Genomic DNA, 56,887 nt, shown 5'->3' with positions numbered 1-56,887 from the left:
TTGAGCACTACGAGCATCGTTTCCCAATCTGTCCACGGGACTACGCACTGATTCTGGGCAACGACGAACCGCTCAGGCCGCTGGCCGAACGCTTTGCAGCCCTGGCGTATCAGGACGACGCCTACGCCGAAGCCGGCTGGCTGAAACAGGCGCTGGCCGAGCGGGCCAGCGAGGTATTGCCCGCCATCGAACAGCGCCTCGCCGCGTTCGACGGGCGCACGCCTGAGGGTTTCGACCGCCTGCATCGGCTGCTGGAAGAGCAGACCTACCGCCTCGCCAGCTGGCGCACGGCGGCGGACGACATCAATTGGCGGCGCTTTTTCGACGTCAACGAACTGGGCGGTCTGCGCGTGGAGCGCACGGCGGTGTTCGAAGCCACCCACGGCAAGATTTTCGAGTTGATCAGTGCAGGCCTGATCGATGGCCTGCGCATCGACCATATCGACGGGCTGGCCGATCCACGGGGTTATTGCCGCAAGCTGCGGCGCCGGGTGGATGCATTGTCGCCGCAGCGGCATTTGCCGATCTTCGTGGAGAAAATCCTCGGTGAAGGCGAGACCCTGCGCGAAGACTGGCAAGTGGACGGCACCACCGGCTACGAATTCATGAACCAACTGTCATTGATGCAGCATCACCCGGACGGCTTCGCGCCGCTGGCCGAGTTGTGGTCGCGCCACAGCGAACGGCCGTCGGCGTTTATCGACGAGGCGCGGCTGGCCCGCCAGCAAATCCTCAACGGTTCGTTGGGCGGCGACTTCGAAAGCGTCGCCCAGGCGCTGCTGCAAGTGGCCCGTGACGACGTGATGACCCGCGACCTGACCCTGGGCGCGATCCGCCGGGCGTTGCAGGAACTGATCGTGCATTTTCCGGTGTACCGCACCTATATCAGTGCTCGCGGGCGCAGCGCAGCCGACGACAAGGTCTTCCAACAGGCCATGGAGGGCGCGCGCAGTACCCTGAACGAGGGCGACTGGCCGGTGCTCGATCACCTGGAGAAATGGCTGGGTGGTCAACCGTGGCGCAATCGCCCGCTGGGCCGCGAGCGCAAGATGCTCAAGCATGCCTGTGTGCGCTTCCAGCAACTGACCTCGCCCGCCGCAGCCAAGGCTGTGGAAGACACGGCGTTCTATCGTTCGGCCGTGTTGCTGTCGCGTAACGACGTGGGCTTCAGCACCGAGCAGTTCAGCGCGCCGTTGGCCGATTTTCATGGGGCCAACCAGCAGCGCTTGAAGACGTTCCCGCATAACTTGCTGGCCACCGCCACCCACGACCATAAACGTGGCGAAGACACCCGCGCGCGCCTGGCGGTGTTGAGCGAATGCGCGCCCTGGTATGCCGAGCAGGTCGAACACTGGCGCAGCCTGGCCGCGCCGTTGCGCGAGACGGCCGACAGCCCCTCGGCGGGCGACGAACTGATCCTTTATCAAGTGCTGCTCGGCAGTTGGCCGCTGGAGCCGAACCCCGACCTTGAGGCCTATCAGCAACGCCTCTGGCAGTGGCAACAGAAAGCGCTGCGCGAAGCCAAGCTGCAAAGCAGCTGGAGCGCGCCGAACGAGGCGTACGAGCGCGGCGTCGAGACGTTTCTGCAGCGCGTACTGCTCAGTGAAACCGGTAAGCCCTTGCGCGACGCGCTTGCCGACGCAGCCCAGGCCATCGCCCCCGCCGGCGCCTTGAATGGGCTGGCGCAGACTTTGCTTCACCTGAGCGTGCCCGGCGTACCGGACGTGTACCAGGGCGATGAGTTCTGGGACTTCAGTCTGGTGGACCCGGACAACCGACGTCCGGTGGACTTCCAGGCGCGGCAACGCGCACTGGATAACCCGGCGGACATCGGTGAGCTGCTGTCCAGCTGGCACGACGGGCGTATCAAGCAAGCGGTGATCGCGCAGGTACTGGCCTTGCGCAAGGCTAACGTCGAGCTGTTCAGCGACGGCGCCTACACCGCCCTGGAGGTGGTTGGCCCACAGGCCGATCATGTCGTTGCGTTCTGCCGAGAACTGCAGGGCAGACACGTTTTGGTGGTGGTGCCACGCTGGCCCCGGCGCCTGCTCGAAAATGCGCTGCAACCCCTGATTCCTGCCCGGATTTGGGGCGATACGCGGGTGAAATTACCGTTCGCCGCCACAACACAAAACTGGAAGGGACTTTTTCAAACACGCGCAGTCACACCAGACAAGGAGCTGTTGATCAGCGCTGCCCTGGGGGATTTCCCGGTCAATGTCTTTATCAATGCCGATATTCAAGAAAGCTGAACATTTTCTGAGGAGTGTGTGATGAGTAATGAAGACAAACGCATCCGCGAACTGGCCCATCAGATCTGGGAGTCCGAAGGCAAACCCCACGGTGAAGATGCTCGTCACTGGGAAATGGCGCGCAAGCTGGCCGAAGCCGAGGCATTGACGCCAAGCAAGCCCAAGCCGGCCGCCAAGCCCAAGACCGCGCCCAAGCCTGCACCCAAAGCCAAGCCTGCGGCGCCTGCCGCCGCCAAGCCTGCGCCAAAGAAGCCCGCAGCACCGAAAAAGCCCAAACCCTAAGCTTATCGATCGCCGCGCCCCCTGAGCGCATCGCCGTCAGGGGGCCTTTATCTATCTACGTCATACGCTGAATAACTGTCAGTACGGCCGCGTTCGGCCCGAAAAAAGAACCCTTGCAGGAGCAACACCATGAGCCAACCCGATAAAGCCTCAACCACGCCGGACCATGAGCCGTCGCGGATTCGTGAAGGCCTGCCCTTCCCGCTTGGCGCCACCTGGGACGGCCTGGGCGTCAACTTTGCGCTGTTTTCCGCCAACGCCACCAAGGTCGAACTGTGCCTGTTCGACGCTGCCGGTGAAGTGGAACTGGAACGCATCGAGCTCCCCGAATACACCGACGAAATCTTCCACGGCTACCTGCCCGACGCCCACCCCGGGCTGATTTACGGCTACCGTGTGTATGGCCCTTACGACCCGGAAAACGGCCATCGCTTCAACCACAACAAATTGCTGATCGACCCCTATGCCAAGCAACTGGTGGGCGAACTCAAATGGTCCGAAGCGCTGTTTGGCTACACCATCGGCCACCCCGACGACGACCTCAGCTTCGACGAGCGCGACAGCGCGCCTTTCGTGCCCAAGTGCAAGGTCATCGACCCGGCGCACACCTGGGGCAATGACCAGCCGGTGCGCGTGCCATGGGACCGTACGATCATCTATGAAACCCACCTGCGCGGCATCAGCATGCGCCATCCTTCGGTCGGCGAATCCGTGCGCGGCACCTGCGCCGGGCTGATGGAAGATGACGTGCTCAAGCATATCCGCCAGTTGGGGGTGTCTTCGGTCGAGCTGTTGCCCGTGCATGCCTTCGTCAACGACCAGCATCTGCTGGAAAAAGGCATGACCAACTACTGGGGCTACAACAGCATCGCGTTTTTTGCCCCCGACCCGCGCTACCTGGCCAGCGGCAAGATCGCCGAGTTCAAGGAGATGGTCGCGCACCTGCACGAGCAGAAGCTCGAGGTGATCCTCGACGTGGTCTACAACCACACCGCCGAAGGCAACGAGCGCGGCCCTACCCTGTCCATGCGCGGCATCGACAACGCCTCGTACTACCGGTTGATGCCCGACGAAAAACGCTTCTATATCAATGATTCCGGCACGGGCAACACTCTGGACCTGAGTCACCCGTGCGTGCTGCAGATGGTCACCGACTCCCTGCGTTACTGGGCGACCGAGATGCACGTCGACGGTTTCCGCTTCGACCTGGCGACAATCCTCGGCCGCTATCGCGACGGCTTTGACGAACGTCACAGCTTCCTCGTGGCATGCCGCCAGGACCCTATCCTGCGTCAGCTCAAACTGATCGCCGAACCCTGGGACTGCGGCCCCGGCGGCTATCAGGTGGGCAACTTCCCGCCGGGCTGGGCGGAATGGAACGACCGTTTCCGCGACACCGTGCGTGCCTTCTGGAAAGGCGATGACGGCCAGTTGGCGGACTTCGCCGGACGCATGACCGCCTCGGGCGAAATGTTCAACCACCGTGGGCGCCGGCCTTACAGCTCGGTGAACTTCATCACCGCCCATGACGGGTTCACCCTGCATGACCTGGTGTCCTACAACGACAAGCACAACGAAGCCAACGACGAGAACAACCAGGACGGCAGCAATAACAACCTGTCGTGGAACCACGGCGCCGAAGGCCCTACCGACGACCCGGAAATCAACGCGCTGCGCCTGCGCCAGATGCGCAACTTCTTCGCCACCCTGCTGCTGGCCCAAGGCACGCCGATGATCGTGGCCGGCGATGAATTCGCCCGCACCCAGCACGGCAACAACAATGCCTACTGCCAGGACAGCGAGATCGGTTGGGTCAACTGGGACCTGGACGACGACGGCAAGGCACTGCTCAAGTTCGTCAAGCGCCTGATCAAGCTGCGCCTGGCGTACCCGATCCTGCGCCGTGGGCGCTTCCTGGTCGGTGACTACAACGAAGATATCGGCGTAAAAGACGTCACTTGGCTGGCGCCGGATGGCAATGAAATGACCACCGAGCAGTGGGAAGACAGCCATGGCCGTTGCCTGGGCATGCTGATGGATGGCCGCGCTCAGGAGACCGGGATTCGCCGTGCCGGCGCCGACGCGACGTTGTTGCTGGTGGTCAATGCCCATCACGACATGGTCAATTTCCGTCTGCCACCGGTGCCCCAGGGCGAGTACTGGAATTGCCTGCTCGATACCAATGACCCGGCAGTGCGTGGCCAGGAGCGCTTTGAATTTGAGCACGAGTACGCCGCCACCGGCCGCTCGCTGCTACTGTTTGAACTGCATCACGACGACGAGGTGTGACATGGCGTTGCACGGATTCCTTTCCGGCTACCGGGGCTATGCCAATACGCAAGCCCTGGGTAATGCCTTAAAGGACCTTCAGGAAGAAGGCCTGGACCAGCTGCCCTTGCCCGGCAGCGGCCAGACGCTGGAGCGTTACAGCGGGCTGGCGCAAGTCGCCGGCCATGACCTGCGCTTGTGCAAACTGTTCGAAGGCCACACCGACGCCCTGGCGATCATTGCCGAGCTCGACAGCCCGCTGCCGCCGTTGGGCAGCACCTGGGGGATGTGGGCCGCCGAGCCGCCAAGCGCCAGGGCGCGGGTGCGGCGCGACGGTCAACGGATGATCGTCGACGGGCGTAAAGCCTGGTGCTCCGGGGCGTCCGTTGTCTCGCACGGGTTGTTGACCGCGTGGGATGAAGAAGATCGCCAGCAGTTGGTTGCCGTGGCGATGGACCAGCCCGGCGTCACCGTGACCAATGAAGGCTGGAATGCGGTAGGCATGGCGGCTACAGGCAGTGTCGAGATCGTCTTCAACGAGGCACGCGGCCTTGCGGTGGGCGGCCCGGGCGACTACCTGGCGCGACCGGGCTTCTGGCACGGCGGCATCGGCATTGCGGCGTGCTGGTATGGCGCGGCGCAGCGCCTGGCCGAAGTGCTGCGCGAGCAGTGCGCCAAGCATCCCGAGCCCCATGCCCTGGCCCACCTGGGCGCGGTGGACAGCGCACTCAACAGTGCGGCCTGCGTGCTGCGCGCCAGCGCCGAGCAGGTCGACCGGGCACCGACCGCCGATGCCCGGCTGCTGGCCCAACAAGTGCGCGCGTGCGTCGAGGAAACCGTCGAGCAGGTGATCCATCATGTCGGGCGCGCCGTGGGGGCCGGGCCTTACTGCAAGGACCCGCACTTCGCCCAATTGATGGCGGACTTGCCGGTGTATGTGCGTCAAAGTCATGCCGAACGCGACCTGGCCGCCCTGGGCGAACAGGTGGCGGGCGAGCCGTCAGGGAGGTGGCAGTTATGAAACCCAACCCGATTGTTGGCCAGGGCACGTCGCTGCATTATTGGCAAACGTCGTCGCGCCTGGCTGAACTGCCGCATATCAGCGTCGAGCAACTGGTACCGCAGGGGCGACGCGCGGTGATCATCGCCCCGCACCCGGACGATGAAGTGCTCGGCAGCGGCGGTTTGCTGCAGGGCCTGGCTGCCCTGGACCGGCCCATTCAGTTGATCTCGGTCACCGACGGCAGCGCCAGCCATCCGGGCTCCGAACTGTGGCCGGTGCAACGCCTGAGCGTGGTGCGCCCGCAGGAATCGGCGCAGGCCCTGCACCGCCTGGGTTTGCCGCTGCACAGTTTGAAGTGGCTGCGCGCCGGGTTTACCGACAGCAAGGTCGCCGAGCGCGAGGAAGAACTGGCCGCCTTCATCCAGCGCTACCTCAAGCCCGACGACGTGGTGTTCGCCACTTGGCGTGAAGACGGGCATTGCGACCATGAGGCGGTCGGCCGCGCCAGCGCGAAAGCCGCCCAGGCAGTGGGCGCGACGTTGTACGAACTGCCGGTGTGGACCTGGCACTGGGCGACTGCCGAAGATGGCATGGTGCCTTGGGACCGGGCGCGCAAGATCCCTTTGACGCCCGAACAGGTGGCGCGCAAACGCCATGCCATCCACGCCTTCGCCAGCCAGTTGGAGGGCGACCCGCAAGTCGGCCTGCCGCCGGTATTGGCGCCCTATGTGGTGGAGCGTTTGCTGCAACCTTTTGAAGTTGTGTTCGTGTGAGCGTGACGACGCCTTATTTCGACCGGATGTTCGAGGGCAACGACGATCCCTGGGCGTTTCGTCAACGCTGGTATGAACAACGCAAACGCGCATTGACCCTGGCCGTCCTGACCCGGGCGCGCTACACCTCGGTGTTCGAGCCCGCCTGCGCCAATGGCGAGTTGAGCGCCGAGCTGGCGGCGCGCTGTGATCGCCTGTTGTGCTGCGATACGGCGAGCGCTGCGGTGGCGCTGGCCAGCAAGCGGCTGGCCGGTTTTTCCAACGTGCAGATAGAGCAGCGCTGTCTGCCCGAACAATGGCCATCAGGGCAATTCGATCTCATCGTATTGAGCGAGTTCTGTTACTACCTGGACGCTGCTGATCTTGAGCGCCTGGCCGAGCACTGCCTCGCCGCCCTGGCGGAGGGCGGCCAACTGCTGGCCTGCCATTGGCGCCCGCGCATCGAAGGTTGCCCGCAAACCGCCGAACAGGTGCATGCGCTGCTTGAGCAACGACTGGGGCTGCACGCGGTGGTACGCCACCATGAAGACGATTTCCTGCTCGACCTGTGGGGCCGGGATGGCGCCTCGGTGGCGCGCCTCGAGGGCCTGCGATGATCGGCATCCTGATTCCGGTGCATAACGAAGAAGCGCTGTTGGGCGAATGTCTGAACGCTGCGTCAATCGCAGCCATCCATCCGGAATTGCAGGGTGAAGCAGTGCATATCCTGGTCGTCCTCGACAGTTGCAGCGATGCCAGTGCGGCGATTGCCCAAGCGCACGGCGTGCAGAGCCTGCCGGTGCAGGCACGTAATGTCGGGCATGCCCGCGGTGCAGGGGCGCGGCATCTGCTGAATCAGGGCGCGCGCTGGATCGCCTGTACGGACGCCGACAGCCGCGTTGCCCCGGACTGGCTGGTGGCGCAACTGGCGCTGGGCTGCGACGCGGTCTGCGGCACCGTGACCGTTGACGCCTGGAGCGAAGGCTTCGACGCGGCGGCGCAGATACGCTATCACCAGGCCTACGAAGCCCGCGACGGGCACCGGCATATCCACGGCGCCAACCTGGGCATCAGCGCCAGCGCCTACTTACAGGCCGGTGGCTTTGAACCGCTGGCCTGCCATGAGGATGTGCAATTGGTGCGCAATCTGGAGCGCTGCGGCGCGTCCATCGCCTGGAGCCATTCCCCCCAGGTAATTACCAGCGCACGCCTGGATTGCCGCGCCCAGGGTGGCTTCGGTGATTACTTGAAGGGCCTGCTGCAGGTTTCGTAAAAATACGACGTTGCGCCCGTTCGTCGTTGTCTATGCTCATACCTTCTCGCACGGCGCTCCAGGATCGGAGCGCCGCGCACTCACCGCAGCGCAGCCTGAGGTGAGCACAAGAGCGTCAACCGACAAGGATGTAGCACCCCATGAGAACCGCCTCGTTAAGCGAGGGCCGTCGCGGCCCCGCGCAAATCTGGAACAGCGCGCCACAGTTGGCGCAGATTCCCTTCATCAGTCTGGCCGGCCTCGTACCGCCGAGTGCCCGCGTGGTGGTGATCGCGCCCCACCCGGGCGATGAAGTGCTCATCTGCGGGGGCCTGCTGCAAATGCTCAGTACCCGTAAAAACCCGTTGAAACTGATCTCTATCACCGATGGCAGCGCCAGCCACCCCGGCTCCCGGGTCTGGTCGGCCGGGCGCCTGAGTGTGATTCGTCCCCAGGAGAGCGCCGAAGCGCTGCGCCGCCTCGGTATGCCGCTGCACAGCCTGAAATGGATTCGTGGCGGGTTTTGCGACAACGCCCTGGCCAGCCACGAGCAACAGATGAGCCAATTCATCGCCCGTTACCTGATGCAGGATGACGTGGTGTTCACCACTTGGCGCCATGATGGCAACGATGATCACGAAGCCGTCGGCCGTGCCAGCGCCGACGCATGCAACCGGGTCGGTGCGCGATTGTATGAGCTGCCGATGTGGGCCTGGCACTGGCCCGCACGCGAAGGCTCGGTGATGCCGTGGCAGCGTGCGCGCAAGGTGTGCCTGGACACCTGGAGCGTGGCGCACAAACTCCACGCCTTGCATGCCTATGCCAGCCAGCTCACGGGCGACCCCGCCATCGGCCTGGCGCCGATGCTCGCCCAAGTGTTGCTGGAGCGCATGCGTGAGCCTTACGAAATCGTCCTCACCTAGCGGGAGGGGGCAAAACGCCACTGCTCCGCGTGTGAAAAATTCGTTAACTGATTCATTCTTAGGGCTTTTTCCTACAGACCCGATCTGCCACACTGATGCGAATAATTATCAACAGATTTATTATTCGCCACGGACGGCATTCGGGGAGAGTTACGTTCATGTCTGTGCAACACCACGGCGGTAAAGGGTTTTCACCCAGTTTGATAGCGATGGCTATCTGTCTGACCACCTCCCACGCGGCCCTCGCCACCGGCGCCGCCACTCAGCCCGCCACTATAGAACTGGGCGCCACAGAGGTTTCCGGCCAGCAGCTTGGCGAAACCACCGAGGGCAGCCAGTCGTACACCACAGGCTCCATGAGCACCGCGACCAAGCTGCCGCTGACCCTGCGCGAAACCCCACAGGCCGTCACCGTGATTACCCGTCAGCGCATGGATGACCAGGCGATGACCAGCATCAACGACGTGGTCAATGCCACCCCGGGATTGTTCCTCAACTACTCCAACGGCCCCGGTCGGCAGGCCTACACCGCGCGCGGTTTCAACGTCGACAACCTGATGTACGACGGCATTCCCAGTGGCTATAACGGCGTCAATGTAGGCGCTCAGCCGAACCTGGCGATGTTCGATCGCGTCGAGGTGGTACGCGGCGCTACCGGCCTGGTGACCGGCGCCGGCAACCCGGCGGCGGCCATCAACCTGATTCGCAAGCGGCCCCTGGACGAGCAGAAAGTCACCCTGACCGGCGCTGCCGGCAGTTGGGACGACTACCGTGGCGAACTCGACGCCTCCAGCCCCCTCAACGACAGCGGCACCTGGCGTGGCCGGGTGGTCACCTCCTACCGCGACGCCAACAGTTTCATCGACAAGGTCGAGCAGGATCACGGCCTGTTCTATGCCGTGACCGAAGCCGACCTGAGCGAGGACACGCGCCTGACCCTCGGCTACTCCAACCAGAAAGACAAGACCAACTACTTCTGGGGCTCGTCGATGATCGGCCTGGATGGCCATCACCTTGGCCTGTCGCGTTCCTACAACCCCGGTACCGACTGGGAGAACAAGGACCAGGAGATCAACACCGTTTTCGTCGAGTTGCGCCAGCAGTTGGCCAACGACTGGAAACTGCAGGTCAACGCCAATTACGCCGAACAAGATGCGCTGTTCTCCGGCTCCTACCAGTCGCGCTGGGTCGAGAACACCCTGGGCCGCACGGTGTACCAGGCCGCCATCGATGAAAACCAGGCCGGGATCGACGCCTTCGTCAGCGGCCCGTTCCAGGCATTCGGGCGCACCCATGAGCTGGTGGTGGGCGCCAGCAAGCGCATCTTCGACATGACCACCCACAACTACAGCCCGTACGATCTGAATTGGCCGATCAATGCCGGCAAGCCGAACTTCACCCGCACCACCAACCAGCGTGACGTCACCACCCAGGACGGTGTCTACGTCACCACGCGCCTGAGCCTGGCCGACCCACTCAAGCTGATCCTCGGCGGGCGCCTGGACTGGTACGACTATGACAACCGCGACGGTGACGGCGACTATAAGGTCACCCGCAACCTCACCCGCTACGCAGGCCTGATCTACGAGCTCAATGACCAGCACTCGGTGTATGCCAGCTACAGCGACATCTTCACGCCGCAAAAAGAAAAGAGCACCGGTGCCACTCCGCTCAAGCCCATTGTCGGCAAAAACTATGAAGTGGGCATCAAGGGCGAATACCTGGGTGGCGCGCTGAATGCCAGCGTGGCGCTGTTCCGTGTCGACCAGGAAAACCGTGCCGTGCAGATCGTTGTGCCGGACTGCCCGCAGGCGTCCTGCTATCAAGCCTCGGGGGAGATTCGCAGCCAGGGTATCGACTTCGAATTGCAGGGCGCCTTGACCGAGAACTGGCAGGTCGGCGGTGGCTACACCTACGCGCGCACCCACACGATCAAGGACGCCGCCAACCCGCAGAAGGTCAACAAGCAGTTCGACACCGACACCCCGGAACACCTGTTCAAGGTCACCACCCGCTACAACTTCCAGGGCCCGCTGGAAAAACTTCGCGTGGGCGGCAACGTGTCCTGGCAGAGCCGCATGTACAACGACATCCAGTTGGCGGACGGCAGTACCTATCGGCTCAAGCAAGGCGGCTACGCCGTCACCGACCTGATGGCCGGGTACCGCGTCAACCAGCATCTGGATCTGCAACTCAACGCCAACAATATCTTTGACCGCCACTACTACCAGTCCATCTCCGAGTCCGTCAGCTATGGCGGCGACTCCTACGGCAGCCCGCGCAACATGATGCTCACCGCCAAGTACAGCTTCTGATCGTCATTGCAACCTTGGCTGCCCGCTCGGGCAGCCGTTCTTAAAGTCTCCCTGCGACGTGCCGATAACCGATTGTCGGACCTTGACGCCGCACCCGCCTGGCTCTTTACCGGCCGCGCGCGTGGCACGCCGCGTGCTAGATTCCTGGCCAACCCACATGGAGTAAACGTGAATGCCCCTCCGCACACGCTTTCTGGAGCACTACCGCAAGGCCGACCGCATCATGCTGGCGCTGATCTGGCTGATGTTCCTGTTCTCCCTCGGGCTGGGGTTCTGGCATGACACCTTCACCCAGGCGTTGATCGTCGGTGGCGGCACCGGCGTGGTGCTGACCGCGCTGTATCGCGCCATCGGCGGCACCCGCGTGATGCGCTGCGCACTCGGTGCAGGCCTCATGGTGATGGCCGCCTTGCACATCAACCAGGCGCACGGTGTGATCGAAGCGCACTTTGGTATCTTCGCGCTGCTCGCGGTGTTGACGTTCTACCGTGACTGGCTGCCGATCCTGGTGGCGGCACTGACCATCGCCGTGCATCACCTGGTGTTCCACGCCCTGCAGCACCAAGGCTGGCCGGTGTTTGTGATGGAGCATCATGGCGGCTGGACCATGATCTTCGTCCACGCCTTCTATGTGGTGATGGAATCCGTCGCCCTGCTCTACCTGGCCGTGCACAGCCACGCCGAGGCGGTCGAAAGCCAGGAAATGCTGGAAAAAATGCTCGCCGTCACCTCGCAGTTCAGCGAAGAAACGGCCAAGGGTGAGGACAAGGAGCGCGTGTCCCTGGCCAAGCGCTTCGACCACTTCCTGCAGCAGCTCACTCACCTGATCGACGGCGTCGCACGCGATTCCCATGGCCTGGGCCAACTCGGCCAGGAACTGGCCACGGCCAGCGGCACCCTGGAAAAAGGCGCGCGGCATCAACTGGCGCAAATCAATGAAATGACCGGCTCGATGCAGCGCATGGAAGACGCCACGGGTCACATCACCGTGCACGTCGAACAGGCCGTGGAGCACGCCGGCCAGGCCAGCCAGCAGATTGAGCGCGGTCAGCAAAGCGTGGGTCGCGCCCAGCATGAAATCACGCAACTGGCCTCGCGCATCAATGGCACGCAATCGACCGTGCAATCGCTGGCCGTGCAGGCGGAGCAAATCGGTTCGGTGCTGGAGGTGATCAGCAGCATCGCCAACCAGACCAACCTGCTCGCCCTCAACGCCGCCATCGAAGCCGCCCGCGCCGGCGAACAAGGCCGTGGTTTTGCCGTGGTCGCCGACGAGGTGCGCAGCCTGGCCCAGCGCACCGCCCTCTCCACCCAGGAAATCAGGACCATCATCGAAGGCTTGCAGCAAGGCAGCCGCCAGGCGGTCGAAGCCATGCACGACAGCCGCCAGGGTGTGGAGCGTTGCGTGGAAGACAGCCAGGTGGCCGTCGATATGCTGCGCGCAGTGGGCGAAGACATTGCGCATATCGACCAACTCAATGGCCGCATCGTCACCACCACCCGCGAACAAAGCTCGGCGAACCTGGAAATTGTCGAGCGTCTGCAATCGGTGCAGCACATCGCGCAAAACACCGCCGACGACGTGGAAACCCTGGCCCGCAGCAGCGAACGCCTGCCACCGATCGCCATACGTCTGGATGCGCTGGGGCGCAGGTTTCATCCCTGATTCAATGCCCGAGCGGTCGAGCCATTGCCAGGCTCGACCGCGCTCACAGGCAGCGGATTAAGCCGTTGTTTTGGTGACCGACTCGCTCACGAAGTCCTGATAGGTGCGCAACGGGCGCCCGATGATCGCCTCAAGCCGCGCCGCGGCGCCCTCCGCTGCTTGCATGCCGAACGCCTGGATACCTTCCATCATCAGGCGCATGTCATACGCCAGCCAGGCCGGACCGTAGGCGGCCAACTGTGTTTCAAACGCGGCAACGTCATCGCCGCCATAGGCGATCTCGCGGCCCAGGGCCGAACTCCAGAGCTTGGCCACGCCGGCTCCCGTCAGCGCCTGCGGCCCCACCAGTTCCAGCGTCACGCGCTCCAGCGCAGTCGCGGAGCGATCGCGTCGCAACAGCTCTGCAACGGCTATATCGGCAATGTCCCGCGTATCGATCATGGCCACACCGGCCGGGCCGATAGGCATCGGGTACACCGAATAGTCCTGGATCGTCTGCTGGACCATGCGGTCGTTTTGCATGAAGTACGCCGGGCGCAATACCGTCGCCGGAAGGTCGAGGCTGTCGATCATGCGTTCAACGGTGTGCTTGCCGGTGAAATGCGGCACCCGGGTGAAAGTGTCGGCGTGGATCACGGACAAATAAACGATGCGCTGGATACCGGCCTCCCGAGCGAGGTTCAACGCGATGAGCGCCTGCGTCACCTCGTCGGGCGTGACGGCATTGAGCAGAAACAGGGTGCGCACCGACGCCAGCGCGGCGCGCATGGACGGTACATCAGTGAGGTCGCCGACCACTTGGGTGACGCCGGCCGGGAATGCCCGTTTACCTGCCTGGCGCACCAGGGCGTTGACCTGCGCGCCTTGCGCGGCAAGGCCCTGGGTGACGAGTGAACCGAGGGTGCCGGTGGCGCCAATGACAAGAATGCTCATGGTTGAAACTCCTGCGGGTGGATCAGTGGGTTGGGGTTGGGGTTCGAATGCAAAGTAAACCGTTGCATAACGAAAACGAAGACCACAGAATCCAGACACCTCATCTCAAAAACGGAACACCATGAACCTCAACGCTCTGATCGACTTCATCCAGGTCGCCACCCACGAAGGCCTGGGCAAGGCCAGCCGTGCGAGCGGCGTGTCCAAGGCCACGCTGTCGCGCCGAATCGCCGACCTGGAAGAGCAACTGGGTGTGCGGCTGATCGAGCGCAGTGCGCGCGGGCTGAAACTGACCGAAGCCGGCGAGCTGCTGATGTCGCGCACCCAAGGCCCCCTGGGTGAAGTGACTGAAGCCATGACCGCCGCACGCGAGGGCGTTTCGACGCCACGCGGACGTTTGCGCGTGGCGGCGCCGATCCTGTTCTCCCAACTGGCCATGGGTGCGATTGGCGCCCGCTTCTGCGCAGCTTATCCGGAGGTTGTGATTGAGGTCGTGGCCGACGATCGCCAGGTGGATCTGGTTGAAGAACAATTCGACGTCGCCATTCGCATCAACCCGAGCCCGGACAGCGACCTGGTCGGCAGGTGCTTCGCCACCGACCGCCTGATCGTGGTGGCAGCGCCGCAAATACCCAAACCGCAGCCTGGCGCGATCAGGTCCGTAGCCAGCATCGTCACAACGGGGTTCACGCCGACCCATTGGCACCTGGACGGCGGGGAGTTGATACTGGAGCCGATCCCCAGGCTGCAGTTTTCTTCGCTACTGATGGTGCGCGATGCGGCGATCGCCGGTGGTGGCGCGGCCCTAATTCCCCAGTCCATCGCCGGAGCCTCCTTGGCCCGGGGCGAACTGGTGCAATGGGGCACGGTCGCCGGGATCGAGCCGCAGCTTTGGGTATTGCACACCTCCAGGCGCCTGGCCGCGCCCAAAGTGCGCGCCTTCGTCGACTTCCTGTGCGCGCAATACCCGGATATGGCACTGGTGCTGCGCGGTTGAACATGCCGGCGCCTGGCGCATTCATGAATTCTTCTCATGAACCCTTGCCGAGCCTGCTCCGAGATACACCCGGGTCCAAATGTGGGAGGGAGCTTGCTCCCGATAGCGATGTGTCAGTCACCGATGCATTTACCGACTTTACACATCGGGGCATAGCTACACACCGCCGTAGCCGGTAACCACGATGCGAAGCGAGCCGCTCTTGATCTTGATCTGCTTTTGATCTTGATCTCAGGCGCCCCGTTAAACCACGCTGGCCGAACGCAGGCTTGAATCCGTGGGCAACCCGGCAGGACGCCGGGTTAGCCGCCCCGCGCCATGGATGGCGCGTGGCGGCGGCCCACGGATTCAAGCCTTCGATCGGGCACACCGAGCCTAAGCGAGGTGCCGAGTGGTGGGGCAAGAGCGTTTTGCTTACTTTTGCGCTCTTCAAAAGTGAGCCGCCGTCAGGGCGGAACCCTAAGTGGCCGTTACCGCAGAAACGGATATGTACCCGGTCCAATCCAGCATCCTGGTCGGCCCCGAGGCCGCCATCGGGGGCAAGCCCCCTCCCACATTTGGACCGAGGTGTGTCAGATGGATACGCGTCGGTTGCCAAGCGACCGAAGGGCAACGACCGCACTGCACATCATCGCCTTACAACCGCACACGACGAAACTCTTGCAGCATCCTTCGGTCGATGCTTTCAAGAGGCCCACGGTGCCTCCGTTGCCTTGTGTGTGTGCGTGTGAGTGAATGCCTGCGGAGACGGCCATGAAAGAAGCCCTGAACGATTTGCCCGGCCCTATAAAACGACAGGCTGACAGAATTCTGCGTGAGATCGAACTGGCGGGGTCAATGATTCTTGCCGTCAAAGGCGGTGCCAAGGCCCAAGGGTTTGTGCTGGGAATCACCTGCTGTGAAGGGCTCACTTCCGAGCGCTGCGAAGCGTTGGCAAGCCATTTTGACAGCGTGGTGGAACAACGGCTGAGGTCGCTGACACTGGGCCTGTAATGCCCGCAATAGCGCCGCCGCAGTCCGGGCTTTAAAAGCGACGAACAACCTCCTACACTGCCGGGAATTTCCGTTCGCCTGTGCAGCTTCGCTTTTCTGCCCGCCTCCCACCAGGACTACAGACATGCGCCTGCCCGACTTCATTCTGGAAAACCTCGAGCCGATACTGCAGGCTTGGGAAGATTTCGCCAGAACCATCGACACCCCGGGCGAGGAACTCGACAGCGTCGCGCTGCGCGATCATGCCGAGCAGATGTTGCGGGCCATCGTCAGCGACCTGCGCACCAAGCAGACCCGCCAGGAACAAATCGCCAAGGCCCAGGGCCACGCACCGGAGGACGAACAGGAAACTGCGGCCGAAACCCACGCAATGACGCGGCTGATGGCCGGGTTCACCATCGACCAGATGGTCTCCGAATACCGCGCGCTGCGCACCAGTGTGGTCAGCCAGTGGATGCGCCAGGTCAAGGACGGCACACCGATCAACGTCGACGACATGACCCGATTCCATGAGGCCATTGACCAGGCCCTGGCCGAGTCCATTGCCAGCTATTCACGGGCCGTCGAGGCCTCACGCAACATGTTCCTGGGCATCCTCGGCCACGATTTGCGCACCCCACTCGGCGCAATCCTGCTGGGTGCCGACGTGTTGCGCCGCTCCCAGGACGCCGGGGCGCGGGCGACCAAGATCGCCAATCAGGTCTACACCAGCGTGCGCCGGGCAAGCCAGATCGTCGGCGACCTGCTTGACCTGACTCGCTGCCAGATGGGGCCGGGCATCCCGGTCAAAACCAGCGAAATAAACCTCTCGCCGCTGTGCCAGCGCGTGGTCGAGGAAATTCGCGCGTTTCATCCCGAAGCCATCGTGATGTTCGACGCGAACACAAACGTATCTGGGCAGTTTGACGGCGGGCGGATGGAGCAGGTGTTTTCGAACATCATCAGCAACGCGGTGCAACATGGCGACACCACACGGCCTATCCAGGTCGAGCTGGGCATGCACGAGGACTTCGCCGTCTTCACTGTGCGCAACAGCGGTGAAGCGATACCCGAGGACGTGCTCCCGTTCATATTCAACCCCATGGGCCGTTTCTCCCAGCGCACCGCCATCCACCACGGCCCCACCGAAGGCCTGGGCCTTGGCCTGTTCATCGCCTCGGAAATCGTCGCCTCCCATAGTGGATCGATTGAGGTCAGCTCCGACACGGAACAGGGCACGGTGTTTCAGGTGAGAGTGCCGCTGGATAAACAAGAGCCTGGCGTTGCCTAAAGTCGATTACCCCTGAACCTGGCAGAGACACTTTGCGGCGGGCAGGCGCAGTAAGACATAATGCACCCGCCTGACTACAACGGTCGGGGTGACTGTGCTCAGGGCCAGCAGGGCTCGATAACTTAAAAGGAATTTAAGTATGAAAATAGAGCCGCCTTTCGCGCGGCGCTTCTACTCGTCTCCTATACCCAATTTCGACGAGTTTGATCCCTGCCGAGGGGTAGAAGGATATTGTGAAGCGATCCGAAAATTTCTCATGCCAGACTCATCACCCACAAGCTTCAGCTTTGCGGAGTTTGAGATGGTATCGCGCACCTACTGCAAAGGCTCGGTCTTTTCAAGAGTTCGAAGACTAAGCGAGGAAAAATTTGACCAGCTGTTATCAACCCCTCTGAAGGTCGATGACTTCTTCCCCCCAACATCCAACGCTGGGCAAGTCCGTGCCGACCGCTTCAACGCCGAGGGCGAACGCAAGCTTTATTTGGCCGACCATCCGTTTATTGCATTAAAAGAATGTGGCATCAAGCCTGGCGACTATTTTCTATTCAGTTATCTTACGTTCAGCAAAGATACACACTTCACGTATGCAGCCCACGACGGCTCCAGATTTTCACAAGTGCTGAGTTCTTTATTTGCAACTAAAGACGAAAGATTCTATGAGGTTATCAGACGGGTCTACAACGATTATTGCAACTATGAAACGCATCACGGAATCGCTTACGACTCTGTAAAAGTGCAGAGAAACCAGCACGACGCCACATGGGGGACAATTGACTCTGTCACGAATCTCGCAATGACCGAGGACAGTTTTCCCGCCGCGCGCCTGCACGCCGGTTGGCTTGCTCGCTGCGATGAACAGTACCGCCCATGCTACGAGCAGATGCTTTTGCCCACTGCCAAGAAGAAAAGACAACTTCTCTCTGTGCCCTACTTTGGTAACGAGTCATTTTTTTTGCCAGCGCACCAAAACGTAATGAAAAAAATCCAGCAGCTCAGAAAGAAAACCGAAATCCTCATCCAGCGAGAAGATTACGAGGACATCAACACCACCCCATTCAAGTTACTACCGCAACAGGGATATATCTGAGTCCTCGGCGTGCACGCCATCCCAACACCTAGCCACATGGGCGCTTGAATACGCTCTACCGGAGAAATAAATGCAATTTGCCGTAGCACTGATCGAATACCTTATTTCTGGCGTGGTCGCATCAGCCTGGTTGACAGTCATACTTGACAACCACTACCCGATCCCATTCCATAAAATAAATGAATACAAAGAGGTTTTCATTGTAGTTTACTTACCCATCGCCTATATCTTAGGCATCTACGTCGACACCACCTCATCCTATCTGATACGCAGGACTGGAGAAATATTCCGCCTATTCGGAAAAAGGCTGAATGTCCTTAAAGACCTTCGACAAGGTCTCTCATCGATATATCGCGCTATCGCGGGAACACCGAAGGAAGACTCTTATGAAAGAAGTGCTGCAATTCTAGCGCGTTCAGTTCCAGATGCCGTCAGGACAATGGAGGCCTATGTCAGCAGGGACCGGATTGCCCGTGGCGCCGCCCTCAATGCTTTTGCGGGATCCGTCACCGCATTTTTTTATGCTCCCCCTGAGTACCAAACCGTCGTAACGGTCATCTGCTCCGTCGCATGCGTGTATTCGATCATTATGCATAAGCGATTACGCCGCCTTTCATCACGATTCAAAGAGGTCGCGCTGTCGAATCTAAAGAAGATCAAGTCGACTGAACCGGACGAGATCGAAAGCTAGACAATGTCGGGCACTTAGGAATTCGACAAGATAAGTCCAGCCAAATGCCTGATGAATAGCAAACCTCTTGGATCACCTGCGCCTATAAAACTCCCCGGTCTGCAGGCGCTCAAGCACTTTATCGCACGCCGCCGCCCACGCTTGCTGCGCACCTTTGTCACGAAGCACATCGAGCCCGGCTGCCGTAAAGGTGCCGGGGGTAGCGATGGCATCGCCCATACTCGCCATACTGACCAGGGGTTGATGACTGGCGCTGGCCAGGCAGTCCTGCATGTTGCCCATTACCAATTGGCGGGCCTGCGCCTGGGTCAGCCCTTTTTCGGTAAACCACTGCTGAAGATCGTTGAGAAAGAAATAGAACCAGCCATTCATGCACGCCGCTACGGTGGCCAACTCGAAGGCGTCTTCCTGATCCATCACAATCAGCGAGCCGAGGGTGCCCAACAACGCCTCGTGGACGTGACCCGCCGGCGTAACTACCACGGTCGAATGGTTGATCTGGGCGGCATAGGACAACATCGCCCGCACTGGCTGCGCCTGTGGGAAACAGCGCGCCAGGTCTTTGAGTGTCATGCCGGCTACCAGGGAAACCAGAGGTTGCCCCGGTTTGAGTTGAATATCCCTGCACAGCCCTTCGACTGCATCGGGGCGCACACCGAGCAACAGCAGGTCGGCCCCATCGACAACCTCTTGGTTGTCGGCCATGACCTCGCACGCCCAAACCTTGCCCAACTGCTCGGCGCGCGCCTGATTGCGGGGCGACAACAGCACCCGCCCGGTAAAACCGCCACGCCGCAGGCCGATCACCACTTTCTCAGTCAATTCGCCGACGCCCAAGACTCCAATGCTCAGCAAGGTGTTTCCTCCGTTCGAAGCCAGTGAAATATGTTCTGCATCTTAACCCCATGCAGTAAGGCGACCCCACAGGTGCGGACATTGGAGGCGTCTCTGTATGATGGGCAATCTCGGCGCCATCCTCATGATTAGAACAAACAGAGCACGCAAAAATTGAAGAATCTTTTACAGGAGAACCGGTTAAAAAAAGTAGCGCTCCTGGCGATCGTATGTTCACTGCTTGGTGCCTGGATACTTTATATGTTGTGGGCCGCGCGCATTGGCATGCGAGCGGTTCTGATGGCATCCATTCCGGAATGGACCACTTATATAACAGCCGGACTTGTCATAGGGCTGATCTTTGCAGCAAAGGCGTTCTACGCTCGGCCCGCTCAACGGAAGCCAACACAGGCCGTAGACCCTTTTTTCGGCGGATTCTGCTTGGGTCTTGCGTGCTCCATCAATATTTACGCTGTCTGCGTCTACCTATTGCCCGGGGACATCATCCACTACGAATCGGCGTATGAAATCACCTACCCAGGGCCCTCCGCTGGAAAATTCAGCCGTTGCGAGGCTGGCTTGCGCATCAAGGACATAAACACCGGACGCTGGATTGAACTCTGTACAAATCAATCGGATTTGGACAAACAACGGCAGCGCGGCATGAATGCCGTATGGGTGACTGCTCGGGCAAACAAAGTGGGTTCTTATATTGTGGGGTATCGGTTTATTTTTAAATGACCCCCTATACGCATGAGTATCTACAAAGCTTCGGTATGACACCAACACGTGGCGCGGGAGCTAGCTGCCGTTGTCTCCCAGGCGACAGCTATCCAACTGATGCGCCTCGGTCAATGTGGGAGGGGGCTTGCCCCCGATGACGGCCTCAGGGCCGACCAGGATGTTGGATCAGACCGAGTACATATCCGTTTCTGCGGTAACGGCCACTTAGGGTTCCGCCCTGACGGCGGCTCACTTTTGAAAAGCGCAAAAGTAAGCAAAACGCTCTTGCCCCACCACTCGGCACCTCGCCTAGGCTCGGTGTGCCCGAACGAAGGCTTGAATCCGTGGGCCGCCGCAATGGGCCATCCATGGCCCAGTGCGGCTAACCCGGCGTCCTGCCGGGTTACCCACGGATTCAAGCCTGCGTTCGGCCAGCGTGGTTTAACGGGGCGCCTCAGATCAAAAGCAGATCAAGATCAAGAGCGACTCGCTTCGCATCGTGGTTACGGTTGAGCGCTACAGAGCTGTGTAAATACCTATGCCTATACGGCAAGCCAAATGCACGCATTGAACATCCATCGCGCTTGAGTGGATTGCCGCACCGCCCCAACAGCCCTTATTCTCGACACTCCCGCCCAACCCAATCCAGAGCCGCCATGGACCTTCCCACCCTCGCCCTCTTCCTGCCTGCCTGTTTCGCCCTGAACATGGCACCCGGCCCCAACAACCTGCTGTCGGTGAGCAACGCCACCCGTTACGGCTACCGCACCTCCTGCCTCGCCGGTATCGGCCGCTTGCTGGCCTTCGCCGGCATGATCGCCCTCGCCTCCGCCGGGCTGGCGGTGGTGCTGCAAACGTCGGAATTGTTGTTCTACGGGATCAAGCTGCTCGGCGCTGCGTACCTGTTTTACCTGGCCTATCAGCTGTGGCGCGCAGACCCGCAGGCAGAAGCGGACATCGCCGCCAACAAGGTGGGCTTATGGGCCCTGGCGCGGCAGGAGTTTCTGGTGGCGGCAGGTAACCCCAAAGCCATCCTGATCTTCACCGCCTTCCTGCCGCAGTTCGTGGTGCCCGGCCAACCCATCACCGCGCAATTCGCGTTGTTGGGCGCGATGTTCCTGGCTCTGGAATGGATCGCCATCAGCGCCTACGCCTACATGGGCCTGCACATGCGCCGCTGGTTCGCCGAGCCGAGCGGCAAGCGGCTCTTCAATCGTTGCTGCGCGGGGCTGTTGTCGGCGGCGGCCACGGTTTTGTTGACGGCGCGTCGGGCGTGAATCCCGCGCCTGCCTGCGCAAGCAGTGCAGGCGCCCGACCGCGCTACTCCTTGGTCAAATCAACCAACGGCGTCTGCCGCACCTCAGTTTCCCGCCCGGCCTGAATTTCGCTGACCTGCTTCAAGGCCTTGTCCACAGCCGCCTTATCCGCCAGCAAGCTGTAGCTGATGCGGAACTGCTTGTGTGCCTTGGGCTCGATGGTGGGTACCAGGTTCAGTGGCCGCTGATAACGGCGGTTGTAGGAAAAACTCGTGCCCGGCTCCAGCCCCGTGACATAGCCCTGCCCTTGGGTATCGGTGTTCTTCCACAGGGAAAATACCGGCAGCGTCTGCGTATTGAAACCGACCGACACGCCCAGGCTGCCGGCCTTGTTATGCAGCACGGTCAAGGTATCGCCCTTGGCATCGGCATAGGGCACTACGTTGTACACGGTTTCGTCATAGTCCTTGGTGGGTGCGCGGTAGGTTTGCCAGTCGGCCAATTCGGCCTTGGCCTTGTCGTTGAACGGCGACACCTGCTTCACCGGCGCGGCGAACCGCGCGCCCTGCTCCAGGAACGGGGTGCTGAAGTTACTGTGATACAGCGCCTGGTATTCCTTCGCATAGTCACCGTTGTTGGTCAGCGTGTCGTTGAGCGCGAACACAACGCTGCCGGGCTCGGTGACCAGTTCGGTCGCCACGGAAAAATCGACCTTCTTGAACGCCTGCTCTTTCAGCTCACCGCGCAGAGTGATGGCGTACGGCGGTTTTTCATCGATGTGCAGGGTGACTTTATTCGCAGGAATATTCGCGGCCCGACCATGCAGGGTCAGCAATTCGCCATTGTCGATGCCGGGGTGACCGACCCACTCGTAGCCGCACCGAGTGACCAGCTCGTTGAAACCCTCCAACCAACCCAGCCCACCGCGACCATTGAGCTCGATAAAGGAAGGATTGACCACTTCCTTGACCGGCGAATCCCATCCCATGCGCACATCGCCGACCGAAGCCTGCAACACGTTCATACCGCGAGTCGGCACCACCGAGAGCTTCATCGTGCCGTTATCGATGTCGACAATACTCACCCCCTCCTGCCGACCACCGTGCAAGGTGCGCAGTGTCACGCTGAAGGGTTTGTCGGTTTGCACGCCCAGTTGCTGGCTGGTGACCTGCCAATTCTGCGCGGCCTTGTCAGTGTCGAGGAGGACGTAATCCCAGGCCATGGCGTGGGAAGCGGCAGAGAGTGCGCTGAGGGCGACAACGAGTTTGAGTGGGGTCATGGCGGTAGCCTTTTTTGGAGTTGTGTGCGATTTATAAACTCGATGAAACGTTTCAGCAAGCTTAAAAGGCGGTATTACGTGGGCAATTGCCATAAAGGGGTTGGGGGAAATTGAAAAAACGAGTCGGTACCATCGTTCGTCTTGAAGAAGAAAACGTGCTGTTGCGTCAGCGTCTTTTCGGGCGCAAGTCATAGCGGACTGCTGATCCTCAAAACCCCGTAACCCTTGCTGAATTTGATTGCTCGAACGCTATCGTGACTACCTGATGACCGATGATTACGCTGGTTACAACGCCTTGGGTGCGCAAACCGGTGTCGCATAGTCAAACGCGCTGTCCATCTTGATGGCCAGGTAGGGCTTAAGATGAGTTTAAAGAACGAGCGGAGCAACGATCATGGAATACGACGATAAACTGATTGAAGAAGCCATGCTTGCCCTGTTGGTAACCTTCAGTTTTGATAACGGCAATGCTTGGAAAGGGTTCGACTTCGAGACCATGAGCCGATTGCATGAACAGGGCTTCATCAGCAATCCAGTGAACAAGAACAAATCGATTTGGTTGACAGCTGAGGGGCTGGAGCGTGGTCGACAGATAGCCGACCGATTGTTTGGGGTAAGCACTCAAGTGGAGCAGGGATCCGACTCGGATACCTGACTTCAAGTACAAACGGGGTCAGGCCACCCCTATATAGAGTGTGGTCCGACCCTGACTTTCTGATTAATCGTGGTCTGCCCCCTATAGTCCCATAGCGATCAGAAACATTTGACGACAACGCGTCGTTCTCCCACTCTGATTGCCCCCTGTTTGTTCACTAGGCTTCGATATGTCATTCGCAACCGTAGTGCTGCTCGACCGCTGGCCACAGCCAAGTACGTCGCCCGAACCCGTCGTGTTTGCCACCGACACGCAGCTATGTGTACGGTATTGCACCGCTAGGGAACAAATAGTTGTAATCCATTTCCCCCTGGTTAAAAAAATTCAGTTCGGCGCCCCAAACGACGAGGCTTTGGGGGGGCATCCGCTTATTAGACTTGGCCTCAAGCATTACCACATTCATCGAATAGATAATTCGCCTTGGCTAGCAGAGCTTGAGCAGAGAAACGCCATTCATCCGCGACACAATAAACAGCGGTTTCTAGAAGATGCCATCCATTATATCTTTACGTTTCAAGACTCTACCCTGGAATGCATAGTAATTGAGGGGGAGTTCTGGCATCCAAAAGTACAAGTTTTTACTTCGGAACAGAAGGCCAGGGACGTCTGGCGCGAACTGATAAATAACATAGACGCTTGATCCCAATCGTCACTTTTACCAGACCGAGCGTTTATGTAACCTTACGAATTCACTAGCACTCTCGCTTCTAGAATACGAGATCACTTTATGCAAACTGACCAAACCAGGCTACTCGCGCTCGCACTGCTTGAGATCAGGACATTGCTTGCCGATTATTTGGGCACAGATGTAGATGCTTCCATGAGCGTCCGTGTCGCGGCGCATATGGCTTACGCGCTCCACAATGAGGCGGAGGCCGCATACAACAACGCAGACTTTCAGATCGCCAATGCAAGCTTTAAAATCGCTGCAATCGATCAGATTCTTGGTGTCACTGACGGTGCCGCATTGTTGAGCAAATTTAACTTGGATAAAAGGCCGCGTTAGCGGAGGGCGGGTGCCGTTGCCCCATACCCTCATGGCGACAGCGGCGAGTCGTCCCTGCAACTGCCCGGGCGACATTCCGAACACTCTGTCGGGGTTATCGAGCGACCTCACATCCAGTTGATAAGCATGCGTCACGCTCCCGATGGCAGGGTCCAGAAACCCGGCGGCGATCAGTTCGCGGGCTCGCATTGGATTGGGGCAAAGAAAGCATCGCCGCGGCCTTTTCTCTCTCCCGATGTGTCGCGCGTACAGCCTGCCCTGTTATTCTGATTCAGCAATATGGTGTGTAGATAATATGCTATACGGTATTAAGTCACAGGAATGTCGGCTAATTGATAGTTAGGGAAAGCTGAGTATGCGTCGCTTAAAAGCCAATGGGTTGGTGTTTGTCAGCATTGCGATATTCTGTTCCGGCTGCACATCTTATTCGTCCCAGCCGACAATCCACGAACCCGCTGAACCCGAGACACAAGAAATCATCTCCAGCTTCAGTTACGCAATAAACTCCCCATGGAAAAACAGTCGCTTCGGTAAGGGCGCATACGCAGCGACACTCAAGGTTGTTCCCGATGCACGGGATACGGGCTCCAGCCTCGCCGCCCCAACCCTGCCGGCGTTAGAAATCAAGATCTCGGAGTTCTCATCTGGCGGCGCTTGCGGACAAGATTACCTGACGGGCTTGAGTCTGGGTTTGATCCCCAGTTGGTGTACGCGGACTAACCTTTTCAAGTTTGATTTTATATTGAATAAGGGTCAGCGCTTTTGCAGGCAGAAAACCTACACGATAAACTCTACGTCGTTTTCACATCTCACGTTGATTCCATTTGCACTATTCAATACGGACAATCAGCCATTTAAGCTCTATCAGGCGGCGCTTAAAGATTTTCTTCGAATAGGTCAATGTGCGCGTTGAGACGCATGTTAACAGGCTTTGGGGCGTTCGAAATTTATCTCAAGTGAGCGGCAGCTTTTGGCCGAGACTGTGTAAAAACGGTTTTGAGCACGTCAGGTGCTCAAAACCGGACTGGAAATCGCGTTTCTACGTGAAATCCACATCTGCAGACGTGCCGATAAATTTCAGATTTAACGTAGACGCGCACACTTCAATTTTGACGAAGCGTTTTTACACACTCTGGGCCGATAGCTGTCACTCACTCTAGATGAAAAAGCCTCAAGATCAAGCCCGACGCTTTCTCGCCGTCTGCCTCATAAAGGCTGCGCAATGCAGCCTGATCAGTGAGTTTGTGCAATTTGAAGTGGTTATAGAACGCTTGGCCCAGTCGCTGCTGCTCGAAGCTTCCCAGGCTCCACAACCGCGCGAACTCCTCATAAGCGGCGCGTTCGATCTGCAACGACGAATCGTTTTCCATTCTCGGGCAACCATCAGCAAGGAGACCGAAACGTACCAACTCGCTATCGATCTTTCAAGTTCGCCTGTTCCACGCAGACATTCAGTTTTCGGCCAATAGGGACCAGAAAAGTAAAAAAAGGAGCTAGCCACCAAGACTGCGGCGACTACGCCCTATCTATTCTCCCGGAGTAACAACCCTGCTTGGCATTGTGAACGTGAATGTAACTAACCTCTGGGTCGGCAAACATCCGAGTAACAACTGGCTCCATTGCTATTCCATCAACGACGTCGGCATTGAGCATCATCCCATCATCAGCGAATGCGCGAAGTGATAACAAACGGATTCGCATAGACTGGGGTATCTGGTCGACTGCGTCATAAGCTTGCGTGGCCCACTCTCGTATGAAGATAGCGTGTGAGGCACGGTATGGCGTCTCGGCTGATTGAGAGAGATGGTTGAGTAAAAGCACACTCTGACCTAGCTCTGCATCCTTTATTTCGATACGGTCAGGAAAGCCTGGGTTTCTGTCAACGATGTAACGCTTTATCCCGAGAGAGGCTAGCTCTTTGTCGGGCAACCCAAACAGCGACTGGAATGGCTCGGGGGAAAGGCCAGTTATACGAAATGCCATGGTTAAACTCCTATTGGTTGGAGTCGTATCAGGCTGGAATTCGTACAGCACTACTATCCGTTTCTTGCGGCCTTATTCAAGCTGAGCGAGACTGACTGCTTAGGGTCGAAAGCGGTCGTCAGTGAGCAGCAGCTATCGGCCAGAAGCAGACGGACCGTGAATGTCAGAAAGCGACCGGTCCCTGACCGACCCGAAGAATCAGCGCCTGGTCACCGGACGCACTGATCAGGGTGTCGTCAGTTACCGAAAGTGCGTGAGTCTGGAGGGAATCGCATAGCTCTGACAGAAGCCCTTGAACGACGCTGAAGGATAAATCGGACTAACAAGCGCCGAACTTAAGTGATAAATGGATGGACGTGAACGGCTTTCCTGAAAAGCTGCCCTCAATTGTGAAGGACTCGTCCTTCACAAACACCCCTTGGATGCACCCGGGAGCACCAGCTTAAGGACCTGAGGACCAATCCTTCATCCCCGATATCCAGAACTTGATCGACGTTTGCCAAATTATCAGTGCGGGAGCCTACCGGCTTTAAGATGATGATGTCATAGCTCATACGTTTTCCTGTGGCCAATCCCCCACGTGCGCTTCATCTCACTCGTTAGAGGGGATAAGCAAGTGACCGAAAAAGGTAGACTTGTCGCTGCTAGTCCCAATCCATTTTAATATTCTCCTGTTTTCGGAACGCGTCCAGCACGCTCTGGAACTGGGAGCGTTCGAAAGTCAGGCTTGGTATTGAGTCGTACCAATCAACAGCAGGGGATTGCAGCGTAATTAAATCCTTCAGCAAGCCAAATCGGCGCCACTGGACATAGTGCTCACCGGCATGCTGCTCAGCGACTATGACGGTACAAGTCAGATCCAAGTCATCAGAGCAAACAAGTAGTGGAACCAAGGTCCGCCAGCCCGGCGCTGTTGAGTAAATCCGGTCCCATACCAAACAGGTGTCTTTATCGCTGTACAAGCCTGAATGAGCGGCTACCAAGTGTAGCTCAGCTTCTCGATTGTGCCGAGGTAGCCAAACCTCCATAGGTACTCCGTCAACGGCAAAGGTCGGATAGAAGCCCAGGCTGTGTTTAGATTTATGGCTTGCAATGGATAGCAGATTATTCATTCTGACCCTCGAATCCCTGAAGTTTACAGAGATTACTTTCCCTAGATGCGGACGGCTTCTAATCGCCGACACCCGAAAAATTCAAAGTTTTGTGATCCGAACGATATGGCTCGCATGAGCATCTTCTATTCGATTGAAGCCGCAGCGCAGGTAAAAAGCGCTCCCCTCCAAGGTATCGGTGTAGAGACGCACACGCTCAAAATGCAACGCGGCGTGGGCAAGCAATGCGTTAACCAATCTGCGGCCAACCTGTTGCCCGCGTGACGCAGGCGCCACATACACACGTCGCAGCCTTCCTGTACGGTCATGGGTGAACGGATCAACCGACAGGCCTCCAATGCCCACAAGTTGCTGGTTCAGATAAGCCGCCATGAGGCATTCGCCAGGCGCATCAAAGCGATGGGTGCCTGATTGCCATTCTGAAGTCAGCCGGGTGAGAAACCTGAAGCCTTCTGCAACTGCCGCTTTTTCCAGGTCGAGGATTTGGGGCGGAAGATGCGTGATCCGTTGAATCTCCATTGAGGTCAATCTTCTCTGATCGGGCACGAAACCCTTCTGAGGTCTCTGGGAATCTTGATGTGGGCCGTGGGCACGCCGGTGGTAGATTGCCATTGCCGCCAATGCCGAAAAGGTCACGGGGCAGCATTCGCTTCGTGCGGCAGCGTTCCCCGTGACGCTCTACGGATATTTTTCGGCGCCACCAGCATTAAAGCCTACACATCCTCAGAGACAGTGTTACGCGAATTCTGCACGCACTGTGGCTCACCATTGTTCTGGTCATGATCCCAAGGCGAGTTTGCCGACTGGACTTCGATAGCACTAGGCACGCTCAACACGCCCATCATGCCTGAAAAGCGAAAACACCTTCATGTTGACTCCGCAGCCCACTGGTACACGTCATCCCAATCATGCTCCCAGGTCGGCCGACTGCTTTGAATCATTTTCAGCTGGTCACGATAGGCAAAAAACGGCCAGTAGCGTAGCTATCGCCAAGTAGTCTTGCGTGCGGATGGGCTAGGATAGCGTTGATGTAGCGATAGTGCATCTGTGGTCACAGTCGCTTATTGCCACTTATGAAAAAGGACGTGAGATGCGAATCAATGTGCCCCCAAGCTCCGAGCATCCTGCAGTTTTCCTACGACAGCTAGAAAGATCGGACGCGAATGATTGGTATACATATCTCACCTTGCCGGAGGTGTTTGAACACACGAGTTGGGACTTGCATTCGATTGAGGACCTGTTACCCATGTTTGACGCGTTCGATTCAACGTCTGTGGATTCGGTGCGGCGTCTGGCCATTGTTGAAAATCATAGCCAGCAATTGGTCGGCACGATCGGCTTTCACACCCTCTCAAACGCCAACCGAACGTCCGAAATAGCCTATGACATCGCTCCATCGCACTGGGGAAAGGGAATTGCTAGCGCAGTATGCGACGCGGTTACTCGATGGTCCTTTTCCGCATACGGCTTTGTTCGTGTGCAAGCAACGGTTCTGCACACAAATGCACGCTCTGAAAATGTTCTCCGGCGTTGTCATTTTCAGCACGAAGGACTACTGCGTTCTTACCGGATGGTCCGTGGGACACCTAGAGACTTTTTACTTTATTCGAGGTTGTCTACCGAGCAGAGATGAGCATCTGGACGACCGCCTCAGGTCGATTCTGTTGAAAAATTCGACTTCGGTTTCGGGTAAAAAAGGACATATTTAAGATAGAAAACCTTTCTTTCCGCAAAATTTTCCGTACTGATTTCACGTAGCAGCGTGAAAAAGAAGTGTTTTCATCCGTCAATATTCAAGCAGTTCGAGCAAACCGATTTTTTCAACAGAATCGGTCGTAAGGAGCTATTGCGTCATAGATAGCTCGGCTCAGTGCACCGTTCAAAAAAATGGCGGCTCGGATCGAGACGAGAGTTGAAGTGGTCAGGCAAGGCTTACTTTGCCGCTTACAGCGTTGTAGATAACGCCATTCACCTTACGGCCCAAAAGGGTCAGCACTTCTGGATTATCCGGGGCGGACGGATCAACGGCCATGCCCAATGGGGATACCGTTATCGTCACCAGCCGCTCCCAGATGTTGTTCTCATAGTTCGACAGCTACTGATCATTATCGCTGCGCAACCGCGATCAATGCGGTAGATGGAATGGACAAGACCGGATTATTGCCTGCCATTTCCCTGACGTGCGCAATCACTGCTGCCTTTTCTATCTCGGTCAGGCTCGTCCAGTCGGGCGACATTCCAAACACTTCGTCGGGGTTATCGAGCGACTTCACCTCCAGTTGATAAGCATGCGTCACGCTCTCGATGACGGGGTCCCGAAACCCGGCGGCGATCAGTTCGCGGGCGAAATCCTGTGGGTTGCTCAACGCTTTTACTGCCTCGGGCATCGCCATGCCCTCGCGGTCCGGGAAAAGCTTTCGCCTGACATTCCCTAATAAAAGAAACGATGCCGCACCCATTTCCTGCCAGGTTGCGACAATGCCATATCCCCCGATGGCGGTGACCCGTTGCATTTCAGCCAGGCCCTTGCGCCATTCAGGAAACATGATCACACCGAAGATCGAGAACGTCGCGTCGAAGCTTGCATCGGGCAGATCGAGCGATTGGCCGTCCATGACTCGGGCCTCCACATTGGGAAGTCCCGCGTTCTTCACACAAGCCACCATGGCGGGGGAAAAGTCCGTTGCCATAACCTGTGCGCCGGCTCGCGCTGCTGCCAACGCGAGGGCTCCGGTGCCAGTGGCGACATCCAGCACGCGGCTTTGTGATGTAAGCGAGATCCGTGCGAGCGCCGCCTCTGCGAACTGTGCAGTGAAGGGGTGAGCCGTTTTCTGATAGTGCTTTGCTGCAGCGTCCCAGTGAACAGCATTCTCAAATTCACGCATCGCGTCGCCCTCACATTCATGTAACTTTACAAGTATCATGAGTCAGTGCTTTCTGCCAAGTATCAGAAACGAAGGAGCAAACGATGCGTTACGACTGCCGTCTTTCGCAAAAAGCGGTGGGACAGCCCTCGCTCTAACTCTCGAAGCAGGCCGCCCCATTCACTTCAGGTTCTGCTCAATCCAACCGACGGTCGTCGTCAGCTCAATGCCGTTTGCAGCGTTGAAGGTCTGGCTCTTATCCCAAGCGACTCCTTTACCTTCAGCGAACACAGCTCGGTACTTGCTTAGCGAGTCATTCGGCGCAGCATTGAGATCGTCCTTCAATTTGGGAATGCTCCATTCAATGCGAGATACCGTTCGGTTGAGTGTTGCGTCAACCGCATCCGCCAACTGTGCGTAGGTCAGGGTATCTCCGGCCACGAAGACCACCTGATTGGCGAGGCGCGGCTTGGCGAACATAATCTTCGCCGTCAGCATCCCTATATCTTCTGGGGTAGTAACGGTGACCTGATTATCCCAGCGGCCTAGCGCATGAACGGTATTTTCTGCCAGATCAACCACTCCAAACGCGGGCTCGAACAAGAAGCTTGTAAACATTCCGGTGGAGATGATGATCCATTCGGTAGCGCGCTGCGCACGCAGTAGCTCGCGAACTTCAAGTTGCTCATTAAATAAATCCTGCGCACTGCCTTTGCCAATCACGTCGTAGTCCACGCCAAATTGCCAGGGCACGTAGCGTCTTACACTCCCCTGAAGCACTGCACGGGTGAGTTTGAGCTGGGTGCCCGCACCCGCTATGAAACCTACGCAACTGATGATCGTGTCGAATCGGGAGAAATGCTCGGCAAGTTCCTCAACGGAATCGTTAATGACGTCAGCCTGCAAAATGTCTATGCCTAGCCCACGGAGTTCTCCAATGGCGCGCGTTTTAGACGCGTCCTGAATCATGGTCGACGGTGGACGCAGAAGCACCGTAATACGAACACCGGCATCCTTCTTGTCTGGCGTAGTCCTGGCCAGCTCACGCAGTACGGACATGCCGAGTTCACCGGCCCCCAGCACCAGAATGTTGTCGGTTTCCACTGGTTTTGGCGTTTGCATAAATTTTTCTCTACTGTGCTGATGAACGTGAGGGAGAGTTATCCTGTCACCATTGGAGCCTGCCCATAAGTAGGTACACGATTGATCCTGAGGGGCGCATGGATACCGAAGAAATCATTAGGCAGTCGCAAGCTGCATGCGAAGCGCTCAGCGCAGAAGATGGTGGTCTGAAGCGGGAAGTTCTCAGCCATGCTGGTAATCGCTGGTCGCTGGGAATCGTCCATACACTAGGTGTGGCGGGACGGCTGCGGCATGCAGAGATAGCCAGGCGCATGAGCGGCGTGACGCAACGGATGTTGACCCGTAGCTTGCGCCAGTTGGAAAGAGACGGCTTGGTAATACGCCAGGATTACAACGAGGTACCGCCACGTGTCGACTACGAATTATCCGAGCTTGGGCGGGGACTGCTAGCGCAGATGATTCCATTGTGGATGTGGGTGGCACAGAACGCTGAAGGTTTTCGCGATGCTCGTATTCTCTACGACTCTGACATTTCGAATAATACGAAGTGACCTTTTTTGGCCGATTGCCGCCTGTCGCCTCCGTCAGCTTTGGGTCCAGACTGTGATAGCCGGTTGCTGCAACTGGCACCACTGCGCAAGCTATTGAAATTGAAGGGTTGCAGGCTGGATATGCGTTAGTTCCTGCAGGTTGTGAAATCTTTATTCATCCGACATGTCAAAAACAGTAACCCTTGGCTTAAAGAATTCTGGTTGCCTGCCGCTATAAAGGTTGAGTCTTGCTGTTTTTTCTATACAAGACGACGCGCAAGGACAAGAGTCATAGTGATTCTCAAATTAAAGGGATATTTATGAGATTCGCTAAACTGTTCGGGGCAGCAACTCTATTCGCCTCTATGATTGCATCTGCCCAGGCAGGCATAATCGTCACCGTCAAGGTAAAGAACTCTACGACCGGTCCAGCCGCCTACACTTTCGATTACTTTTCAGGGAGTGTAGCCCCTCCCCAAGTACGATTCTGCCGTCTGCAACGACCACATTTGCCCTGACCAGTGTGGTGGATACGGTTTATGGAGTATCACCATGGATATGTCGATTAAATCGTATCAAGCAAGCACACAGGCAAAAGTGTCTACACAAGAGAAGCCGCCTTCGTCCAACCCTGTAAATTTACCTTCAGGGGATGCCACCCCCAAGACGACGGAAACCATCACAATCTCCGATTCTGCACGGGCACTTTACGCATTAAGTAACGCTGATAACAAACAAGCCTCTATGTCCAATAGGGATTTAAAAGGACAATATGCAAAAGCTCAGAGCGATGTGTACAATTTCGGGCAGCGGATTGCTGGCGGGAATCTTAATAATGAGGATCTACTTCCCAAAACAGACGACCCTGCCCGTTTGGCGTTAGGTCAGCAGTCACTGGATTACGCAATTGGGCTTTCTAAGCGCCCCCCCGAAAAACTTCCAAACCCATTTGAAGGTATGGCCCGAAACGGGCTAAGCAATATTGTTTATGATGATTCAGGAACCTATACGGATGCAGAACGATATGCCGCTTATGGGGAGCTTAGTAAGCAAGATGAAACCTATTTTTCCAAGTTGTACGCCAATATAACAAACGGCGGTGACAACAGTGAAATCTTCAAAGGCATCATGGACTATTTCGATGATCTTCCAGCGGTCGAGAAAGCGGCATACCCTGATGGCTTTAGGGACAGTATAAAAAGTCTTTACCAAGAGCAGTTAGGACAATCGGGGCCGCTCGCCCTGCTCAGGCAATCGACTGAAAATAACTCTGATAAATTCTCCCCGAGCTTCTTTAACAAGGAACAATCACCGGACCAGATGTTACAAGCGGTCTTGGAAAAAGCGATTGCTCTTTCGACGGTCTGACCAGTTCAAAGCAACCAACGCCCCAAAGCCCCTCAGCTGGCCAGAAGCCGCCCGTTACTGTAATGAGTACGGGCGTACTGAACTAAAAAACATCCATCGCTCTACAGAGCCCTGCCTTCTCAACCGTCTCGTTTTCCGGTTTCCCCGTTGCATTCAAGCGTTGCAACGCGACCAGGCACTGGCCGCTCTCCAACAGGATCAGCTCATAGTCCTCACCCACCTGCGGGGTGAAACGAAAGCTTTGCCGGCAACTATAGGAATAGCCGCCGGAGGCGTAGCCTTCACTCTGGAAGTTCATCGCGAAAGGTTTACCCGCCGGCACTTTCAGTTCAGTACGCGCCAGGGCTTGCCCTTCCACTCGGCGGTTGCTCTCGGGCATGCCCAGGCTGCGACCATTATTTTGATCGGCAAAGCCGGATTCGGACACGGCCATCACCCCGGCGCCGGGAACGCGCCAGTCGATGCAGTCGCGGCCCGGTACGCCACGCGCCATGCCATTGGTGATGATGCGCAAGCGCGCGGTATCACCCGAGGCGGGTTCAACATAGGCCGTGGAGTAAGCACGGATGTTGGAAATATTGCCGCAGCCGCTCATGGCTAAGGCCAGGCCTGCGATCAGAAACGTTCTCATGGAAATCCCTTTTTTATGGTTCAACGGCAGTGATATGGACTTTCACTGCGCAGTTCTTCGCCGGCCCTGGCGTCACGAATGATCACCGTAGCCCTCGGGCTTAACCGACATATACCAACTATCGGCCAAGCGATACAGCCAGGGATATCGTCAACCCCCATGCCGCTCCACTAAAAAATCCACAAACGCCCTCACCCGCGCCGGCATCGCCGTGCCTCCCACAAACACCGCATGAATCGGCTCCACATCCCCCGGGTTATAAGCCTCCAGCAACGGTACCAGGTCCCCGCGTTCAAGATCCTGCGCCACGCTGAATGCCCCTACCCGCACAACCCCCGCTCCCAGCTTCGCCAATTGCGCCAAGGCCTCGCCGCTGTTCCCCTCAATCGTTCCCGTCACCTTTAAAGAAAATTCCCGCCCGTCCATGCGAAACGGCCAGTCGGGAGCCGCCCGGCGAAAGTTGAAGCGCAGGCAGTTGTGCTCAAGTAGATCATGCGGCGTCACCGGGGTGCCGTGCCGGGCCAGGTAGTCCGGGGAGGCGACGATGACTTGGCCGGTGGAGTCGATGTGTCGGGCGGTCAAGGGGCTGTCGGGGAGTGGGCCGAAGCGGATGGCGACGTCTGCCTGGCCGCCGAGGATGTCCACCACTTCATCGCCGAGCATCAGGTCGACCACGATGGCGGGATAGCGGGCGCTGAAGGCGGCGATCAGTGGGACGATGGTCATGCGGCCATGGGCCAGTGCTGCGCTGACTCGCAGGCGCCCGCGTGGGGCGCCCTGGTCGGTGATGGCGTCTTCGACTTCGGCCATGTCCGCGAGGATGCGCCGGGCGCCGCGCAGGTAGGCTTCGCCTTCGGCGGTGAAGGTGATGGCGCGGGTGGTGCGCAGCAGTAGCCGGGTGCCGATGCGCTGTTCGGTGCGGGTGATGATGCGGCTGATGGACGAAGGCGTCAGTCCCAGGGCGCGCGCCGCGCCGGACAGGCTGCCGTGTTCGGCGACCAGGGTGAACACTTCCATCTCGCCGGAGCGGCCGCCCATGTCCATTTTTGCCTCCTGCGCAAAGGTGTAGTTCCCCATCGAGGGCTACTGCTTTAAAAGCCTGGATTGTAGCATTCGGCACACAGATGAGGAGTCACCCATGCGTATCAATCCACCCCTTGTAGCGTTGTCCGTCGGTGCCTTTGGCATCGGGGTCACAGAGTTTGCACCCATGGGCATGTTGCCCGGTATTGCCGCCGATCTTGGCGTTTCCATTCCCGCCGCCGGGCTGTTGGTGAGTGCCTACGCCATGGGCGTGTTGATTGGCGCGCCAATCATGACGCTGGCGACGGCCAGGGTTCCGCGCCGCTATCTGCTGATCGGGCTGATGGCGATTTTCACCCTGGGTAATTTGCTGTCGGCGCTGGCGACCAATTACCAGACCTTGATGATCGCGAGGCTAGTGACGTCGTTGAACCACGGGGCGTTCTTCGGCATTGGCGCGATCGTGGCGGCGAGTGTGGTAGCGCCGGAAAAACGCGCGGGTGCGGTCGCGGCGATGTTTCTGGGGCTGACCCTGGCCACCATCGGGGGCGTGCCGCTGGCGACCTGGTTTGGTGAGAACTTTGGCTGGCGCACGGCATTCTGGGGCATCAGCGGGCTGGGTGCGGTGGTGATGGCGGCGCTATGGTGGGCATTGCCGAATGCGCCCGCGCCGAAAGGCGGCAGCCTGATGGCGGAGATTCGTGTGCTGGGTCGCGGGCCGGTGCTGGCCGCATTGGCGCTGACGGTGGTGGGCTCCAGTGCAATGTTTACGGTATTCACTTACATCGCGCCGATTTTGCGGGATGTCACCCACGCATCGACTAACTTCGTCACTGGCATGCTCGTGCTGTTCGGTATCGGGCTGACCCTGGGCAACGTGTGGGGCGGCAAGTCTGCGGACCGCTCGGTGGACCGCACGCTCATCACATCGCTGGTGGTGCTGATCGCCGTGCTGCTGGCTTTCTCGGTGCTGATGCAATGGCCGCTGCCTGCCGCACTGTCGATCCTGCTGTGGGGCGCCGCCAGCTTTGCCCTGGTGCCGCCGTTGCAGATGCGCGTGATGGAAGCGGCTAAAGCTGCACCCAACCTGGCCTCGGCGATGAACATCGGTGCCTTCAATTTCGGCAACGCGATTGGCGCGGCAGTGGGCGGCGCGGTGATCAACGCCGGGCTCGGCTATCCGGCCATTTCCCTGGCCGGTGCGTTGATGGCAGGGCTGGGTTTGCTGATGGTGCTGGGGTTGGGCTGGCGTTCGCGGCGTAAGGGTTCAGGCACTTGCGCAGGCGTCCATTTGCCGACGATAGTGGATGAGCGCGTTTAACCGAAGAGAGTAGCCCATGACCCGCGACCCACTCGCCAGCTTCTACAAACGCTATATCGATTGTCTGAATCGCCAGGATTGGCAGCACCTGGGTGATTTTGTCCACTCCGATGTCACCTACAACGCAAGCCCGGTCGGCCTGGAGGGGTACCGGGCGATGCTGGAGCGGGACTTCCGGGAAATTCCCGACCTGGTGTTCCGCATTCAGTTGCTGGTTGCCGACCCGCCGACGGTCGCCAGTCGGCTGAACTTTCGGGTCAGCCCCAGGGGTGAATTTTTCGGGCTGCCGATCAATGGCAAGACGGTGGTGTTCGACGAGAACGTGTTCTATGAATGCGTCGACGGGAAATTCGCTCGCGTCTGGTCGGTGATTGACAAGGCCGCGATCGCTGAGCAGTTGTGAAGGGAACGCGCGCCGACAAGGCGGGACCATGGTCTAGACTTCACACGCCTATCAACCCGGGAGTCTGCAATGAACAACAAAAATACCGTCTGCCTCTGGTACAACGGCGATGCGTTGGAGGCGGCAAACTTCTACGCCCAAACGTTTCCGAATAGCGAGGTGAAGGCGGTGCACCTTGCACCCGGCGACTACCCAGCCGGCAAACAGGGCGATGTTCTGACGGTGGATTTCACGGTTCTGGGGACCCCCTGCGTAGGCCTCAATGGCGGCCCGATATTCAAGCACAGTGAAGCGTTTTCCTTTCAGGTGTCGACGGATGACCAGGAGGAAACTGACCGGTTGTGGCATGCCATCATCGACAACGGTGGGCAGGCAAGCGCCTGTGGTTGGTGCAAGGACAAGTGGGGGTTGTCGTGGCAGATCTCGCCGCGGGTACTGGTCGATGCGGTCACCAGTAAAGACCCGGGCGTCGCCAAGCATGCGTTCGAGGCGATGATGACCATGACCAGGATTGACATTGCCGCCATCGAAGCGGCCATTGCCAGGCGCTGATTTTTGTGGGAGCGCTCGAGCTTTAGCGAGGCCGCGATGGCGGTGGGTCAGGTAACCTAAATGCCAGCAGTGCCGCCGCCATCGCGGCCTCGCTAAAGCTCGTGCGCTCCCACAGTTGATCTGCATCGCAATCGCGATTTTGCGCTGCCCCATCGCCCATGCGCCAAAAAAAGTCATGCATCGGACCGCCCGGTTGCGGGCCTGGCGATAGCGGCCTATGTTTCAAGCCATGCTGTGATTTGCTGTGCCCCGCCCTGTGCCCATCCCGCAACCCAGGTGACGACATGCCTACCCTCTCCCGCCCCGCCGTACTTGAACTGATTGGTAACACGCCGCTGGTCAAGGTCAGCCGCTTCGACACCGGCCCCTGTACGCTGTTTCTCAAGCTTGAATCGCAAAACCCCGGTGGTTCCATCAAGGACCGTATCGGCCTGGCCATGATCGACGCCGCCGAGCGCGACGGCCGCCTGCTCCCTGGCGGCACCATTATCGAAGCCACCGCCGGCAACACCGGCCTGGGCCTGGCGCTGGTCGGTCGGGCCAAGGGCTATCGGGTGGTGCTGGTGGTGCCGGACAAAATGTCCACGGAAAAAGTGCTGCACCTCAAGGCCATGGGCGCCGAGGTGCATATCACCCGCTCCGATGTGGGCAAGGGGCATCCCGAGTATTACCAGGACGTGGCCGCGCGCCTGGCCAAGGATATTCCGGGCTCGTTCTTTGCCGACCAGTTCAACAACCCCGCCAACCCGCTGGCCCATGAAACCAGCACCGCACCGGAGATCTGGGCGCAGACCCAGCATGATGTCGATGCGATTGTGGTGGGCGTCGGCTCGGCCGGCACCCTCACCGGCCTGACACGTTTCTTCAAGCGCGTGCAGCCCGAACTGGCCATGGTGCTCGCCGACCCGGTGGGTTCGGTGATGGCCGAGTACAGCCGCAGCGGTCGGCTTGAAACTCCTGGTTCCTGGGCCGTGGAAGGCATCGGTGAGGATTTCATTCCGTCGATTGCCGACCTGTCCAGCGTGCGCCACGCCTACTCCATCAGCGATGAAGAAAGCTTCGACCATGCCCGCCAACTGCTCAAGGCCGAAGGCATTCTTGGCGGCTCTTCCACCGGTACCCTGCTCGCCGCCGCGCTGCGCTATTGCCGCGAGCAAACCGAGCCCAAGCGCGTGGTGACGTTCGTGTGCGACACCGGCACGCGCTACCTGTCCAAGGTCTACAACGACCAATGGATGAACGACGCCGGGCTGTTGCAGTACAAGCACTACGGCGACCTGCGCGACCTGATCGCCCGCCGTTTCGAAGATGGCCGGGTGATCAGCGTCAGCCCCGACGACACCCTGCTCACCGCCTTCCAGCGCATGCGCCTGGCGGATGTCTCGCAACTGCCGGTATTGATCGACGGCAAGCAACTGGCGGGCGTTATCGATGAATCCGACCTGCTGCTGGGCCTGCATCAGGACGCCACGCACTTTTCCATGAGCGTGGCCAGCGCCATGACCCGCACCCCGCACACCCTGGCCCCCGGCGCCAGCCTGGCCGAACTGCAGGCGGAACTGGATCGCGGCCTGGTCGCAATCATTGCCGACGCCTCGGGCTTCCATGGCCTGATCACCCGCGTCGACCTGCTCAACCATTTACGGAGATCCCTTGCATGAGCCAGTCCGATAAAAGCGCGTTTGCCACCCGTGTGATCCATGCCGGACAGTCCCCCGACCCGACCACGGGCGCGCTGATGCCGCCGATCTATGCCAACTCCACCTACCTGCAAGACAGCCCTGGCGTGCACAAAGGCTTTGACTACGGGCGCTCCCACAACCCCACGCGCTTTGCGCTGGAGCGTTGCGTGGCCGACCTTGAAGGCGGCACTCAGGCCTTCGCGTTTGCCTCCGGGCTGGCGGCGATTTCCACGGTGCTGGAGTTGCTCGATGCCGGTGCGCATATCGTTTCCGGCAATGACCTGTATGGAGGCACCTTCCGCCTGTTCGACAAGGTGCGCCAGCGCAGTGCCGGGCACAGGTTCAGCTACGTAGACTTGAGTGACGTGTCGGCCTTCGAAGCGGCGCTGCAAGACGACACGCGCATGGTCTGGGTCGAAACGCCGAGCAACCCGCTGCTCAGCCTCACCGACCTCAGCGCCATTGCCCGCGTGTGCCGTGCGCGCGGCATTCTGTGTGTGGCCGACAACACCTTCGCCAGCCCGTGGATCCAGCGCCCACTGGAGCTGGGGTGCGATATAGTCATGCACTCCACCACCAAGTACCTGAACGGCCACTCGGATGTGATCGGCGGCATCGCCGTTGTTGGCGACAACCCGGAATTGGCCGAACGCCTGGGCTTTCTGCAAAATTCGGTGGGCGCCATCGCCGGGCCCTTCGATGCATTCCTGACCCTGCGCGGCGTGAAAACCCTGGCCCTGCGCATGGAGCGCCATTGCAGCAACGCGCTGGAACTGGCGACCTGGCTGGAACAGCAGCCGCAGGTGGCGCGGGTGTACTACCCAGGCCTTGAATCCCACCCGCAGCACGAGTTGGCCAAACGGCAGATGCGCGGGTTTGGCGGGATGATTTCGGTGGACCTGAACAGCGACCTGGCGGGCGCCACACGCTTTCTGGAAAACGTAAAAATCTTCGCCCTGGCCGAGAGCCTGGGTGGCGTGGAAAGCCTGATCGAACACCCGGCGATCATGACCCACGCGAGCATCCCGGCGGCAACGCGGGCGCAGTTGGGGATTGGGGATGGGTTGGTGCGCTTGTCGGTGGGGGTTGAAGATGTAGAGGATTTGCGCGCAGATCTGGCCCAGGCCCTGGCACACATCTAACCTCAAACACCAATCAAACTGTGGGAGGGGGCTTGCCCCTGATGGCGGTGTATCAGCCAGCTTATTGGCCACTGACCCACCGCTATCGGGGGCAAGCCCCCTCCCACATTGGTTGTGCTAATCAGGCCTGGGTGATGTTGGCCCGCGCGCTGTGCAGCTTCTTGTAGCTGTCGATCAGGCGCAAATGCCGGTCCAGCCCTTCCAGCTTCGTGCTGGTCGGTGTCAGCCCGTAGAAGCGCACACTGCCCTCGACCGAGCCGATTACTGCATCCATGCGCTCATTGCCGAACATGCGCCGGAAGTTGGCTTCGTAGTCGGCCAGTTCCAGGTCGTCGTCCAGTTCCATTTCCAGCACCGCATTCATCGCCTGGTAGAACAGCCCACGCTCGACGGTGTTGTCGTTGTACTGCAGGAACATTTCCACGCATTCCTTGGCCTCTTCATACTGCTTCAACGCCAGGAAGATCAGCAGTTTCAATTCCAGGATGGTCAGTTGGCCCCACGCGGTGTTGTCGTCGAACTCGATGCCGATCAGGGTGGTGATATCGGTGTAGTCGTCCAGCTCGCTTTCGATCAGGCGCTCGACCAAGGCCTGCAACGCGTCCTCATCAAGGCGGTGCAGGTTGAGGATGTCTTCGCGGAAAAACAGCGCCTTGTTGGTGTTGTCCCAGATCAGGTCGTCCACCGGGTAGATTTCCGAATAATCCGGCACCAGGATGCGGCAGGCGGTGGCGCCCAGGTGTTGGTAGACCGCCATGTACGACTCTTTGCCCATGCCTTCCAGGATACCGAACAGCGTCGCGGCTTCCTGGACATTGGAGTCTTCGCCGTGGCCGGAGAAGTCCCATTCGACGAATTCGTAGTCCGACCGGGCGCTGAAGAAGCGCCACGACACCACACCGCTGGAGTCGATAAAGTGCTCGACGAAGTTGTTCGGCTCGGTGACCGCCTGGCCTTCGAAGGTCGGCTGCGGCAAGTCGTTCAGGCCTTCGAAGCTGCGGCCTTGCAGCAGTTCGGTGAGGCTGCGCTCCAGCGCCACTTCAAAGCTTGGGTGCGCGCCGAACGAGGCGAATACACCGCCGGTGCGCGGGTTCATCAGGGTCACGCACATCACCGGGAATTCACCGCCCAGGGACGCATCCTTGACCAGCACCGGGAAGCCCTGGGCCTCCAGGCCTTCGATACCGGCGAGGATGCCAGGGTATTTGGCCAACACGTCGGCGGGTACGTCCGGCAGGGCAAATTCGCCTTCGATGATTTCGCGCTTCACCGCCCGCTCGAAAATCTCCGACAGGCACTGCACCTGGGCTTCGGCCAAGGTGTTGCCGGCGCTCATGCCGTTGCTCAGGTAGAGGTTTTCGATCAGGTTGGAGGGGAAATACACCACCTCGCCATCGGACTGACGCACAAACGGCAGCGAGACAATGCCCCGCGCTTCGTTACCCGAGTTGGTGTCGAACAAGTGCGAACCGCGCAGCTCGCCTTCGCGGTCGTAGACCTTGCGGCAGTAGGCGTCGAGGATCTCACTCGGCAGTTCGTCGTTCGGGCCCGGCTGGAACCAGCGCTCATCCGGGTAATGCACGAACGGTGCATTGGCCAGCTCTTCGCCCCAGAACTGATCGTTGTAGAAGAAGTTGCAGTTGAGCCGCTCGATAAACTCGCCCAGTGCCGACGCCAGCGCGCCCTCCTTCGTCGCGCCCTTGCCGTTGGTAAAACACATCGGCGAGTGGGCATCGCGCACATGCAGCGACCAGACGTTGGGCACGATGTTGCGCCACGAGGCGATCTCGATCTTCATGCCCAGGCCCGCCAGGATCGCCGACATATTGGCGATGGTCTGCTCCAGCGGCAGGTCCTTGCCGGCGATGTAGGTGCCCGCCTCCGACGTCGAGTTGGGCATCAAAAGCGCCTGGGCGTCGGCGTCGAGGTTGTCCACTTGCTCGATCACAAACTCAGGCCCGGCCTGCACTACTTTTTTCACGGTGCAACGGTCGATGGAACGCAGGATGCCTTGACGGTCCTTGTCGGAAATGTCCGCCGGCAGCTCGACCTGGATCTTGAAGATCTGGTTGTAGCGGTTTTCCGGGTCGACGATGTTGTTCTGCGACAGGCGAATATTGTCCGTGGGGATATTGCGCGTGGCGCAGTACAGCTTCACGAAGTACGCCGCGCACAACGCCGACGAAGCCAGGAAGTAATCGAATGGCCCCGGCGCCGAACCGTCGCCCTTGTAGCGAATCGGCTGGTCGGCAATCACCGTGAAATCATCGAACTTGGCTTCAAGCCGAAGGTTGTCGAGAAAGTTGACCTTAATTTCCATGCGGGCACACCAGAATAACGGGCTAAACAAAATGGCCGCCATTATGAAGATTTTCGCCGGGAAGTCGCAGGGTTTTGCGCTTGGGCTGCTGATCGGTAGCGCTATGCCAACAGCCTGTGGCCGCTGGCATAGCGTTGCGCGGGACTAGGGCTGGCTTGAGCTCAGGCGTTGCGCCAGGCTCTTGCGGTTGATCGCCAGCTCGCTGCTGACGTCCGGCCCGTGGTAGACCATGGACGTTTCATGGTGCACAAAATCGCCCGAGCGTGCAGCGCTCAGCCAGTTGAATGAGCCGACACACAGCAGTTCCTCATCGGCCATTACCAGCTTGCTGTGTACCTTGTTGACCACGTGCACCTGCACGGCATGGTTTTTCAGCGCTGCGATTGCATCCTGAAAGTAAGCGGCCTTGGCCGGTTTACCTTCGGTGTTGAAGCGCAGGTCAGTGTAGACCGTCACCGGCACGCCTCGCTGCACGGTGTCGCCCATCGCGTCCAAGGCACCGCTTTCGCGCATCCCGCGCAACTTGACCCACGGCGTGACAATCTGCACCTGCTGACGCGCAGTTTCCAGGGTTCGCAACAGGAACCGATCATGCTCGGCAAACTCATGCAGGTGGCTCAAGCCGGTGCGCACCGTGAGCAAATCCGCCCGGGGTTGGAAGTCGAACGTGAGCTCATTTTCCGGGCTGTTCAGCAGGTACTGCGCCAGACGTCCACGGGGTTTGCTGGCGGGTATCTGGCTGAACAGGTCCATGTCGCCGAACACCAGGAAACTGTCTTTGGCGCGGGAAACGGCCACGTTCAACATGCTGGCGCGGCGGTCGATAAAAGGCCCGTCGGCATGCTTGGAGTACACAGCGGAAAAAATCACCACTGGCCGTTCGGCGCCCTGGAAGGAGTGCACGGTGCCCACTGTGAGTTCGCCGTCGCCTTTGCCGGTACGAATACCCAGCGCGCTGCACGCGTCAGTAATGGCCTGGGTCTGGGCACCAAATGGGGTAATCACCCCGAGGATTTCCCAGAGTTCCTTGCCGTAGCGCTCAGTGAGTGGCTGTTCATGGGCCTTGATCCAGGCGGCGATGGTCTGGGCTTCCAGCAGGTTATGGCGGCTGCCGCCCTGCTTTTGCTGACAGATCCCGTCGATATGCAGGTACCCCAGCCCCGGCAGCCCGCCGTCGGGTTTGGCGCCGCGCCGTGGTTGCAGCTTGCCCTTGTAGCAGAGCGCGTTGCAGTAATCGATGATCGAGTCATAACACCGGCGGTGTTCGTACAGGTAAAGGCCGCGCGCCAGGTCGCGGTCGTAGTGATAGCGGCTGGTGGACTGTGCAATCGCCATGACGCTGCCACTGGCGGCGCTGCGTCCACTGTCACAAAAGGCCTCGTACTCATCGTCCACGCGGCTGCGCGACAGCAGGCCGGTGGCGAGCAGATTACCGATATCCACCGCCGGCGGCACCGACCAGATGGGCTCGATCTGCTGCGTGTCGCCAATCACCAGCGCTTGCCGCGCGAGGGCGAACGACGGCGCCGCCACCTCGGGCAGCACCTGGCCGGCTTCGTCTACGATCAGCAGGTCGATGAAATTCAGCGCGTAATCGTCGACATAACCATTGCCGTCATGGCGCTTGCACGACAGCTCTGCGGGCAGCCGGTAGAACGTCGCGACGACGCAAGGCGTGAGCTTCATCCAGCGGCGCCAGTTTTTTTCCAACGTCTTGCGCCCGGTTTTGTTGCGGCTCTTGAGAATCAGCGGCAGCTCGTCGATGACTTCCAACAGCCACCGCCCTTCCCAGTAATGCGTGGTCAACAGGAAGGTCTCGAAGCGCAACGAGGTGTCCGCCCAGCGATCGCAGTCTTCCAGGGTCACCTGGGCGGCGGGCTTGCCGGCCGCCTGGGGTAACCGGCCAATCACCGCCTGCCAGTTCAACAGTTCACGCTGTTCGCCGCGCAGCAGTTGCTCCACACGCTCACGCTGGGTTTCGAGGGTTTTCAGGCTTTGTGCCTGATGCGCCACTGCGGCCGTCAACCGGCGCTCGATGTCATGCACGTCGGTGGCCTCCTGCAACTGTACGTCAGCCTCATCGACGTGCAATTTGGCCAGGCGCAGGCGCTTGGCGGCAATCGGGCCGAACCAAGCGAACAGCGTATACACCAGCGACTCATGGGCCAGGTAATGCCTGAAATCTTTCAGACGTGCCTTGGCATTGGTCAGCCGCTCCGAATGTGCCCGCAGTTGAGCGTCTAGACCCGCGACCGCCGCCTGTGGATCATCGCCCAGCACGGCCTTGAGGGCGTCGCGCGCCACCCGCAATCGGGCCCATCCCTGCTCGATATCACTGAGCTGCTGCAAACGCAGGCGAACCCTGGCCTGAAGCGCGTCTACGGTGCTCTTGAGCGTGGGCTGTGACTGTCCTGGAAAAGCGATGGCGGCGCGCTCCAGATAAGCCTGCTGCGCTTTATCGACGTAGGCCTGCGTCTCCAGCGCCAGGTAAAAGCTCTTGGTCTGGTAGGTGCGGGCCATCTCCGCTTCCGCCGAGGCCGTCGGAAAGTAGGCGCCAAAGCTGCTGATATCGGGAAGCCAGCGCCCTGCAAAGGGGCCAGTGCCTTCGGAGAAGTCCTTACCGAACGCCTTGATGATGTTGGTGACCGCCTGGTTGTTCGTCGAACTGGCGACAATCACCGGCGGCTCGCCGCCCTCGGCGGCGGCCCTGGCCCAGAGCGACGCGACCACGGACAACAGCAGCGTGGTCTTGCCGGTGCCCGGCGGCCCGTTGACCGCGAGGATATCCCCGGTGTTACCCACCAGCAGGTGCGCGAGACTGTCGCGTTGGGCCGGCGCCAGCGCGTATTCGTCACCGGCATGCCCGCCTCGTCCGGCGAACAGGCCATTGGCCGGCAGGCAGGGTTCATCGGGCGTGGATTCGCGTTGTGCAAAGCGCTCGAACAAAGGCGCCTCGGGTTTGGCGAGGCGCAGGTGATCGTATAGCGCAACGATATTGCGACTGAAACCGTCCGCCTTCTGCTCCTTGAACACGTAGCAATAGCTGGCCGGATCGAAACCGTCGTCCGCGCCATTCCAGGCGTTGCACACCGTTTGGAACATCGTCTTGCAGTAGCGCAGGTAGGTGAGCCATTTGTCGCGATATTCGTCCGGCTGCACCTCTGTGCCGGGGGCCGGCACTTCGAATCGGGGTGCGTCTTGCGCGGTTAAAAACCTGTCCAGGTCAGGTTGAGCGCCGATGGTGAAATTGTCGCGGTCCAACGGTTCCAGGATGTCGCGGGGTACCAGCGTGGGACCGGTCGGATAGATCAGCCCGTCGCGGGTGACCGACACTCGACAAATGATCGGTGTGATAAAGGCCGGCAGCCCTCTGCGCGCCATGCGGTGTTCCTGGCGCGAGGCATACACAAACGGGCGCAGCGTGATATCCACGTGGAGCCGTTGCGCCGGTTCGTCGGCGAACAGGAGTTCCACCTGCTCAGCCGGCAGACAACCGGCGGCCAGGGCGGCCAAAGGTATGACCGCGTAGGTTTTGACATGGCTGGGGGACAAGGCACCGTTGCCGTTTTCCGCGTCGGCCAACGAGTTTCGCCAGTAGTTGGCAAGCTTCAGAGAGTAGTCGTTCATCGTCCTGATTCGGTGCAGACCGTGACTCACTGTTACGGTCGGTGGCTGGGGAGGTCAAACCCGAGGGTAGCGGTTCCGTGTGCGGATGGGCAATCACCTGTGTCCTACGACGCTTGCCTGGTATCAGGCGTGTCCGCCGTTTCAGTTCTGCAGATCGCCCTCCTGCACCATCGCTCGCCAGGCCTTGACGCTGGCGCGCTCGTTCATCGTCGCGTGCCAGGCATGCAGCGCTTCACATTCCGCAGGCACGGCCAGCTTGACCAACGACGCGAAGATCAGGCCGCCCAGCAGGGCAATGTCGGCCATCGAAAACGCCTCGCCCGCCACGAACGGCCGGGTCTTGAGGATGGCGTCGAAGTGGCGCATGCCCCTTACCGCCTTGTCACGCATGCGCTCGCCCCATTCCGCGTTCTGGTACAGCTCAACCTCAGGCCCCAGCCCCGGTGTGGCGTGGTGAAAGTAGACGCTGACCGCATCCATCACTTCAATTTCCGCACGCCGCGTCATCATATGGATGAGGCCTTGCTCCTTGGGCGTGCTGCCGGTGAGCAGCGGGTTGCCGTCCAGTACGTCGAGGTATTGGGTGATGGCTGTGCACTCAGCGATCAAAGTCCCGTCCTGCAACGCCAGTACCGGCAAGGTTCCGGAGTAGTTCAAAGCGAGGAAAGCCGGCTGCTTGTGCTTGCCTTCCCACAGATTAATAGAGACGAATTCGGTGTGTGCGAGCAGCCCTTTTTCGGCCAGGGCGATTCGAACACGCGCCGGATAAGGCCCGTTATACCAATCGTAGATTTTAAGCACGGGGTCTTGGGCGCTCGTGGACTGTGTTTGCTGAAAAGTCATGATTTATATGCCTACCTGTCAAGTGGTAGGTAAAGATTGCGAGCTTTATCCGTCGCTGTCAACCACTACCTGTCAGTTGGCAGGTAAAATAATTTGCGCGTAGAATCGCCCCCCTGTCGCCAACCCACGAGGACTCAATACGTGAGCGAGAACGCCCGGGAAGCCATTCTGGAAGCCGCCAAAATCGCCGCGCAGCATTTCGGCTACAGCGGCATCAACTTTCGCAGCATCGGCGAAACGGTGGGGATCAAGAACGCCAGTATCTATTACCACTTCCCCAGCAAAGCCGAGCTTGGCGCGGCGGTAGCCAAACGCTATTGGGAAGACACCGCCGGCGTGCTCGAAGCCATCCACCGCGAAACCCCTGACCCGCGCGACAGCCTGCGGCGCTATCCGAGCATTTTTCGGACCTCACTCGAAAACGGCAACCGGCTGTGCCTGTCCAGCTTTATGGCGGCCGAGTACCAGGACTTGCCCGAGCCGGTCAAAAAAGAAATCGTCGCGTTCGCCGATATCAACGTAGCGTGGCTCGCCGCACGCCTCATTGAGCTGGAACTGGGCGACACAGAAACCTGCCAGCGCCGCGCCCGCGCGATCTACACGGCTGTCGCCGGCGCGCAATTGATTGCGCGCACACGTGCGGATATCGGTTTGTTTGATGAACTGGTCGAGAGCTATCAGGAGGCGGGGTTGCTGCCGGTGTGACGACCAATCGGCGGCCTGCCTTGCGCTCGGGTATAGGTTTATTCCGACTGCGACGCCATCCACTCAACAAAAGCGTCAAGACGCTGCAAAAATGCCGCGCACTCGGCGCTCGGGTTTCTGGCTTCAAAGAGAAAATACGCGATTTGCGCAACCCTGCCTGGATAACGCTGGGTGAACATCGCCACATGTTCCTCCAGCGTTTGCGGCCACATCAGTGCGTCGGGTGAACGCAGCGTTTGCGTGGAGCGGATCAACTTGCGTGCGGCTTCGCGCTGCAAGCGCAGGCGCTGCGGTGGGTTTGCGGCCTGCAGGATAGACGCGCGATAGCGGGACAACACCTGCGCAAAATCACCGTTGAGCGCCAGGGCGATGTCTCGGCTTGGCCGGAATGGCTCGAACCGCAATCCGAGGTCATCGCCCCACACACATCGGCAATGGTGCTTGATCCAGAAGCCCCAGCGATTGTGGTTTTCCGGCGCCAATACCTGCGCGCGATGGCCGATGTCGAAATCGATTTTGCTGACACAGGAATGCCGCTGTTCCAGTGCCAGCCGCGCCCGTTCGAGTTGTTCAAGCACCGCCGCCTGGGGAGGATCACGCAGGACCAGGGTGAGATCGAGGTCGGACGCTTCGGCATTGGCATCACCCCGGGCGACACTGCCGTACAGGTAGATACCCTCCAGGCCGAATGCGGGCTGTGAAAGCGTCGCCAACACATCCTTCAATAAAGGCTCGAACTCGGGCTGCACAGGGACGGCGTCGACGGTGACAATGTGGCCCTTGACGTCAACACCGATGGGACATTCAGCGCTCACGGCCGATGCACCTCAATCACCAACCCCTCCTCCTCACTCGGCACACAAAAGTGGCGGGTGATCAGGTCGAACTCGGCGTCGGTCGCGGCAAAATCATGCTCGCCGCGGGCGTTGCGTGCGTGCAGCCGCGCACGACAGGCGGCGTCATCCAGTTCCAGGTAATGCAGGCAATGCGCTGCCTTGGCGGCCTGGGCGAGGCCGAGCAGCCATTCGCGATTGGCCAGGGTGTTGGCCGGAAAATCCAGCACCACGTTGACGCCGGACGCCAGCAGATCAATCACCAGCGGCCCCACCACACCGCGAATCTGCCGGGCACAGGTCAGGTAATCGGCAATCGTCTGGATCTGGCCGGGATACAGCGTCGCGAGCCAGTGGTCTTCGCTGAGCAGGACAGCGGCGTGATCGGTGGCAAGACGTCCGGCAAGGGTGGATTTGCCGGACGCGATCTTGCCGCAGAGCAGGTGCAGGGTAGCCATGGGACGGTTCCTTTTGTCAGGCCGTGAAGCATGCCATGGTTCACGCCGATTGGCTCTGCCAATACCCATGGAACGCCAGGGCCGCGACGTTCTTGTCCTTGGCTTCGAGCATGATGTCGAAGCGATCCAGAAACTGCAGCGCGTAGTCGTTGGTCCAGCGGTTCCACATTTGCGCGCTGTGACCGTAGAGGTCGCGCTTGGAAACCACCTTCAACAAGGCGGACATTTCCAGTTTGTGCTCGGCGTCAAACCCGAGGGCCTGCAGGCTTTCCTGGGGCTGGGAGTAATGCAGGGTCGGCCGCACGCCGCGCCAGCTGTCGATGACCCTGGCGACGCGGGGCGAGTGCGGGTCGATGTACTCGTCCTCGTTGATCCAGCAATGGTGAATATCCAGTACCACCGGCGCCAGGTCGGCGACTTGCAGGCAATGGTCCAGGCCGTAAGTCTTTTCATCGTTCTCGAAAGTGATGCAGTTGCGCGCCACGTCGGACAGGCGCGACCAGACTGCGCGGGTACCCGCCACGCCCAGCCGGCCGGCGATATGCACGTTGCATTTGAGGTCCTGGAAGCGGCGGCCGTAGCCCATCATGCGGATCATGTCGGCGTGGTATTCGAACTCGGCCAGGCTGTTTTCCACCACACCGGGGTTTTCCGAGCCCAGCACGCAGTACTGGCCGGGATGGAACGACAAACGGATATCCGAGGCCCGCGCCAGCTCGCCGATGGCGGCAAAGCCGTCCTGCAACTGGCGCGCGATGGCAGGGTCCTGATACACAGCGGCGACTTTCGGGTGGCTGTAGAACGGCAACAGGTCACTGCTCAGGCGCAGCATGCGCAAGGTCGGCGGCAGTTCGGCGACGTAGGCCAGCAGACGCAATTGGGCGGCGAGATTGTGCGTGACCACCTCGACCAGTTTATCGCGGGCCACCTGCGGTTCGACGCCGTCCATCCAGCGCAAGGTGGTGGTACGCGGGTTGAACGGGCCTTCGATTGCCTTCAGGGCGCTGGCGGACGGGAGTCGTTCGGGATGCCTGTATTGGCATGCAAAGCCGATGCGGGGGTGGGTCATGGGAGCGCCTGGTGATATGCCATCGGGAAGATTATAGAGGCTTAGGCGATGCAGGCCGCCAAGGGTTCATTCGGTCAATCCGGTTGAATCCTGCGTGCGCAGCGGGGTCACCTATTGCACGACAACATTGAAACGACGACGTTATGGAGGTGGTTATGAACCTTGCAATGACACTCTTCAGCCTGTTCGCCGGTTGGCTGGCGATTGTGATGTCGATGATGTGGGGCGTGCTGCGGGTGCTGCGCTGGCACCATGATTGACACCCCGGATGGCCGCTATTTCGTGCTCAAGGGCCGACTCTGGCGGCGCACCAACCCGGCGCTGGATGAACCCACACGCCAGCGCTGGGTGGATGCGTTGATGGATGCACGGCGTGCCGTCAAGGCGGCCAAGGCCTCTGGCGACACACAGCAGTTGAAGCAGGCCCGCGAGCAGGTACAGCGCGCGAAGGTCGCGCTCGGTGAGCGCGGGCCGGTGTGGTGGACGGATGGCAGCCCGGATTTCAACCGCTATAACGTGGTGAACACACCCTACGCCGACTGGTTCGATAAACATTCGGACACGAACCCTCAGTGAACTTTCTCACACGCAGCAAGCTCCTTTCCTATGCAAAGCCATCGCCACCAGGCCCGTCGAACGATAAGGAGCTGCATCGCCCATGACCACCCTCCCCACCTATCGCTGCACACCAGGCCCGCTGCATGCGACATTGCTCGCCGGCAGCGTGCCGCTGTTCCTGGGCGCCCTGCTCAGTGACATTGCCTATGGCCAGACTTACCAGATTCAATGGGCCAACTTCGCCTCATGGCTGATCGCCGGTGCGTTGGTGTTCAGTGGATTTGCCCTGTTGTTCGCCCTGGTCAATCTGCTGCGCGCCGAACGCAAGGCGGGTCGTCCTGCCGCTTACTTCGTGCTGCTGCTGGCCGCGTGGCTGTTGGGACTGATCAACGCCTTCCAGCACGCCAAGGATGCCTACGCCATGATGCCGACCGGCCTGATGCTGTCGGCAGTCGTCACCCTGCTGGCGATGCTGGCGACATGGATCGGCCTGACTAACCTGCGCTCGGGAGCTGCCCAATGAAAACCACCAGCACATTGACCCTGTTAAGCGCAGCGTTGTTGCTGACCGCCTGCGGTGGTGAAGGCGACAAGACCCAGGCCCACGGCCCCGATCCCAAGCTGCCGGCGCAACAAAGCAGCCTGCTGCCAAGCATGAAGATCGCCGAGCCGGTCGCCTGGGGCGATCAGAAGCCCAAGGTGCCAGAGGGTTACAGCATCACCGCCATCGCCACCGACCTGGCCATCCCGCGCCAGACCCTGGTCCTGCCCAACGGCGATATCCTCGTCGCCGAAGGCCGTGGCGGCAGCGCGGCCAAACTCAAGCCCAAGGACGTGATCGCCAGCCTGATCAAGGCCGAGGGCAATACCAAGGTCAAGAGCGGCAACCGCATCACCCTGTTGCGCGACGCTGACGGCGACGGCACCTACGAACTCAAGACGGTGTTCGCCGATAACCTCAATGCGCCCTACGGCCTGGCGTACGCCGATGGCAAACTGTACGTGGCCAACCAGGATGCGCTGGTGCGCTTCGACTACGCCGACGGCCAGACCAAGGCCAGCGGCGCTCCGACCAAAGTCACCGACCTGCCGGCGCAAATCAATCATCACTGGACCAAATCCCTGGCCGTGAGCGCGGACGGACGCCAGCTCTACGTCGGGATCGGCTCCAACAGCAACATCACCGAGCGCGGCATGGAAGTGGAAATCGACCGGGCGATGGTCTGGCAGATCGACGCCGCCACTGGTGCGCACAGGCCCTACGCAACCGGCCTGCGCAACCCCACGGCCCTGACTATCCAGCCCGGCTCGGGGCAGTTGTGGACCGTGGTCAACGAACGCGATGAATTGGGCCCGGACCTGGTTCCGGACTACCTCAGTTCGGTACGCGAAGGCGCTTTCTACGGCTGGCCCTACAGCTACTGGGGCCAGAATGTGGACCCGCGTGCGCAACCGCAGAACCCGGCCAAGGTCGCCTCGGCGATCAAACCGGATTACAGCCTGGGTTCCCACGTCGCCGCGCTCGGCGTGGATTTCTCCATCCCGGCCATGGGCGAAAAATTCGCCGACGGCGTATTCGTTGGCGAACACGGCAGTTGGAACCGCGACAATCCGGTGGGCTACAAAGTGATTTTCGTACCCTTCAGCAACGGCAAACCGGCCGGCGAGCCTGTCGACTTCGCCACCGGCTTTCGCGGTGACGACGGCAAAACCCGTGGGCGTCCGGTGGGCGTGACAGTCGATCCGAAAGGCGCGCTGATCATTGCCGATGATTTGGCCAACACGGTGTGGCGTGTTACGCGCAATCAATAACCGGGACTTTAAGGCTCTTTGTAGGAGCGAGCTTGCTCGCGAAGAACGTCGACGATAACGCGTATTTTCTGGATGAACGCGGTGCCTGTGAGTTTTTCGCGAGCAAGCTCGCTCCTACAGAGGACGGTGTACGCTTAACTGACTGACAGGGGCCATCGCGCACCCCTGTCAGCCGTCACTCTGCAACTGCGCCTCGAGCCAGGCCAGCAATGCCACCACCTCATCCCGATTACCTGCCCCTTGCTGCCTGTACACCGAAATAGCCTCTGGCAAAAACACGCTTTCGGCACAGGGCCTGATCAATGCCCCACTTTCAATCAACCTGCTTGCGGTACGACGCCAGCCCATGGCCATACCGTGCCCTTCCACGGCGGCCTGCAACATCAGCGGGTAGCTGTCGAACGTGACGCCGCGCGCATCACGGGCCAATGACTGACCGAACGCCTTCAGCCACTCATCCCACTCCATCAGGTGCGGAGGTTCGCTGCTGTGGTGCAAAAACGTGCAGGTCGCCAATTCAGGCAGCGCCAGCGGTTGTTCCGGGCACAGGTAAGCGGGACTGCACACCGGGAAAACCTCGTCGCAGGCGGTAAACATCAGCGCATGGGCGCCACTGGCGCGCCGGGTACTTTGCAGGGCGACATCGAAAGGGTCATTGAACTGCGTGATCGGCCGCGTGCACGTCACCACCTGGATTTCAATCTGCGGATATTGCTGGTGGAATGTCGCCAGGCGCGGCATCAACCAATAAAACGCCTCGCACAACTGGCACAGCAGCACCACCCGATTGCGCTGCGGGGACGCCCTCAGGCTGGCCGCTCCCTCACTGATGCTTTGCAACGCAAGGCTGACCACCCGCCCCAACTCACGCCCCTCCCGAGTCAGGAACACCGCACGGTTGCGTCGATAAAACAGCTTCACCCCCAGATTATCTTCCAGCCCGCGTATCTGCCGGCTGACAGCGGCCTGGGTGATGTGCAACTCATCGGCCGCCCGGGAAAAACTCTCCAGGCGCGCTGCGGCTTCAAACGGCAACAGACTGGCAAGAGGCGGTAGGGTTTTTCCAAGTAGATTCATAATCTCAGGTTATGTATTCAGGACCGAGAACTCGTTTGTAGCACACCCGCGTGGCTGGGCACCATGGACCCCATCACTTCATGGACCCGCCTGATGCGCACTTCCCACACCTCTGTAGTCGCCGGCGTGATATTCGCCATCATAGCCACGCTCGGCTGGGCGCTGAATTTCATTGCGCCCTATGTCACGGGCGCGTACAGCGTCTACGACCTGATGAGCGTGCGCTTCCTGATGGCCGGCGGATTGGGCGTAGCCGGGGTAATCCTGTGCCGCGCGCAACTGCCTGCGCTGAGCCCCGGCCAATGCCTGCTCGCGGCAGTGCTGGGCGCATGGGGCTGCCTGGGTTATGGCGTATGCATCGCTGCCGGCGTGATACTCGGCGGCCCGGTGTTGACGCCGGCTTTTGTTGGAATGGTACCGGTGCTGCTGGCGCTGATCGGCAATGCCGGCCATAAGACCCTGCGCTGGCGCCTATTGGTGATGCCATTGAGCTGTATCACGCTGGGGCTGTTGCTGACCAATATCAGCAGCCTCCACCAGGCCTCGCTAAGCCCCCAATCCTGGCTGGCCGGGCTGTTTTTTTCCTTGGGCGCGGTAGCCTTATGGTTGGGCTTCAGCGTGATCAACCAGAAGCAGATGGCGCACCTGCCTGCCCACGTGACAGGCCTGTGGACCGCCCTGATGCTGACGGGCGCCGGTGCCGCAGCGCTGTTCATCCTCCCGTGGACATACGCGACAGGCCTGTTGCGGTTGCCAACCCTTGGCGCCGGCTGGAGCCAGGCATGGGCGCTGTATGCCTGGAGCCTGGTGATTGCCGTGATGTCCACCGTCGTCGGTGCCTGGGCCTGGAATGCGGCGACGCGGCGCCTGCCCATGGTACTCAGCGGCCAATTGATTGCCCTTGAGTCCTTGTTCGCCACGCTGCTCGGGCTCTGGTTTCATCAGCGTTGGCCGACCCCCATGGAAACCGCAGGGCTGGCCGCAGTGCTGGTCGGTGTCGTGATGTCAGTTCGGATCATTCTGGCCGATGCTACGTTTCAAGGCAGCGCTACAGATCAGTGATTTCCTTGTGGCGCGGCACCAGCGCCTTCATCACGCTCCACGCCACCAGGTACGCCAGGGCACAGATTGCGAACATGATCATGTAGCCGGTGTGGATGTCATTGACGGACTTGTAGTAGTCAAAGACCCAGCCGCCGATCTTGGTCATCACCACGCCGCCCAGGCCGCCGGCCATGCCGCCGATACCGACCACCGACGCGACGGTCTTCTGCGGGAACATGTCCGACACCGTGGTGAAAATATTGCACGACCACGCCTGGTGCGCCGAGGCCCCCACGCCGATCAGCAAGACCGGAACCCAGAAGCTGATGTAGCCCAGCGGTTGCGCCAGCAACACCACCAGCGGGAACAGCGCGATCACCAGCATGGCTTTCATGCGGCCGTCATACGGCGCATCGCCCCGCGCCATGAAATAGCTGGGAAACCAGCCGCCACCGATACTGCCGACCATGGTCATGCTGTACAGCACGGCCAGGGGCATCACGATATCGGCGCCCTTCATGCCGTACTGCGCCGACAGGAACGTGGGCAGCCAGAACAGGAAGAACCACCACACACCGTCGGTCATGAACTTGCCGAAGGCAAAGGCCCAAGTCTGACGATAGGTCAGCAACTTGAACCATGAGACTTTTTTTGCGGTTGCGCCCGCAGGGCCCGTAGGGGTTGGCGCCAAGGGTTGTGCGGCCTGATCACTGCGAATGTAGGCCAATTCTGCGGCCGACAGACGCTTTTGCTGCTCCGGTTTTTCGTACACGGTGGCCCAGACCGCCACCCACACAAAACCCAGCATGCCGATGACCATGAAAGCCGCTTCCCAACCCCACATGCCGGCTATCAAGGGCACACAGATCGGCGCCAGGATCGCGCCCACGTTGGCCCCCGAGTTGAAGATGCCGGTGGCAAAAGAGCGTTCTTTCTTGGGGAAGTACTCGGCCGTGGCCTTGATCGCGATGGGAAAGTTGCCCGCCTCACCAATCGCCAGCACCGCGCGTGACAGCATGAAACCGGCAATCGACACCGGAATCACCGCCAGGCCGATGGCCGTGCTGACGGCCGCAATGCCCTCGCCCATCTGCACCGAGAACGCATGCATGATCGCGCCGGTGGACCAGATAACGATCGCCACGATGTAAGCGGCCTTGGTGCCGATCCTGTCGACAAAGCGCCCGGCGAACAGCATGGAAATCGCGTAGACAAACTGGAACACCGCCGCGATGTTGGCGTAATCGGTATTGCTCCAGCCAAATTGCGTCGACAACTGCGGCGCCAGCAGGCTGAGCACCTGACGGTCGAGGTAGTTGACGGTCGTGGCAAAAAACAGCATCGCGCAGATCGTCCAGCGATAGCTGCCGACCGCCTGGCCAACACGATGGGCACTGATGGGCTCGTTCAGATTCATGGCATCACTTTTTTATTTTTGTTAGGCAGGACATATGCAACGTCATATGTCGTCGTACAACCATGACTTTTATATCGGTACGCTCTGACAGTGTCAATCTCAAAGATTGCTGTCAGCCAGGCTCTACCGGGGCTGAAAGAACTTCAGGCAGTTACAGTTGTAGGATGACAAATGCGCATTACCAGACTAGGGGCTTGGCCGGGCACGTCGTCCAGCAGACCGAATGGCTGCATGCCGATTTTTTTCAAAACCCGGATAGACGCCGCGTGATCGGGTCTTACCAGTCCGAACACTTCTGGCACACTCAGTGTATCGAACGCCAGCGCCAGGGCATCGCGTCCGACCTCGGTGGCATAGCCCTGCCCCCAGGCTTGCACGGCAAATCGATAACCGAGGTTGATGCGCCGCACGGTCAGATAGTCGAGCGGTGCAATGCCGCCGAAACCGATGATCTGCTCGGGGCTCTCGCGCCGCGCAATCGCCCACCAGCCGTAGCCCTCGCAGGACCACTGCTCGATCCATCGGCCCAGCAGACGCCGGGCGTCCTCGATACCGGCCATAGGGCCGGCAGGATTGAACAGGTTGGTCCGGGGATCGCCGAAGATGGCGAATAACTGTTCCAGGTCTTCTGGAACAGGTGCGCGGTAGACGAGGCGTGACGAGTTGTCTGGCATCAGATGGCTCCACTGGGGTAAAAACTAATGGCTCACAAACCCACCCAGCATAGGCATAGGCATTTACACAACTCTGTAGCCCCCAACCGTAACTACGATGCGCAGCGAGCCGCTCTTGATCTTGACCTGCTTTTGATCTTGATCTCAGGCGCCCCGTTAAACCACGCTGGCCCACCGAGCCTAGGCGAGGTGCCGAGTGGTGGGGCATGAGCGTTTTGCTTACTTTTGCGCTTTTCAAAAGTGAGCCGCCGTCAGGGCGGAACCCTAAGTGGCCGTGACCGCAGAAACGGATATGTACTCGATCTGATCCAACATCCTG

Annotated in this window: 54 protein-coding genes and 1 pseudogene (1 of these 55 cut by a window edge); 35 read left to right on the top strand and 20 right to left on the bottom strand. The window is 59.6% G+C overall.

The window, feature by feature from the left end:
• The 10 genes from J1G34_RS18700 to J1G34_RS18655 form a co-directional block, all read left to right on the top strand.
• Positions 1–2,252, top strand: the 3' portion of a protein-coding gene (locus J1G34_RS18700) for a malto-oligosyltrehalose synthase (protein WP_222994467.1). The gene continues 499 nt to the left of window position 1, outside the view; only the last 2,252 of its 2,751 coding nucleotides appear in the window; the start codon falls outside the window, past its left edge; its stop codon occupies positions 2,250–2,252.
• A gap of 21 nt (positions 2,253–2,273) precedes the next feature.
• On the top strand, positions 2,274–2,534 hold the full coding sequence (locus tag J1G34_RS18695) for a DUF2934 domain-containing protein (RefSeq protein ID WP_065885546.1): 261 nt from the start codon (positions 2,274–2,276) through the stop codon (positions 2,532–2,534).
• A gap of 129 nt (positions 2,535–2,663) precedes the next feature.
• Positions 2,664–4,823, top strand: a complete 2,160-nt coding sequence (gene glgX / locus J1G34_RS18690; protein ID WP_122463451.1) for a glycogen debranching protein GlgX — start codon at positions 2,664–2,666, stop codon at positions 4,821–4,823.
• 1 nt (position 4,824) lies between these two features.
• Positions 4,825–5,823, top strand: coding sequence for an acyl-CoA dehydrogenase family protein (locus tag J1G34_RS18685; RefSeq protein ID WP_222994466.1), 999 nt, complete (start codon positions 4,825–4,827; stop codon positions 5,821–5,823).
• Positions 5,820–6,578, top strand: a complete 759-nt coding sequence (locus J1G34_RS18680) for a PIG-L deacetylase family protein (RefSeq protein ID WP_122463453.1) — start codon at positions 5,820–5,822, stop codon at positions 6,576–6,578. Before J1G34_RS18685 ends, J1G34_RS18680 begins: the two co-directional genes overlap by 4 nt.
• Positions 6,575–7,174, top strand: coding sequence for a class I SAM-dependent methyltransferase (locus tag J1G34_RS18675; RefSeq protein ID WP_065893242.1), 600 nt, complete (start codon positions 6,575–6,577; stop codon positions 7,172–7,174). Before J1G34_RS18680 ends, J1G34_RS18675 begins: the two co-directional genes overlap by 4 nt.
• Positions 7,171–7,830, top strand: a complete 660-nt coding sequence (locus J1G34_RS18670; protein WP_065896863.1) for a glycosyltransferase family 2 protein — start codon at positions 7,171–7,173, stop codon at positions 7,828–7,830. The genes J1G34_RS18675 and J1G34_RS18670 overlap by 4 nt, the downstream gene beginning before the upstream one ends.
• A gap of 140 nt (positions 7,831–7,970) precedes the next feature.
• Positions 7,971–8,732, top strand: a complete 762-nt coding sequence (locus J1G34_RS18665; RefSeq protein ID WP_222994465.1) for a PIG-L deacetylase family protein — start codon at positions 7,971–7,973, stop codon at positions 8,730–8,732.
• A 158-nt stretch (positions 8,733–8,890) separates the two neighbouring features.
• Positions 8,891–11,047 carry a TonB-dependent siderophore receptor gene (locus tag J1G34_RS18660; RefSeq protein WP_122562107.1) on the top strand — a complete coding sequence of 719 codons (2,157 nt, stop codon included), beginning with the start codon at positions 8,891–8,893 and terminating at the stop codon, positions 11,045–11,047.
• Positions 11,048–11,219: 172 nt separating this feature from the next.
• The gene (locus tag J1G34_RS18655) at positions 11,220–12,713 is read left to right on the top strand and encodes a methyl-accepting chemotaxis protein (protein WP_122463460.1); all 1,494 of its coding nucleotides are present in this window, start codon (positions 11,220–11,222) and stop codon (positions 12,711–12,713) included.
• Positions 12,714–12,770: 57 nt separating this feature from the next.
• Here the strand turns inward: J1G34_RS18655 and J1G34_RS18650 are convergent, their stop codons facing one another.
• Positions 12,771–13,646, bottom strand: a complete 876-nt coding sequence (locus tag J1G34_RS18650; protein WP_222994464.1) for an NmrA family NAD(P)-binding protein — start codon at positions 13,644–13,646, stop codon at positions 12,771–12,773.
• A 121-nt stretch (positions 13,647–13,767) separates the two neighbouring features.
• Between J1G34_RS18650 and J1G34_RS18645 the strand changes: the two genes are divergently transcribed.
• The 5 genes from J1G34_RS18645 (at position 13,768) to J1G34_RS18625 (ending at position 18,684) form a co-directional block, all read left to right on the top strand.
• Positions 13,768–14,643, top strand: coding sequence for a LysR family transcriptional regulator (locus tag J1G34_RS18645; RefSeq protein ID WP_222994463.1), 876 nt, complete (start codon positions 13,768–13,770; stop codon positions 14,641–14,643).
• 753 nt (positions 14,644–15,396) lie between these two features.
• Positions 15,397–15,636 carry a hypothetical protein gene (locus tag J1G34_RS18640; RefSeq protein ID WP_065886662.1) on the top strand — a complete coding sequence of 80 codons (240 nt, stop codon included), beginning with the start codon at positions 15,397–15,399 and terminating at the stop codon, positions 15,634–15,636.
• A gap of 124 nt (positions 15,637–15,760) precedes the next feature.
• Entirely contained in the window at positions 15,761–16,906 is a 1,146-nt protein-coding gene (locus J1G34_RS18635; RefSeq protein WP_122462850.1) for a sensor histidine kinase, read from the top strand.
• Between the two features lie 139 nt (positions 16,907–17,045).
• Complete coding sequence (locus tag J1G34_RS18630) at positions 17,046–17,993, top strand: hypothetical protein (RefSeq protein ID WP_222994462.1); 948 nt, start codon at positions 17,046–17,048, stop codon at positions 17,991–17,993.
• A gap of 70 nt (positions 17,994–18,063) precedes the next feature.
• Positions 18,064–18,684 carry a hypothetical protein gene (locus J1G34_RS18625; RefSeq protein WP_065893234.1) on the top strand — a complete coding sequence of 207 codons (621 nt, stop codon included), beginning with the start codon at positions 18,064–18,066 and terminating at the stop codon, positions 18,682–18,684.
• 72 nt (positions 18,685–18,756) lie between these two features.
• Here J1G34_RS18625 and J1G34_RS18620 read toward each other — a convergent pair whose 3' ends face one another.
• Complete coding sequence (locus J1G34_RS18620; RefSeq protein ID WP_065893233.1) at positions 18,757–19,539, bottom strand: pyrroline-5-carboxylate reductase family protein; 783 nt, start codon at positions 19,537–19,539, stop codon at positions 18,757–18,759.
• Between the two features lie 153 nt (positions 19,540–19,692).
• Here J1G34_RS18620 and J1G34_RS18615 point away from each other — a divergent pair, with 153 nt between their 5' ends.
• Positions 19,693–20,259, top strand: coding sequence for a hypothetical protein (locus J1G34_RS18615; RefSeq protein WP_262411863.1), 567 nt, complete (start codon positions 19,693–19,695; stop codon positions 20,257–20,259).
• A gap of 638 nt (positions 20,260–20,897) precedes the next feature.
• Positions 20,898–21,518 (top strand): LysE family translocator, encoded by a 621-nt coding sequence (locus tag J1G34_RS18610; protein ID WP_122561059.1) that lies wholly within the window; start codon positions 20,898–20,900, stop codon positions 21,516–21,518.
• Between the two features lie 43 nt (positions 21,519–21,561).
• Here the strand turns inward: J1G34_RS18610 and J1G34_RS18605 are convergent, their stop codons facing one another.
• Positions 21,562–22,776 (bottom strand): aldose 1-epimerase family protein, encoded by a 1,215-nt coding sequence (locus J1G34_RS18605; protein WP_222994461.1) that lies wholly within the window; start codon positions 22,774–22,776, stop codon positions 21,562–21,564.
• Between the two features lie 394 nt (positions 22,777–23,170).
• Between J1G34_RS18605 and J1G34_RS18600 the strand changes: the two genes are divergently transcribed.
• The 4 genes from J1G34_RS18600 to J1G34_RS18585 all read left to right on the top strand — a co-directional run bounded on the left by J1G34_RS18600 (position 23,171) and on the right by J1G34_RS18585 (position 25,350).
• Positions 23,171–23,431, top strand: coding sequence for a DUF6429 family protein (locus J1G34_RS18600; RefSeq protein ID WP_222994460.1), 261 nt, complete (start codon positions 23,171–23,173; stop codon positions 23,429–23,431).
• Between the two features lie 169 nt (positions 23,432–23,600).
• A complete protein-coding gene (locus J1G34_RS18595) occupies positions 23,601–24,071 on the top strand; it encodes a hypothetical protein (RefSeq protein ID WP_222994459.1) in 471 nt (156 codons plus the stop codon).
• Positions 24,072–24,158: 87 nt separating this feature from the next.
• Complete coding sequence (locus tag J1G34_RS18590) at positions 24,159–24,437, top strand: hypothetical protein (protein ID WP_222994458.1); 279 nt, start codon at positions 24,159–24,161, stop codon at positions 24,435–24,437.
• A 355-nt stretch (positions 24,438–24,792) separates the two neighbouring features.
• Positions 24,793–25,350, top strand: coding sequence for a hypothetical protein (locus tag J1G34_RS18585; RefSeq protein WP_065896845.1), 558 nt, complete (start codon positions 24,793–24,795; stop codon positions 25,348–25,350).
• A gap of 238 nt (positions 25,351–25,588) precedes the next feature.
• On the opposite strand, the gene J1G34_RS18580 is transcribed toward J1G34_RS18585, so the two are convergent.
• From J1G34_RS18580 to J1G34_RS18565, 4 genes are all read right to left on the bottom strand, one after another.
• Positions 25,589–25,807 (bottom strand): hypothetical protein, encoded by a 219-nt coding sequence (locus J1G34_RS18580; protein WP_057725804.1) that lies wholly within the window; start codon positions 25,805–25,807, stop codon positions 25,589–25,591.
• 145 nt (positions 25,808–25,952) lie between these two features.
• Positions 25,953–26,420, bottom strand: a complete 468-nt coding sequence (locus J1G34_RS18575) for a DUF1203 domain-containing protein (protein WP_065896844.1) — start codon at positions 26,418–26,420, stop codon at positions 25,953–25,955.
• Between the two features lie 644 nt (positions 26,421–27,064).
• Positions 27,065–27,532 (bottom strand): hypothetical protein, encoded by a 468-nt coding sequence (locus J1G34_RS27300; protein WP_241150054.1) that lies wholly within the window; start codon positions 27,530–27,532, stop codon positions 27,065–27,067.
• An 81-nt stretch (positions 27,533–27,613) separates the two neighbouring features.
• Positions 27,614–28,051, bottom strand: a complete 438-nt coding sequence (locus J1G34_RS18565; RefSeq protein WP_083203234.1) for a GNAT family N-acetyltransferase — start codon at positions 28,049–28,051, stop codon at positions 27,614–27,616.
• Positions 28,052–28,108: 57 nt separating this feature from the next.
• Between J1G34_RS18565 and J1G34_RS18560 the strand changes: the two are divergent.
• Both J1G34_RS18560 and J1G34_RS18555 read left to right on the top strand, forming a co-directional pair.
• A pseudogene (locus J1G34_RS18560) lies at positions 28,109–28,468 on the top strand (GFA family protein).
• Positions 28,469–28,622: 154 nt separating this feature from the next.
• Positions 28,623–29,165 carry a GNAT family N-acetyltransferase gene (locus tag J1G34_RS18555; RefSeq protein ID WP_083205652.1) on the top strand — a complete coding sequence of 181 codons (543 nt, stop codon included), beginning with the start codon at positions 28,623–28,625 and terminating at the stop codon, positions 29,163–29,165.
• A gap of 472 nt (positions 29,166–29,637) precedes the next feature.
• Here the strand turns inward: J1G34_RS18555 and J1G34_RS18550 are convergent, their stop codons facing one another.
• The gene (locus J1G34_RS18550) at positions 29,638–30,417 is read right to left on the bottom strand and encodes a class I SAM-dependent methyltransferase (RefSeq protein ID WP_065893272.1); all 780 of its coding nucleotides are present in this window, start codon (positions 30,415–30,417) and stop codon (positions 29,638–29,640) included.
• Positions 30,418–30,576: 159 nt separating this feature from the next.
• Complete coding sequence (locus J1G34_RS18545) at positions 30,577–31,518, bottom strand: aromatic alcohol reductase (RefSeq protein ID WP_065893230.1); 942 nt, start codon at positions 31,516–31,518, stop codon at positions 30,577–30,579.
• A 98-nt stretch (positions 31,519–31,616) separates the two neighbouring features.
• Between J1G34_RS18545 and J1G34_RS18540 the strand changes: the two genes are divergently transcribed.
• Together J1G34_RS18540 and J1G34_RS18535 are read left to right on the top strand one after the other, a co-directional pair.
• Entirely contained in the window at positions 31,617–32,030 is a 414-nt protein-coding gene (locus J1G34_RS18540) for a winged helix-turn-helix transcriptional regulator (RefSeq protein ID WP_222994457.1), read from the top strand.
• 531 nt (positions 32,031–32,561) lie between these two features.
• The gene (locus tag J1G34_RS18535) at positions 32,562–33,377 is read left to right on the top strand and encodes a hypothetical protein (RefSeq protein ID WP_222994456.1); all 816 of its coding nucleotides are present in this window, start codon (positions 32,562–32,564) and stop codon (positions 33,375–33,377) included.
• Positions 33,378–33,459: 82 nt separating this feature from the next.
• Here the strand turns inward: J1G34_RS18535 and J1G34_RS18530 are convergent, their stop codons facing one another.
• Together J1G34_RS18530 and J1G34_RS18525 are read right to left on the bottom strand one after the other, a co-directional pair.
• Positions 33,460–34,008, bottom strand: coding sequence for a hypothetical protein (locus J1G34_RS18530; protein ID WP_065893226.1), 549 nt, complete (start codon positions 34,006–34,008; stop codon positions 33,460–33,462).
• Positions 34,009–34,158: 150 nt separating this feature from the next.
• On the bottom strand, positions 34,159–35,052 hold the full coding sequence (locus tag J1G34_RS18525; RefSeq protein WP_222994455.1) for a LysR family transcriptional regulator: 894 nt from the start codon (positions 35,050–35,052) through the stop codon (positions 34,159–34,161).
• 94 nt (positions 35,053–35,146) lie between these two features.
• Here J1G34_RS18525 and J1G34_RS18520 point away from each other — a divergent pair, with 94 nt between their 5' ends.
• From J1G34_RS18520 to J1G34_RS18500, 5 genes are all read left to right on the top strand, one after another.
• Complete coding sequence (locus tag J1G34_RS18520) at positions 35,147–36,352, top strand: MFS transporter (RefSeq protein ID WP_065936782.1); 1,206 nt, start codon at positions 35,147–35,149, stop codon at positions 36,350–36,352.
• Between the two features lie 16 nt (positions 36,353–36,368).
• Positions 36,369–36,755, top strand: coding sequence for an ester cyclase (locus J1G34_RS18515; RefSeq protein WP_065896833.1), 387 nt, complete (start codon positions 36,369–36,371; stop codon positions 36,753–36,755).
• 69 nt (positions 36,756–36,824) lie between these two features.
• On the top strand, positions 36,825–37,307 hold the full coding sequence (locus J1G34_RS18510) for a VOC family protein (protein WP_222994454.1): 483 nt from the start codon (positions 36,825–36,827) through the stop codon (positions 37,305–37,307).
• A 284-nt stretch (positions 37,308–37,591) separates the two neighbouring features.
• The gene (locus J1G34_RS18505) at positions 37,592–38,968 is read left to right on the top strand and encodes a pyridoxal-phosphate dependent enzyme (protein WP_065896831.1); all 1,377 of its coding nucleotides are present in this window, start codon (positions 37,592–37,594) and stop codon (positions 38,966–38,968) included.
• The gene (locus tag J1G34_RS18500) at positions 38,965–40,131 is read left to right on the top strand and encodes a cystathionine gamma-synthase (RefSeq protein WP_222994453.1); all 1,167 of its coding nucleotides are present in this window, start codon (positions 38,965–38,967) and stop codon (positions 40,129–40,131) included. Before J1G34_RS18505 ends, J1G34_RS18500 begins: the two co-directional genes overlap by 4 nt.
• Before the next feature lie 121 nt (positions 40,132–40,252).
• On the opposite strand, the gene J1G34_RS18495 is transcribed toward J1G34_RS18500, so the two are convergent.
• From J1G34_RS18495 to J1G34_RS18485, 3 genes are all read right to left on the bottom strand, one after another.
• Entirely contained in the window at positions 40,253–42,451 is a 2,199-nt protein-coding gene (locus J1G34_RS18495) for an OsmC domain/YcaO domain-containing protein (RefSeq protein ID WP_222994452.1), read from the bottom strand.
• A 144-nt stretch (positions 42,452–42,595) separates the two neighbouring features.
• Positions 42,596–46,078 (bottom strand): AAA domain-containing protein, encoded by a 3,483-nt coding sequence (locus tag J1G34_RS18490; protein ID WP_222994451.1) that lies wholly within the window; start codon positions 46,076–46,078, stop codon positions 42,596–42,598.
• A 141-nt stretch (positions 46,079–46,219) separates the two neighbouring features.
• The gene (locus J1G34_RS18485) at positions 46,220–46,921 is read right to left on the bottom strand and encodes a glutathione S-transferase (protein WP_222994450.1); all 702 of its coding nucleotides are present in this window, start codon (positions 46,919–46,921) and stop codon (positions 46,220–46,222) included.
• 141 nt (positions 46,922–47,062) lie between these two features.
• On the opposite strand from J1G34_RS18485, the gene J1G34_RS18480 reads away from it, so the two are divergent.
• Positions 47,063–47,626: a TetR/AcrR family transcriptional regulator gene (locus J1G34_RS18480; protein WP_065893213.1), complete on the top strand. Its 564-nt coding sequence runs from the start codon at positions 47,063–47,065 to the stop codon at positions 47,624–47,626.
• A gap of 38 nt (positions 47,627–47,664) precedes the next feature.
• Here the strand turns inward: J1G34_RS18480 and J1G34_RS18475 are convergent, their stop codons facing one another.
• Genes J1G34_RS18475 through J1G34_RS18465 form a run of 3 tightly spaced genes read right to left on the bottom strand, consistent with a single transcriptional unit; the run spans position 47,665 to position 49,986 of the window.
• On the bottom strand, positions 47,665–48,441 hold the full coding sequence (locus J1G34_RS18475) for a nucleotidyltransferase domain-containing protein (protein ID WP_222994449.1): 777 nt from the start codon (positions 48,439–48,441) through the stop codon (positions 47,665–47,667).
• Positions 48,438–48,917, bottom strand: a complete 480-nt coding sequence (locus tag J1G34_RS18470) for an AAA family ATPase (RefSeq protein ID WP_065896823.1) — start codon at positions 48,915–48,917, stop codon at positions 48,438–48,440. The genes J1G34_RS18475 and J1G34_RS18470 overlap by 4 nt, the downstream gene beginning before the upstream one ends.
• A 40-nt stretch (positions 48,918–48,957) precedes the next feature.
• A complete protein-coding gene (locus J1G34_RS18465) occupies positions 48,958–49,986 on the bottom strand; it encodes an apurinic/apyrimidinic endonuclease family protein (protein ID WP_065936774.1) in 1,029 nt (342 codons plus the stop codon).
• A 252-nt stretch (positions 49,987–50,238) separates the two neighbouring features.
• Here J1G34_RS18465 and J1G34_RS18460 point away from each other — a divergent pair, with 252 nt between their 5' ends.
• From J1G34_RS18460 to J1G34_RS18450, 3 genes are all read left to right on the top strand, one after another.
• Positions 50,239–50,562, top strand: a complete 324-nt coding sequence (locus tag J1G34_RS18460) for a hypothetical protein (protein ID WP_065893205.1) — start codon at positions 50,239–50,241, stop codon at positions 50,560–50,562.
• A gap of 82 nt (positions 50,563–50,644) precedes the next feature.
• Entirely contained in the window at positions 50,645–51,067 is a 423-nt protein-coding gene (locus J1G34_RS18455; RefSeq protein ID WP_065896821.1) for a DUF2231 domain-containing protein, read from the top strand.
• Positions 51,064–52,356, top strand: a complete 1,293-nt coding sequence (locus tag J1G34_RS18450) for a PQQ-dependent sugar dehydrogenase (RefSeq protein ID WP_065936773.1) — start codon at positions 51,064–51,066, stop codon at positions 52,354–52,356. Before J1G34_RS18455 ends, J1G34_RS18450 begins: the two co-directional genes overlap by 4 nt.
• Positions 52,357–52,524: 168 nt before the next feature.
• On the opposite strand, the gene J1G34_RS18445 is transcribed toward J1G34_RS18450, so the two are convergent.
• Positions 52,525–53,433: a LysR substrate-binding domain-containing protein gene (locus tag J1G34_RS18445; protein ID WP_065893199.1), complete on the bottom strand. Its 909-nt coding sequence runs from the start codon at positions 53,431–53,433 to the stop codon at positions 52,525–52,527.
• A gap of 93 nt (positions 53,434–53,526) precedes the next feature.
• Here J1G34_RS18445 and J1G34_RS18440 point away from each other — a divergent pair, with 93 nt between their 5' ends.
• Positions 53,527–54,495 carry a DMT family transporter gene (locus J1G34_RS18440; protein ID WP_065893198.1) on the top strand — a complete coding sequence of 323 codons (969 nt, stop codon included), beginning with the start codon at positions 53,527–53,529 and terminating at the stop codon, positions 54,493–54,495.
• Here the strand turns inward: J1G34_RS18440 and J1G34_RS18435 are convergent.
• Both J1G34_RS18435 and J1G34_RS18430 read right to left on the bottom strand, forming a co-directional pair.
• Positions 54,482–55,894, bottom strand: coding sequence for an MFS transporter (locus tag J1G34_RS18435; RefSeq protein ID WP_065893196.1), 1,413 nt, complete (start codon positions 55,892–55,894; stop codon positions 54,482–54,484). The two genes, J1G34_RS18440 and J1G34_RS18435, sit on opposite strands and share 14 nt — an antisense overlap.
• A 143-nt stretch (positions 55,895–56,037) precedes the next feature.
• Positions 56,038–56,568, bottom strand: a complete 531-nt coding sequence (locus J1G34_RS18430; RefSeq protein WP_065893195.1) for a GNAT family N-acetyltransferase — start codon at positions 56,566–56,568, stop codon at positions 56,038–56,040.
• Positions 56,569–56,887: the final 319 nt, after the last annotated feature.

Source organism: Pseudomonas sp. Wu6 (assembly GCF_019891515.1).
Lineage (GTDB): Bacteria > Pseudomonadota > Gammaproteobacteria > Pseudomonadales > Pseudomonadaceae > Aquipseudomonas > Aquipseudomonas orientalis_A.
Note: the sequence above shows the minus strand (reverse complement) of the source record. Positions and strands in the feature narration are given on the sequence as shown.

Coding starts and splice junctions, on each gene's coding strand:
- J1G34_RS18520 (WP_065936782.1), top strand. CDS start 35,147: ATGCGTATCAATCCACCCCTTGTAGCGTTGTCCGTCGGTGCCTTTGGC.
- J1G34_RS18665 (WP_222994465.1), top strand. CDS start 7,971: ATGAGAACCGCCTCGTTAAGCGAGGGCCGTCGCGGCCCCGCGCAAATC.
- J1G34_RS18535 (WP_222994456.1), top strand. CDS start 32,562: ATGGATATGTCGATTAAATCGTATCAAGCAAGCACACAGGCAAAAGTG.
- J1G34_RS18430 (WP_065893195.1), bottom strand. CDS start 56,568: ATGCCAGACAACTCGTCACGCCTCGTCTACCGCGCACCTGTTCCAGAA.
- J1G34_RS18495 (WP_222994452.1), bottom strand. CDS start 42,451: ATGGAAATTAAGGTCAACTTTCTCGACAACCTTCGGCTTGAAGCCAAG.
- J1G34_RS18605 (WP_222994461.1), bottom strand. CDS start 22,776: ATGACCCCACTCAAACTCGTTGTCGCCCTCAGCGCACTCTCTGCCGCT.
- J1G34_RS18455 (WP_065896821.1), top strand. CDS start 50,645: ATGACCACCCTCCCCACCTATCGCTGCACACCAGGCCCGCTGCATGCG.
- J1G34_RS18445 (WP_065893199.1), bottom strand. CDS start 53,433: ATGAATCTACTTGGAAAAACCCTACCGCCTCTTGCCAGTCTGTTGCCG.
- J1G34_RS18580 (WP_057725804.1), bottom strand. CDS start 25,807: ATGGAAAACGATTCGTCGTTGCAGATCGAACGCGCCGCTTATGAGGAG.
- J1G34_RS18555 (WP_083205652.1), top strand. CDS start 28,623: ATGCGAATCAATGTGCCCCCAAGCTCCGAGCATCCTGCAGTTTTCCTA.
- J1G34_RS18440 (WP_065893198.1), top strand. CDS start 53,527: ATGCGCACTTCCCACACCTCTGTAGTCGCCGGCGTGATATTCGCCATC.
- J1G34_RS18575 (WP_065896844.1), bottom strand. CDS start 26,420: ATGGCATTTCGTATAACTGGCCTTTCCCCCGAGCCATTCCAGTCGCTG.
- J1G34_RS18500 (WP_222994453.1), top strand. CDS start 38,965: ATGAGCCAGTCCGATAAAAGCGCGTTTGCCACCCGTGTGATCCATGCC.
- J1G34_RS18625 (WP_065893234.1), top strand. CDS start 18,064: ATGCAATTTGCCGTAGCACTGATCGAATACCTTATTTCTGGCGTGGTC.
- glgX (WP_122463451.1), top strand. CDS start 2,664: ATGAGCCAACCCGATAAAGCCTCAACCACGCCGGACCATGAGCCGTCG.
- J1G34_RS18600 (WP_222994460.1), top strand. CDS start 23,171: ATGGAATACGACGATAAACTGATTGAAGAAGCCATGCTTGCCCTGTTG.
- J1G34_RS18695 (WP_065885546.1), top strand. CDS start 2,274: ATGAGTAATGAAGACAAACGCATCCGCGAACTGGCCCATCAGATCTGG.
- J1G34_RS18645 (WP_222994463.1), top strand. CDS start 13,768: ATGAACCTCAACGCTCTGATCGACTTCATCCAGGTCGCCACCCACGAA.
- J1G34_RS18460 (WP_065893205.1), top strand. CDS start 50,239: ATGATTGACACCCCGGATGGCCGCTATTTCGTGCTCAAGGGCCGACTC.
- J1G34_RS18450 (WP_065936773.1), top strand. CDS start 51,064: ATGAAAACCACCAGCACATTGACCCTGTTAAGCGCAGCGTTGTTGCTG.
- J1G34_RS18435 (WP_065893196.1), bottom strand. CDS start 55,894: ATGAATCTGAACGAGCCCATCAGTGCCCATCGTGTTGGCCAGGCGGTC.
- J1G34_RS18550 (WP_065893272.1), bottom strand. CDS start 30,417: ATGCGTGAATTTGAGAATGCTGTTCACTGGGACGCTGCAGCAAAGCAC.
- J1G34_RS27300 (WP_241150054.1), bottom strand. CDS start 27,532: ATGAATAATCTGCTATCCATTGCAAGCCATAAATCTAAACACAGCCTG.
- J1G34_RS18485 (WP_222994450.1), bottom strand. CDS start 46,921: ATGACTTTTCAGCAAACACAGTCCACGAGCGCCCAAGACCCCGTGCTT.
- J1G34_RS18490 (WP_222994451.1), bottom strand. CDS start 46,078: ATGAACGACTACTCTCTGAAGCTTGCCAACTACTGGCGAAACTCGTTG.
- J1G34_RS18610 (WP_122561059.1), top strand. CDS start 20,898: ATGGACCTTCCCACCCTCGCCCTCTTCCTGCCTGCCTGTTTCGCCCTG.
- J1G34_RS18585 (WP_065896845.1), top strand. CDS start 24,793: ATGCGTCGCTTAAAAGCCAATGGGTTGGTGTTTGTCAGCATTGCGATA.
- J1G34_RS18635 (WP_122462850.1), top strand. CDS start 15,761: ATGCGCCTGCCCGACTTCATTCTGGAAAACCTCGAGCCGATACTGCAG.
- J1G34_RS18685 (WP_222994466.1), top strand. CDS start 4,825: ATGGCGTTGCACGGATTCCTTTCCGGCTACCGGGGCTATGCCAATACG.
- J1G34_RS18590 (WP_222994458.1), top strand. CDS start 24,159: ATGCAAACTGACCAAACCAGGCTACTCGCGCTCGCACTGCTTGAGATC.
- J1G34_RS18565 (WP_083203234.1), bottom strand. CDS start 28,051: ATGGAGATTCAACGGATCACGCATCTTCCGCCCCAAATCCTCGACCTG.
- J1G34_RS18655 (WP_122463460.1), top strand. CDS start 11,220: ATGCCCCTCCGCACACGCTTTCTGGAGCACTACCGCAAGGCCGACCGC.
- J1G34_RS18510 (WP_222994454.1), top strand. CDS start 36,825: ATGAACAACAAAAATACCGTCTGCCTCTGGTACAACGGCGATGCGTTG.
- J1G34_RS18505 (WP_065896831.1), top strand. CDS start 37,592: ATGCCTACCCTCTCCCGCCCCGCCGTACTTGAACTGATTGGTAACACG.
- J1G34_RS18530 (WP_065893226.1), bottom strand. CDS start 34,008: ATGAGAACGTTTCTGATCGCAGGCCTGGCCTTAGCCATGAGCGGCTGC.
- J1G34_RS18545 (WP_065893230.1), bottom strand. CDS start 31,518: ATGCAAACGCCAAAACCAGTGGAAACCGACAACATTCTGGTGCTGGGG.
- J1G34_RS18540 (WP_222994457.1), top strand. CDS start 31,617: ATGGATACCGAAGAAATCATTAGGCAGTCGCAAGCTGCATGCGAAGCG.
- J1G34_RS18660 (WP_122562107.1), top strand. CDS start 8,891: ATGTCTGTGCAACACCACGGCGGTAAAGGGTTTTCACCCAGTTTGATA.
- J1G34_RS18640 (WP_065886662.1), top strand. CDS start 15,397: ATGAAAGAAGCCCTGAACGATTTGCCCGGCCCTATAAAACGACAGGCT.
- J1G34_RS18470 (WP_065896823.1), bottom strand. CDS start 48,917: ATGGCTACCCTGCACCTGCTCTGCGGCAAGATCGCGTCCGGCAAATCC.
- J1G34_RS18680 (WP_122463453.1), top strand. CDS start 5,820: ATGAAACCCAACCCGATTGTTGGCCAGGGCACGTCGCTGCATTATTGG.
- J1G34_RS18465 (WP_065936774.1), bottom strand. CDS start 49,986: ATGACCCACCCCCGCATCGGCTTTGCATGCCAATACAGGCATCCCGAA.
- J1G34_RS18650 (WP_222994464.1), bottom strand. CDS start 13,646: ATGAGCATTCTTGTCATTGGCGCCACCGGCACCCTCGGTTCACTCGTC.
- J1G34_RS18595 (WP_222994459.1), top strand. CDS start 23,601: ATGTCATTCGCAACCGTAGTGCTGCTCGACCGCTGGCCACAGCCAAGT.
- J1G34_RS18515 (WP_065896833.1), top strand. CDS start 36,369: ATGACCCGCGACCCACTCGCCAGCTTCTACAAACGCTATATCGATTGT.
- J1G34_RS18630 (WP_222994462.1), top strand. CDS start 17,046: ATGAAAATAGAGCCGCCTTTCGCGCGGCGCTTCTACTCGTCTCCTATA.
- J1G34_RS18525 (WP_222994455.1), bottom strand. CDS start 35,052: ATGGACATGGGCGGCCGCTCCGGCGAGATGGAAGTGTTCACCCTGGTC.
- J1G34_RS18670 (WP_065896863.1), top strand. CDS start 7,171: ATGATCGGCATCCTGATTCCGGTGCATAACGAAGAAGCGCTGTTGGGC.